Genomic DNA, 57671 nt, shown 5'->3' with positions numbered 1-57671 from the left:
CGGGAGCGTATCATGGGGCCATTTATGGCATGTCGTCAAACTCATTCAAGCAGGCATTTTTTCGCATCAATAATCAATCAAAGGATATTGAAGGACTTTGGTTTGTTGGCGGCACAAGTCATCCAGGCGGCGGCACTCCGATGGTGACAAAATCAGGACAGCTCGTCGCAGAAGCCATCATCAAGCATTTGACGTAACACCGAATGAAAAGGAGAGAATTCAAGTGATTGTGGAAAAGAGAAGGTTCCCGTCGCCACATCCGCATATTCACTTATATACAGTGACATATGAGGCCGATGGACTTCGAATGAAGGGGCTGCTCGCTGAACCGGCCGGAGAAGGTCTCTATGACGGTTTTTTATATTTACGCGGCGGCATTAAAAATGTGGGAATGGTTAGACCTGGCCGAATTGTGCAATTTGCTGCGCAAGGGTTTGTCGTCTTTGCGCCCTTCTACCGAGGGAATCAAGGAGGCGAAGGGAACGAGGATTTTGCCGGAGAAGATCGGAAAGATGCATTTGCTGCATTTCAGCTGTTGAAACATCATCAAAAGGTGAAGCAGGAGCGAATTCATATCTTTGGTTTTTCCCGTGGCGGAATTATGGGCATATGGACCGCTGTTGAAATGAAGCATGAGGCCGCTTCCTTTGTGACATGGGGAGGCGTAAGTGATATGAAGCTCACCTATGAAGAACGTGTGGATATGAGAAGAATGATGAAGCGTGTGATAGGAGGTCCTCCGCATAAGGTACCAGAGGCATATGAGGCTAGAACGCCTTTGAATGATGTGCACCAAATTGAAGCACCTGTCTTAATCATTCATGGGGAGCTGGATGAGAATGTATCCATTGAGCATGCGTATTTATTAGAAGATGCACTGCGTCAGCATGGCAAGTCTGTGGAAACATGGTATTTTCACGGATATCATCATTATTTCCCGCCACAGCATAACCGGGAGATTGTCAGACGGCTGACGACATGGATGCACAGCCGAAAAGGCGGAAATGTGGTAAAATAAACGGTAGAAAGAAATATAGAAAGTAGGGGGATTTTCATTATGGGAATGCCTGTTGAATTTAATACAATGATTGTCACAAAAGGAAAAGAGACAAGAATTGAAGAAAATGTGTTTGAGCTCATGAAGGAAGGGTACCGCATTTATCCATTAAATATTCCGCTTGAGGTGCGTAAAACGAAAGACGGAGAAAAAACAGGAACAGCACATGTTGAAAAGCTGGAGCTCACAGACAATATCACGAAGGTAACGTACCGTCTTGTGTCATTGCATTCAACGAACTAAAAAAGCTGAGGGATTCATTCCCTCAGCTTTTTCCTTTTGATTAGACGAGTGGTCCGCCTTTTGCTTCAATATCACTTGCTGCATGGCTGAATTTTTTGAAGTTCTTTTTAAATTCATTTGCAAGGAAGTGTGCTTTTTCTTTGTAAGCCTCTTGATCGTCCCATGTTTTAGCAGGCTGAAGCACTTCATCTGGCACTCCTGGAATATGAAGCGGGATGTGTAATCCGAAGATGTCGTCAGTGATCATTTCAGCGTTATCAAGATCACCTTCGATCGCTGCCTGCACCATTGCTCTTGTATGAGCAAGATTCATTCGTTTGCCCGTACCGTAGCCGCCGCCAGTCCAGCCTGTATTCACAAGGAATACTTTTGCGCCGTGCTCATCGATTTTTTTACCAAGCATTTCAGCATAGACATGAGCAGGAAGTGGCAAGAATGGTGAACCAAAGCAAGTAGAGAACGTTGTTTCTGGTGACGTCACGCCACGCTCAGTTCCCGCTAATTTACTTGTGTAACCGCTCAAGAAGTGGTACATCGCTTGTTCTTTCGTTAAACGGCTGATTGGAGGTAAAACGCCGAATGCATCAGCTGTTAAAAAGACGATAGCAGATGGGTGACCTGCAATACTTGGTTTCACGATGTTATCAATCATTTCGATTGGGTAAGCCGCACGTGTATTTTCAGTAAAGAATGTGTCATCATAATCTGCTTCACGTGTTTCTTCATCAAGTACTACATTTTCAAGCACTGATCCGAAGCTGATGGCTTTGTAAATTTGGGGTTCTTTTTCTTCACTTAAGTTCACGCATTTTGCATAGCATCCGCCTTCAATATTGAACACACCTGTGTTAGACCAGCCGTGCTCATCGTCTCCAATCAGCTTGCGGCTTGCACTTGCAGAAAGCGTCGTTTTTCCAGTACCTGAAAGGCCGAAAAATAAAGCAACATCGCCTTCTTGACCGACGTTAGCAGAGCAGTGCATTGATAAAATATCTTGTTCAGGAAGCAGGTAGTTCATAACAGAGAAAATGGATTTTTTCATCTCTCCTGCATATTCTGTTCCACCGATCAGAATCGTCCGTTTTTCAAAAGAAACGATAATAAACGTTTCAGAGTTTGTGCCATCTGTTTCAGGATCTGCTTTAAAGTGAGGTGCAGATAAGATGGTGAAAGGTTTTTCGTTTGATGAAGGTGTTGATCCATCAGGTCTGATGAATAGCTGCTTTGCAAAGAGATTGTGCCAAGCGAATTCATTTACAACTGTAATTGGCATACGGTATTTTTCGTCAGCACCGGCAAAACCATCAAAGACAAATAGTTCATCACGTTCTTTTAAGTATGACACAACCTTTGTATATAAACGATCAAATGCCTCTTTCGAGATCGGCTGATTGACTTGACCCCAATCAATTTTATGTTCAGAGTTTTCTTCTTTTACGATGAATTTATCTTTAGGCGAACGTCCAGTGTAGGCACCCGTTGTGGCGCGGACAGCACCAGTTGAAGTTAAAACGCCTTCATTACGTGCCAAAATCTTTTCAACAAGTTTCGGAACAGATAAATTTTGGTGCGTATTTTCTAATGAGAGCAATGACTGCAAATCTTCTTTTAAATCCACTGAGTTCATAAAAAAACCCTTCCTTTACCGTTGAATTTGTTTGTTTTGATTAGTATAACACATTGATAATAATAGTCTATACTATTTAAACATTTTTGTGTGTGTTTTTTCATTTCTGCTATGAAAATATGCTTTTTGGTGATGCTAATGATGAGGTGAAAAAAGAGGGGGGATAATTCCTATGAACCATTGACATGACGCAAGGGTTTAAGATAAGATATCTTATTGAACGGATACTCTTATCCCGAGTTGGTGGAGGGACAGGCCCGATGAAGCCCAGCAACCGGTTTCTTATGAAAAGGCATGAACATGCTGAGAAACCAAGGTGCTAACCTGATGCAAGGTACAAGAACACCTTGAGCGATAAGAGTGAAAGGCATGCGATCTCAGACCCTTTCCTCGCAATGAAGGAAATGGTTTTTTTATTTTTGGGATATCATATGAACAAATTGCCAATAACATCTCTAATATAAACATGTTGAAATATAAGAGGGAACGAGTTCCGTATCATATTGGAGGCCTCATCTTGGGATGATGTGGTCTTGTACAGGAGGAAATAGCCATTATGAGTCAAAATCGTCGTTTATTTACTTCAGAATCAGTGACCGAAGGACATCCAGATAAAATCTGTGATCAAATTTCAGACAGCATTTTGGATGAAATTTTAAAGAAAGATCCAAATGCACGTGTTGCCTGTGAAACTTCTGTAACAACCGGTCTCGTATTAGTAAGCGGTGAGATTACAACGTCTACTTATGTTGACATTCCAAAGACGGTGCGTGACACGATTAAGGAAATTGGCTACACACGTGCGAAATATGGTTTTGATGCGGAAACATGTGCGGTTCTTACATCAATTGATGAACAGTCTGCTGATATTGCGCAAGGTGTAGACAAAGCGCTTGAAGCACGTGAAGGAACAATGACTGAAGAAGAAATTGATGCGATCGGTGCAGGTGACCAAGGTCTGATGTTTGGTTTTGCAAATAACGAAACTGAAGAGCTTATGCCACTGCCGATTTCTCTTGCACATAAATTATCTCGCCGTTTAACAGAAGTACGCAAGAATGAAACACTTGCATACCTTCGTCCAGACGGAAAAACTCAAGTAACAGTTGAATATGATGAACAAAACAAACCAGTTCGTATTGATACGGTGGTTATTTCTACACAGCATGCACCAGAAGTGACGCTTGAACAAATTCAAAGCGACTTAAAAGAGCATGTCATCCGCCCTGTCGTTCCAAGTGAACTGATCGATGAAGAAACAAAATACTTCATCAACCCAACAGGCCGCTTTGTTATCGGTGGACCTCAAGGGGATGCTGGTTTAACTGGACGTAAAATCATCGTTGACACTTATGGCGGGTATGCTCGTCACGGTGGCGGTGCTTTCTCTGGTAAGGATGCAACGAAGGTTGACCGTTCTGCAGCATATGCGGCTCGCTATGTAGCGAAAAACATCGTAGCAGCTGGTCTTGCAGATTCATGTGAAGTGCAGCTTGCTTATGCAATTGGTGTTGCACAGCCTGTCTCCATTTCAATTGATACATTTGGAACAGGAAAAGCCTCTGAAGAGAAATTAATTGAAGTGGTACGTGCAAACTTTGATCTTCGTCCAGCTGGCATTATTAAAATGCTTGACTTACGTCGTCCGATCTATAAACAAACCGCTGCATACGGACATTTTGGCCGTCATGACTTGGATCTTCCATGGGAAAAAACGGATAAAGCCGACACGCTTCGCAAGGAAGCATTAGGAGAATAACAACATACAAAACCGCTTATTTTAAGCGGTTTTCCTTTTGATTAAAAAAAATTCTACAAAAAGCGTAAAAATGTGAAACAAAATTGGACAAAAAACTGTCTAATTATAGGTCTACTTTTAAGAAATAACATAACGTGGAGGCAATAATATGTGTGGGTTTGTTGGTGTATTTAATCACCGTCCATTGTCCGAAACTACTGAGCAGGAAGAGTTAATTAAGCAAATGAATCGTCTCATCGTTCATCGAGGTCCGGATGATGAGGGGTACTTTCATGATGAGCATGTAGGATTTGGATTTAGACGTTTAAGTATTATAGATGTTGAACACGGAAAGCAGCCGCTTTCTTATGAAGATGAAAAATATTGGATTATTTTCAACGGAGAAATTTATAACTATGTGGAGCTGAAAGAAGAGCTTGTGAAAAAAGGCTATACGTTCAGCACAGATTCTGATACGGAAGTCCTTCTTGCCACATATCGCCACTATAAAGAAGAAGCGGCATCGAAGCTTCGCGGGATGTTTGCATTTTTAATTTGGGATAAAGAAGCGCAGTTATTATATGGCGCAAGAGATCCTTTCGGCATTAAACCGCTCTATTTTACACAAATGGATGACCAAGTGTACTTTGCTTCTGAACGCAAAAGCTTAATGGCTGTGAATGAGAACATTTTATTTGATGAGACTGCTTTGCAGCAGTACATGTCTTTTCAGTTCGTTCCTGAGCCAAATACACTTGATCAAAAAGTGCACAAAGTCGAGCCAGGTCATCAGTTTACACTGCGTCCAGGCCAAGACATTGCATTTAAGACTTACTGGAAAGTTCAATTCAAACCTGAGCAAACACAAGAGCAGAAATTAGTAGAAGAAGTACGTGATGCTATCTATGATTCTGTAAAAGTCCACATGAGAAGTGATGTGCCTGTTGGTTCATTCCTATCAGGCGGGATCGATTCTTCTTTCATCGTGTCGGTCGCAAAGGAATTTCACCCTGAACTGAAGACATTCTCTGTTGGTTTCCAGCAGGATGGATTCAGTGAGGTGGATGTAGCAAAAGAAACAGCTGATAAGCTGGGATTGCAAAACTTTAGTGCTGTGATTTCTCCTGAGGAATATATGAATGAGCTTCCAAAGATCGTCTGGCATTTAGATGATCCTTTGGCTGATCCAGCGGCGATTCCATTGTATTTCGTGGCAAAAGAAGCGAAAAAACAAGTCACAGTTGTTCTTTCAGGTGAGGGAGCAGACGAGCTGTTCGGTGGATATAATATTTACCGTGAGCCGCTATCTCTAAAGCCTTTTGAATCTGTACCATCCATGCTGAAAAAGCTTCTTCTTCGTCTGGCTCGTTTAATGCCAGAAGGAATGAAAGGGAAAAGCTTTATCGTTCGCGGCTGTACGCCATTAGAGGAACGTTATATCGGCAATGCGAAAATCTTTGAAGAGCCAGTGAAGAAAAACCTCTTAAAGCAGTATGATCCGAACATCACGTATCGTGACGTGACGAGAACATACTTCGAGGAAAGTGCAGGCTACAGTGATATTAACAAAATGCAATATGTTGATATCCATACGTGGATGCGCGGGGATATCCTGCTGAAAGCAGATAAGATGACAATGGCGAATTCTCTTGAGCTTCGTGTTCCATTCCTTGATAAGGTCGTATTTGAAGCAGCTTCTAAAATTCCAGAAGAGTTGAAAACGAAAGACGGTACAACGAAATATTTATTGCGTAAAGCAGCAGAAGGCATTGTACCAGACCATGTGTTAAACCGTAAAAAACTAGGTTTCCCTGTGCCAATTCGTCATTGGCTGAAAAATGAGATGAACGCTTGGGCGAAAGATATCATTAAAAACAGTCAGACAGATGAATACATTAACAAGGCATATGTTCTTGATTTATTAAATGATCATTGTGCTGGAAAAGCAGATCATAGTCGTAAGATTTGGACTGTCCTGATCTTTATGATCTGGCATAGCATCTATGTAGAGCGCAGCATTGATCCAGAGCAGTTGAATCACCAGCCGAAAGAAGTTATTTTTAGCTAATGAAAAAGGTTTTCAGCTTTGTGCTGAAAACCTTTTTTGTCATGATAGAAAGTGGTGGAAAAGGGTAAAATAACAAGCGGTACACAGTTATTGCTTAATATCCTGAAAAAAACATGATAAAGTGAAGATACATGTATGATGTTAACGCGATAAAAGGGAACGATAGTATTGTCCTTTTTCTACATATTCTCTGCGGATACGATCCATGTCTTGGATATCTTCATCTGTTAACTGGCGAACGACTTTGGCTGGACGGCCAAAAGCGAGTGAACCTTTTGGGATGACTTTTCCTTGCGGGACAAGGCTACCTGCACCAATAAAGGCTCCTTCGCCAATTTCCGCACCATCGAGAATGATGGATCCCATGCCAATGAGGGCATTTTTTCGAATGATAGAGCTATGTAATGTGACTTGGTGTCCAATGGTAGCACCATCTTCAATAAGAAGTGTTTTTCTAGGACTTTGATGCAGACAGGATAAGTCTTGAATGTTGACGTTTTTTCCAATTCTTACAGGAGCTACATCGCCTCTAATGACCGTTTGGAACCAAACGCTTGAATATTCTCCAATTGTGACATCACCTGTAATGGTGGCGTTTTCTGCAACAAAGACCGATTCATGAATCTCAGGTGTAAACTGATGATATGGATAAATCACTTTTTCGACTTCCTTTCTTAATACAACATTTGTGAGGTGTTTACTTTGTGGACTTGGCATGCTGAAAGACCGGTTGGTACAATTGTAATTGTACATGGTGCTAGTGAATATCATGGCCGATATAAATGGCTGATCGAAATGTGGCGAAATGCAGGCTATCACGTCGTCATGGGTGACCTGCCTGGGCAAGGGACATCGACACGTGCGAGAGGCCACATTCGTTCTTTTCAAGAATACATTGATACAGTCGATGAATGGATTGAACATGCGAAGTCGTTCAGACTTCCGACATTTTTACTTGGACATAGTATGGGGGGACTGATTTCGATTGAATGGTTCAAGCAGTATACCCATACGAAGATTGATGGCCTTATTTTATCATCACCTTGTTTAGGTCTGCAATTTAAACCGAAGAAGCTGATGGATTTTGCGTCAAAAGGGCTAAATGTGCTGGCGCCGTCTTTTAAAGTCGAATCTGGGCTGTCGATCGAACTTGCCACACGGAATCAAGATGTGATTGAGGCGGATTCGAATGATTCGCTTTATGTGACGAAGGTGTCGGTTCGCTGGTATCGAGAACTGGTCAAAAATATCGATGCGGCGATGCAGCCTACGAATGTCTTTCGGTCGATTCCGCTCCTGCTCATGCAGGCAGGTGATGACAAGATTGTAGATAAAACAAGAGTGATGAAATGGTTCAATGGCATTGAATCAACCAATAAATCATACCGTGAATGGGAAGGGCTTTATCATGAAATTTTTAATGAGCCCGAGCGAGAAGATGTGTTTAAGGCGGCAAGAGCCTTTACTGATCAATATATTTGATTGTGAGCTTAAGTTGGGGGTGGATTGATTTGTCAGTACCAGAACGTCCTTTTGCACTGATGACGAAGGTGTATAAAGATATTTTTCCGCTAGTTCATCAGGAGCTAAAAAAGTGGCGGGCTTATGCAGAAATGATTGAAAATGAAGAACTGAGAACGCAGGCACTAGCGAGCATATCCAGTAAAACCTTTCACTGTGAAGGCGGGGGAATTTTATCTCTTCTTGCAGGTGAAGCGAAGGAAACGTGTATTGAATTCATTGTGGCGTACCAAACGATTAGCGATTACTTAGATAACTTGTGTGACCGCAGTACATCACTTGATCCAAAGGATTTTCATATGCTGCATCAAGCGATGAGAGATGCACTCGATATTCATGCGGAGCTTAAGCCGTACTATCAATTCCGTGATGATCAAGAGGATCATGGATATCTGCATGCGCTTGTTAGGACATGCCAAAATGTGTTATCACGTCTAGCGCATTATCCGATCATTCAGCCCTATTTACATACGCTGTGTGATTATTATAGTGATTTACAAGTACATAAGCATGTGGTTCCTCATGAGCGTGAACCTCGATTAGAGTCATGGTTCCGCCAGTATGAAAAGGATTTACCGAAGATGGAGTGGTATGAGTTTTCCGCATGTGCAGGATCAACGCTGGGCATTTTCTGTCTTGTGGCTTATGCACTGCAGCCTGATTTTACAGAGAAGCAGGCGAAGCAAATTTACGAAAGCTATTTTCCTTATATTCAAGGTCTGCACATCTTACTGGACTATTTAATCGACCAAGAAGAGGACAGGCTGGAAGGCGATTTGAATTTTTGCTCGTACTACAACTCTCATCATGAGATGATGGATAGACTACAGCATTTTATTGAAAAAGCGGATGAACAGCTGAAAGGCATTCCACACGAGAATTTTCACAAACTAATCAATAGAGGGTTACTTGCGGTCTATTTGTCTGATGAAAAAGTGACAGCCCAAAAAGAGATGAACAAGCTGGCAAAGCGGTTGATCAAATCAAGCGGGAAAACATCGTTCTTTTTCTATATCAATGGCAGAGCCTATCGCACCTATCAGAAAATGCCTTGGATGAAATCTTCATAAAGGATAAAGTAAGCTCATCAGCTTGTAGAAAATGTTTTTCTGCAAGCTTTTTTGTATTGAACTGTTTTGCTTGTATCCTCTTTTTTCATTACAATCCTCTTATTTGCTGCCGATATTATTCTTAGTGTACGAAAAGTAGGAGAAAGGTATGAATCAAGCGAATTGTATCTCCTTCTTATGGCGTATATTTGTTGGAAATTTTAAAAAAGGGGAAGGTCGAATATGTCATTTTTTAAAAAGTTTGCAGCAAGTGTAGGAATCGGTGCAGCAAAAGTGGATACAATTTTGGAGAAAGATGCGTATGAACCGGGAGAAGAAGTAAAGGGAACAGTCCATGTGAAGGGCGGAAAAGTGCCTCAAGATATTCGCTATATTGATTTAAAGTTGAATACATGGTACACCATTGTAAAAGATGATGAAGAGCAGCGAAAATACACAACGATCCATTCTGTCCGAGTGACTGAATCATTCACGATTCAGCCTGGGGAAGCTCATCAGTTTACTTTCTCTTTTTACCTTCCTCTTGATACACCAATGACTGTAGGTAAAGTAGAGGTGGCTGTTGTGACAGACCTTGATATTCAAGGCGGGATTGATAAATCTGATCATGACCGCATTTTTGTAAACGCGCACCCTTGGGTGAAACGTGTGCTTGAAGCTGTTGGAAACTTAGGTTTTCACCTTCATGAAGCAGACTGTGAAGAAGCACCTTATTTCAGGCGCCGCCTTCCCTTTGTTCAAGAGTTTGAGTTCATACCGACTTCCGACTATTATCGTCAAATGCTTGATGAGTTAGAGGTGATTTTCTTCATTGATGAAGAGGGGCTAGATCTCATTTTTGAAGTCGACCGTAGAGCAAGAGGGCTGCGTGGCTGGCTGGAAGAAATGTATAATGACGGAGAACAGCTTGTACGTGTCCGCTTTACTCAATCAGAGCTTGCAGATGCAGAAGAGCTGGAAGTAGTGCTTGAAGAAATCATTGACCAATACGCTTATTAAACAAAAAAACTCAAATCCATTAAGAGGATTTGAGTTTTTTTTCGATGGCTACCACAAAGGGCGGATCGTTTTGAATATTCATGTATTGATAAGAGATCACCTGTACTTCTTCGTGATGGAGTGTTTTGCAATAATCAAGAAGGATGTCCTTCTCTTTTTTTCCTTCGGGATGACCGTGGTAAATCACAAGAACGATCAGACCTCCAGGCTTAAGCCAATCCATGAGCTGTTTGATCGCTTCAATGGTCGTATGGGCCTGAGTCGTGACGGTTTTATCGCCTCCTGGTAAGTACCCAAGATTGAACACTGCACCAGATATGTGGCCATAAGCATCCGCTGGCAGATGCTCAGCAAGTTGTTCATGTCCGTCATGGATCAGGTGAACGTTTGGATAGTGCTCACCAAGTCTTTTGCTTGTTTGCTCAATGGCTTCCTTTTGTACATCGAATGCGAAAACTTGTCCATCTTTTCCGACAAGGTCAGCTAAGTAGAGTGTATCATGGCCATTCCCCATCGTTGCATCAATGACAATATCGCCTTTTTGACAAGCACGTTCTAACAGTTCTTTACTAAAAGGGAGCATCCGCTTTAAAATCATTTTGCCGCTTCTTCCAATCTGACGAAGCGTTTGCCCTGATAGCTGTTACGTCTTTCAAGCTCAGCATTAATGGCATTGAGCACTTCCCATTTATTCACGCTCCACATTGGACCTACCATTAATTCAATGGGACCATCGCCTGTAATACGATGAATAATCATTTCTGGGGGCAGGATCTCCAGCTGATCACAGACAAGCTGGACATATTCCTCTTGGCTGAGAAACTCTAGTTTGCCTTTCTCATATTGCTTTACCATCGGTGTTCCTTTTAACAGGTGAAGTAGATGAATTTTAATTCCTTGCACATCTAAATCAGCGACAGCTTTTGCTGTTTCCATCATCATATCTCGGTTTTCAAGAGGAAGACCGTTGATGATATGTGAACAGACCCGAATGCCATGTTTTCGCAGTTTTTCTACACCTTCTACGTAGCATTCATAATCATGAGCACGGTTGATGAGCATCGCTGTCCGCTCATGTACAGTTTGTAGACCAAGTTCAACCCATAGATACGTCCGCTCATTTAACTCAGCTAAATATTCCACGACGTCATCTGGCAGACAATCAGGTCTTGTGGCAATCGATAAACCAACCACTCCATCCAGATTCATAACGGTTTCGTATTTTTCTTTTAAAACAGGCAGCGGCGCATGTGTGTTTGTGTAAGCTTGGAAATACGCCATGTATTTTCCATCTTTCCATTTTGTATGCATCCGGTCCTTGATTTCATTAAATTGAGTGATGAGATCATCCGCCCGGTTCCCTGCAAAATCACCAGATCCTGCTGCGCTGCAAAATGTGCAGCCTCCATGTGCGACAGTACCATCACGGTTTGGACAATCAAAGCCGCCGTCTAATGCGACTTTAAATACTTTATGACCAAAGTGCTCACGCAAATGATAATTCCATGTGTGATAACGTTTTTCGCTGTTTGAATATAAAAAAGGGTTATGCTGATCCAAGTCAGTAACCTCCTTGCATAATAATAGGCATCCTTAAAGTTTAACAAAAATCACGAAAGAGGACAATTGAATCTGTCCAACATTTTCTTTAGTGAAAAAGCTTTACGTGGGCAAAATAGGCGAGAGCAATGATGAAATGGAGGAATGGCAAGATGGCAACAAGAAAATCAATCGATGAATTTGTCCAAAAAAGCACTGAGACTCTTGAGTTTGCAAGCGAACAGTTTGATTTGAGCTCTCGCCAAGAACATTATAACGAGGAAGAATTTTCAAAAGCGCAGCTCATGCTAGAGGATGCGGTGAATGAATTAGAAAAGTTAAAAGATGTCGCCAATGATCAGCAAAGAGAACGTTTAGACAGAACGCGTGTACAAATTCAAAGTCTGCAAAACCAAATGATTTTAGGTATTTCATACGAGAACGAATGATGAACAGATCCTTCTTTTAAGGGTCTGTTTTTATTTTTTGGCTGTTTTCGCAAAGTTGTTTTTGGATAAATAGGTTTTTATTCTGTTAAAGTATGTTATATATAGAAATTGAAAATATCTTCAAGGGGGTAGAAGAAATGTTGGAGACTCTTCCTGATTGGTTTTGGGCATTATATTACTTGTTTTTCTTAGCAACATTAGGAACCGCAATATTCAGTGTTGTGAAAAATAAACATAGGGGATTGTCCATTCTAACCATTGGAATTACTGTTACAATTCCGATGATTAGCCTGATAAATAGCATTGGTAGAGTAGAAGGAATGAATGAATTTGAACACTTATTTAGTCAATTGCGACAGGGTGCAGTTTGGTCTATCTTTACAGTTATAGGCTATATATTTTTATTAGTATGGTGGGTGCTAATCCTGTTCAAAAGCAAGTCCAAAAAGCAAGTCCAAAAACAAAGTAATAGTATCTAATTAAAACATTGTAGAGACCTCAATATTCGGGGTCTTTTATTATGCACTTTTTCAGGCGATTATGAAAGTGATGAACACCCTAAACCAGAAGCAAACCTGGCTTCCGAAAGCTTTTAAGTAGCTTCGTCATTTTATCTGGTTCGTCTGCCAATTTTTTTCTAAAGTCTCTTGACTTTTCAATCAAGTGTCTATATTGTATTAAGTGTACTATATCAACTAATACACTACAGACACTTAAACGTGAAGAAAGGTGTTTAACCATGAAAAAAGAAAAAAAACCAATCAATTTAAAGTGGATGGTGCTGGCTGTTGCGTTAGCATGTACATTTTTTTTCGTTCTCGTTTTCATTGGTTTTGAAGTTCAAAAAGATTTTATTCCAAATTCGGTCCCTTTAATGCAAGGACATGATCAAGCGATAGGACTGCAAAAGCATGAATGAGAAAAGAGGGAGCCATCATGATTCAAATAGATCCAAGAAGCGCTGCACCAATATATGAACAAATCATTGAGCAGTTAAAAATTTTGTGCTTAAAAGGCGTGATGAAACCAGGTGACAAACTGCCCTCTGTGAGAGAGCTTGCCACCATTATTATTGCGAATCCAAACACCGTCAGCAAAGCGTATAAAGAGCTTGAACGAGAAGGAATTATTGAAACATTAAGAGGCCGTGGAACGTATGTGACAGAAGGTGCACAGTTAAAGCTGAATGAAGGGAAGGTGTTAGAGATGAAGGAGCAATTAAGGCAGCTTATTATTGAAGCTCATTATGCCGGTATTGATATTCATCAACTCAAAGAGTGGTTGGAGGAGATCGGCTCAAGTCTAAAAGGAGGAAACCAAGTTGATTGAGGTCAGAAATGTATCAAAGAAATTAAATGGACGTGAAGTACTCAGCAACGTTTCCTTCAAGATAGGCGAAGGAGAGATCTTTGGCCTGCTTGGCCGGAATGGCTCTGGTAAAACAACACTTCTTCGCTTGATTCAGCAAATTCTTCTTCCAGATGAAGGAGAGATTTATTTTAAAGATGTACTCGTAAAAGACCACCCGTTAGTGAAGCAAAATATTGTGTATATGCCAGTCGTAAATCCCTACTTTGACCGGTACAATTATGGACAGCTTGTGAAGCTGTTAAAACAACTGTATCCAAAGTTTGACGTGACATATGCCAATGAGCTTGTGAACCGGTATGAGATTCCGGAAAAAGTGAAATACCGTGAATTGTCGACAGGTTTAAAGAAACAGCTGTCTCTCATTTTAAGTTTTGCCATCAAACCAGCAGTCATTTTGTTAGATGAGCCGACAGACGGGATTGATGCAGTCACAAGAAATGACGTTCTTCAGCTGATGATTGACGAGGTGGCAGAACGACAAACAACGATTTTAATTACATCGCACCGTTTAGAGGATATTGAGCGTATGTGTAACCGAATCGGGTTTTTGGAAGGAAATCAGCTCACAAGTGTTATGGATTTAGATGAATTAAAGAATGACTACGTCAAAATCCAGATGGCATTTGAAGAGGATATGAACTTAAGTATTAGAAAAAAAGGCGTTGCCATCTTAGATCAAGCGGGTGTGTTCTATACAGCACTTGTACTCAAAACAGATGAAGAAGCAAAAGAGTATTTGAAATCGCTTGAACCAAAAGTCTGGCATGAACTGCCTGTAAATTTAGAAGAAGTATTCATTGCAAAGTTTGGAGGGAAACGCAGATGGTAAAGCGGCAATTGTTATATAAGGAATGGAAGCAGTCTGAGCTGACATTCATTTTAGTGATGCTTGTTGCGGTCTTTGCGACGCCATTATCCTTTTTAATGGGATACTCATCCTTTCAAACTTGTTTAAACGATCCGACTTGTACACCACTCGATAATTACTTTTATTATGATTTCGGTTCTGATATGTTTATCACCTTTTCATGGACGATGAGTTTAATTTTTGCAATTACCCAGTTGGGTTTTGAAAGAAATAAAGGGCAAATTGATTTTACTTTATCTTTGCCGTTTAGCAGAACGACCATTTATCACACAAAGTTTTTCCTAGGTGCCGGAATTATCACGCTTGTTCATGTATTGTCATATGTCTTTACTTATATACTCATTTTATGCATTCAACCACAATATACGATTGCGTTTAACAGTGGTTATTTGATTGCACTTGTGTCCACCTTAATGTTTTATAGTTTGTGTCTTGCAGCAGGTGCTTTAACAGGAAGCGCAATTAGTCAAGCCATTGTTACATTCAGTACATCAATTTTACCTTATTTATTAATTTGGCTACCGATGTTTCATTTAGACTATTTATTAAAAACGGATAGAAGTTGGGTTGATATCAGTTATGACTACTTTATTATGCCCATAGCTCCAATTACTTATATAACAGACCGTTTTCAATTTCGAAATTTAGTTGAAAATCCAATTTGGTTTACAGGTGTAGAATTCATCGTGCCAATTGTGATGCTAATCGTATTTTATCTCATTGGTTTGTTTAGTTTTATTAAACATCCAGTTGAACGAAATGGACGATTCTTTGTTTACCCTAAAATGGATAGGCCCATTCAGATATTGGTCATTGCCTTCGGTGTTCTAGGATTTGGCTGGGTTGGATTTTCTTCAGACAATTCCATTTTTGGTTATATCGCTGGCATGTTAATCGGTGGAGCTGTAGGCGCGCTGACGAGTTATTTCTTAATCTATCGAAAAAGATAAACAGAGAGCAGGGGAGTAGAGATGATTCAAATTCAATCGTTAGATCATGTGTTTAAAATTGGGAAAAAGGGCAGGGAGAACGAGATTCCTGTGCTCAAAGACATTGACTTGTCTATTAAAAGAGGCGAAATTGCATGTATCGTCGGACGAAGCGGTTCGGGGAAATCAACTTTACTGAATTTAATATCGGGATATATTACGCCAACAAGCGGACAAATTATGGTTGATGGCACCAATGTGACCGGCTTTAATGAGAAGGAATGGGCAGACTTTCGGTTAGATCATTTTGGCTTTATCTTTCAAAGCTTTCAATTGATCGGGAGTTTAACAACATATGAGAACGTTGAACTTCCGCTCACTTTAAAAGGTGTGAAGCCGTCTGAGCGAAAAGTGAAAGTAAAGGAAATGCTGAAACGAGTTGGACTGGAACATCACGCAGGACATTATCCTAATGAACTGTCAGGTGGACAGCAGCAGCGTGTGAGTATTGCAAGAGCCTTGATCCTTAATCCGTCTATTATTTTAGCGGATGAGCCAACAGGCAGTCTGGATTCAGAAACTGAAGGCGAAATTCTAGCCTTTATCCAGCAGCTTAATCGTGAAAAAGGAATTACATTTGTCATCATTACACATGACGATGAAGTCGCTTCAATCGCAGACACAACGTTCCAGCTTCATGATGGTGTATTAAAGAAAGGGGAACAGTCCATTGAAATTTAGAGATCAGGTCAAATTCATCAGAAGAAATATGAAGAAAAATAGATTGCGTGTGTTTATGACCATACTTGCAACGACAATGGCATGCTCTTTCTTAATCGTTCTAGCGTCAGTTGGTTTTGGTCTGCAAAAATCGGCTCAAGATGAAATCATGAAACAACAAATTATCACAGAAATTAAAGTGTTAGGCAAAGAAAAAGGTGACGTCAAGGTTGACGATTTAAAGAAATATGATCATGCGAAATCTGTCGTTGCAAGAACGTCAATCATTCCATCGGTTCACGTCGAGCTCGATAATCGCTCAAGTGATACGCAGGCTGTACTGACAGATATGAAAGAAGAAAAAGAGGCAGGCCTTGAACTAGACCGTGGAAAAGTCCCAACATCGGCGAATGAAATTGTAGTTGGGTATCAAATGGCAGAACAACTTTGGACGGAAAAAGAACGAAAAGACTATGAAAAAGAAATGAATCAGACATCAAATGGTGAAGAGACACCGGAAGAGCCAAAAGGCTATACGAAGGAAATTTTAAACAAAGTCATTCAAATCAAGGTGCCAAAACTGAATGAAGAAAATGAAGTGGTGAAAGAAAAGACGTTCGATTTCCGTGTCGTCGGTGTATTGAAGAAACCGAATTTGGAGTGGCAGCAGGATCATAAAATTCTTATTCCGAATGCTTATGAAAAAGAATTTAGTCAAGTGCTCGATCTGTCTCCTGATGCTGGAAATGTCGAAAAAATGACGTCTGTCTATGCTGATAAGTTCGACAATGTCGGTGGGCTCACAGATAAGCTGACAGATGACGGCTATCAAGTCATCTCTGTGACGAATCAGCTTGAAGGAATGGATATGTTCTTTACAGTCTTTAAAATTGGACTCATCTTTGTTGGATGTATTGCGGTCATTATTTCGGCGATCGGCATTTTCAATACGATGACAATGGCCGTAACAGAGCGGACACAAGAGATTGGGATCATGAAAGCCATTGGTGCGAATCCTTCCATTATTAAGCGAATGTTCCTCATGGAAAGTGCTTATATTGGAGTGATTGGATCGATCATCGGGATCATCATCTCGTACATCGTTAGTTTTGCAGTGAATTTAATCATTCCAGCGATTTTGTCTTCCATGTCTGAGGGAGCATCAAGCGATCAATTCTCGATCACCTTCTCCTATATACCGCTAAGCCTTGTGGTCACAGCAACAGTGATTAGTGCAGGAGTTGCCATTATTTCTGGACTCAATCCAGCACGTAAGGCGACAAAAACGAATGTATTAACAGCATTAAGAAGAGAAATTTAAAGAAGAACCTCCTGTACCTATATTGGGCTGACAGGAGGTTTTTTTATCGTCAAAAGATGTCTATTGTTTTGGTGCCCGGTACCCTGCACGCTCAGCTTCTTCTACGGAGCAGAACATTTTGGTCACGTTTTTTGTCCGTGAGTAGTATCTGCTACTTGGTGTGTGATATATGCCGTTGACACTTCCTTTAATATTACAGGCGGCAGATTCTTTTTTTGTTTCTTTTTGTGACTCATGACCGCCAGTATTGGCCCCATCATCTTTAGGAGCAGATCGCTGGGCCGATGACGTGGTGTCTTTGTTTACTTTCTGGTGTTCTTTTTTGAGTGTTTCGTTTGTAGAGGTTAGCTTGTCTATTTTCTCTTCAAGCTCATGGATGGTTTTTTCTTGCTGTTTGACTGTCTTCTTTTCGGAGGTGATGTTTTCTAATTTCTTGGATAGCTTTTCTTTTTCTTTGGTCACGTCTTCTAAAGAGGCCGTCAGCGTTTCTTTGTCTTCCTTTAGACGAGAAATGTCAGATGCTAATTGTTTTTGCTCTTTCAGCAGCTGTTCAGAAGATGGATCTGCTTGTGCTTTCGGAGCACCTGTGCCGGCAAACGGTAATGACATAATAGAAAAAACAAGACCAATGGTCAAAAAAGGATAGAAGAGTTTTTTTGAAAAGATTGGTTGATTTTGGTGTTTAAGTAATAAGAAATTGACGGCATATCCTATGGCGAAACAAATACATAAAAGACCTATGATGAGTAACATCATCATCTGGCAGCCCCCCTATATCGCTATTTATACCTATCATACCTCATTTTTCCATTTTGGGGAGCGGTTCAATTAAAAAAACCCTGTTTAAACAGGGTTTTCAGCGTGTAGACAAACCCTCGCATTCGGTGTCAGTCCTGTGTGCCGGTGCTCACGAATGTGAAATTCGCTCCGCTCCGGTACTCGTCCTTCCTAGACTGCAAAGGTTTTCTATCACACTGAAAAGAAGACAAAGGGCTAAAATAAAGATCATTTTAGCCCTTTGTCAACAATCTGAAACCCTATTTATACAGGGTTTTCAGCTAATGGCAATCCTTTGATTGCTTCTTTTACTGTTAAGTAAGTGATCGTATTCTGGAAGTCTGTATCTAAGTCTTTCATTTTCATCGCAAGCTGTGGTTTGATCCCAGTGATGATGAGTTCAGTTCCAGTTAAGTTCAGCAGGTGATGCAGTTTGAAAATTCGCGCTGCAACGGAATCATCGACATCAATTAAACCAGAAAGATCGACAATTAAATAATCATCCTTTGAATCTTCTAATATACAAGTTAACTTCGCGACGATGGCATCAAAGCGTTCTTCTGATAATTTTCCGATGAGTGGAAGAGCGGAAACACCATTTTTGATTGGGACAATTGGCGTCGACAGAGAGGTGACTTCCTGTAAGGAATCTTCTAGGAGTTGTTCATATTCTTTCTGCTTTGTAATGTCCTTTTGAAAGCCAATAAAAAATGTTTTGTCATCTTGTTCAATGTATAGAGGATCTATATTGAGTTCATTCCAAAAAAAAGTACCGTCTTTTTTATAATTTTTGAGCTGTGTGGTAATAGGTGTTTTGTGTTGAATTCCGTGACGTATTAAGTCAAGTTGCTCTTGATTTGTGTCTTTTCCTTGGAGGAATCGACAATTACGTCCAAGAATCTCATCTGGTTTGTATCCAGTCATTTGTGTAAAGCCATGATTCACATAAACAATAGGGTTATCCTCTAAAGAAGGGTCTGTAATGACAACACCAATCCGCGCATGATCCAGCGCTTTTTTTATGAGTTCAAGCTGTTTTTGCAATCCGAAGATGTTCGAGCTGACCATATTACCCTCCTTTGCTGCTACTATTAGACATTTAAGATGGTTTTTTTGAAACCAAATGAATTCTTTTTAAACGTAACATAACATATGTTCTGTTTCAATGATTGCAATCGCTTTGTTAAATTTGTCATCATAGTTTGTCCTCCATTAGAATAGAGTAAGTAAGGAGACTTTTCATTAGAAAAAGAAGGGGTCATTTGAGGAAAATTCATAAAATGACAAAAATAGTTAATATGGATTAGGTAAAAATGATTCCAATGCATCAAGATTGTTTTTGGGTCATTCACATATAATGGAAGAAACAAGCTTTTTTTCTTCGTTAGAGAGAATAGACCTTTTACATGGATTATGACGGAACAGCAGAATGGCATTACAGGGGGCTGGACAGCCTGAAGTCGCTTTACTATTCTAAGGGCTTTAGGAAGGTGATGAAAATGCTGCAACAAGTCATTATTGCTTGCGCCATTGGAGGGGTCATGGGCATTCTCGGTCACGTAAAGAAAAAAGGCAGGCTAGAGAAGCCCAGAATGACAAAGAAGTTTATTTATCTAGGGTTTATTGAAGATTGGCTCGTTGGGATGATTGCTGCTACACTGCTTGTCTTATCCTCAAATCCCGAATCTAGTCTGCACTTGATCATCTTATCCATTATTTCAGGTTACGGAGGAGAAGCAGTTCTGCGAAGCTTCGATTTTGTGAGAGAAGAACGTTCACAGGATGCAGGCTCCAACCGTCATAACCGATCTCCACACGAATAATATCCTCACTTTACCCTAGTCTAGGGTACATTCCCATTGTATACAAACCTGCTTGCACTTATGATCATAATTCTATAAAATACTACTTAGATGACGGTTACGATAAGAACAGTGAAGAGGAGTAGTAGGAAAGCAGTATTTGTCTTTAGAGAATTGACGGCTGGTGAAAGTCAATCAAATCTGCTTCTGAACTCGCCTCAGAGTTGCAGTTGCGTTAAAGCTTCTGTCGCATGTCTGCGTTAAAGATATTAAGTGAGCGTATGAACAGTTCATGACGCTAACAAGGGTGGTACCGCGGGAACCAAAAAATCTCTCGTCCCTTTCCAGGGATGAGGGTTTTTTGTTGATTTTAGAAAAATCTGAATTCTTGCAGTGGTCATCTGAGCAGATAAAGCCGTACATATTAAAGGAGGTTTTCACATTGAGTTTTCAGCATCGGGAAATTGAAAAAAAGTGGCAGGATTATTGGCTGACACATAAAACATTCGCCACATCTGACTCGGAAGATAAGCCAAAGTTTTATGCGCTAGATATGTTTCCTTATCCATCAGGAGCAGGGCTTCATGTAGGGCATCCTGAAGGATACACAGCAACGGATATTTTATCACGTATGAAACGTATGCAGGGATACGATGTTCTTCATCCAATGGGATGGGACGCATTTGGTCTTCCAGCGGAACAATATGCGCTGGATACAGGAAATGATCCAGCTGCATTTACAGAAGAGAACATTAATAATTTCCGCCGCCAAATTCAATCATTGGGCTTCTCGTATGATTGGGATCGAGAAATTAACACGACAGATCCGAATTATTATAAATGGACGCAGTGGATTTTCTTGAAATTGTACGAAAAAGGATTGGCGTATATTGATGAAGTACCTGTAAACTGGTGCCCAGCACTTGGTACAGTCCTTGCAAATGAAGAAGTCATTGATGGGAAAAGTGAGCGCGGAGGACATCCTGTTGAAAGACGTCCAATGAAGCAATGGATGCTAAAAATTACAGCATATGCGGACAGGCTATTAGAAGATTTAGAAGACATTGATTGGCCTGAAAGCATCAAAGACATGCAGCGCAACTGGATTGGACGTTCTGAAGGTGCACATGTTCACTTCGAAGTAGAAGGACATGACGAACAGTTTACGGTGTTTACAACACGTCCTGATACACTATTTGGTGCAACATATGCCGTTCTTGCACCAGAGCATGCACTAGTTGAAAAAATTACAACAGCTGCTCAAAAAGAAGCAGTTGAAGCATATATCAAAGAAATTCAATCTAAGAGTGACTTAGAACGAACAGATCTTGCTAAAACGAAAACGGGCATTTTCACAGGTGCTTATGCCATCAATCCATTGAATGGGGAAAAGATGCCGATCTGGATTGCAGATTATGTGTTAGCCACATATGGCACTGGAGCGATTATGGCAGTTCCTGCTCATGATGAGCGTGATTATGAATTCGCCAAAACATTCGATCTTCCAATCAAAGAGGTTGTCGAAGGTGGAGACATTGACAAAGAAGCCTACACAGGTGATGGAAAGCACATCAATTCTGATTTCTTAAACGGCTTAGGGAAAGAAGAAGCAATTGAAAAAGCGATTGCATGGCTGGAAGAACATCAAAAAGGTGAAAAGAAAGTCACTTATCGTTTAAGAGACTGGCTGTTCAGCCGTCAGCGTTACTGGGGAGAGCCAATTCCAATTATTCATTGGGAGGACGGAACATCTTCAGCTGTTTCAGAGGAAGAGCTTCCACTGATTTTGCCTAAGACGACGGAGATTAAGCCAAGTGGAACAGGTGAATCACCTTTAGCGAATATTAAAGATTGGGTAGAGGTCGTCGATCCAGTGACAGGTAAAAAAGGACGCCGTGAAACGAATACGATGCCACAATGGGCAGGTAGCTGCTGGTACTTCTTACGTTATATTGATCCACATAACACAGAAGAACTTGCATCTCCTGAAAAGCTAAAGAAATGGCTTCCGGTTGATGTGTATATTGGTGGAGCAGAACATGCTGTGCTTCATCTGCTATATGCACGATTCTGGCATAAATTCTTGTATGATATTGGTGTTGTTCCAACAAAAGAACCGTTCATGAAATTGTTCAACCAAGGAATGATTCTTGGTGAAAATAATGAAAAAATGAGTAAATCAAAAGGGAATGTTGTCAACCCAGATGATATTGTAGAATCTCACGGTGCAGATACATTAAGACTGTATGAAATGTTCATGGGGCCTTTAGATGCGTCAATTGCTTGGTCTGAAACAGGTCTTGATGGTGCTCGTCGTTTCCTAGATCGTGTATGGCGTCTGTTTACAAATGAAGATGGCTCCATCAGTGATAAAGTGACAGAGCAATCTGGCGGGCCATTAGAGCGCAGCTACCATGAAACCGTCATGAAGGTAACAGATCATTATGAAGGCTTACGTTTCAATACTGGGATTTCACAATTAATGGTGTTCATCAACGATGCATACAAGGCTGACACACTGCCGAAAGAATATGCAGAAGGCTTTGTGAAACTTCTTTCTCCAATTGCACCGCATGTAGCGGAAGAGCTTTGGAATAAACTTGGTCATGAAGGGTCTATTTCTTATGAAGCATGGCCGCAATATGATGAGTCAAAACTTGTCGATGATGAAGTGGAAATTGTCGTACAGCTAAATGGAAAAGTGAAAGCAAAATTAACGGTTCCTGCTGATGCAACAAAAGAGCAGCTAGAAGAGCTTGCGAAAAATGATGCACGGATAAAAGAACAGCTTGAAGGGAAAACAATCCGTAAAGTGATTGCGGTTCCTGGAAAACTTGTCAATATTGTCGCAAACTAATGAACGCACCCATCGGTATCAGCCGATGGGTGTTGTTTATTTCCCGGGACATAATTTTGTCGAAAACAAGGTAATTCCTCCATCAATCTCGTATTTAACAAGTTGATCAAGAAAATGAGGAGTGACGTCAATGGAAAAGGAAAGCAAACGTGAACAACTGCTCAGTTTATTAGGGGAAATGCCGGAGCGCCATCGTGTAGAGGCGTATACGTTAAAGATTGAGGAACGTGAATCGTACTTAGTAGAAACACTCATTCTCTCTATTCATGGGGTGGAGGAAGTTCCGGCTTATTTTGTGAAGCCGAAAGATACAGTGAAAAAAAGGCCTGTTGTCTTGTTCCAGCATTCTCATGGTGGGAATTATGTGGATGGGAAAGAAGAGTTATTGAAGGGGGCTCATTATTTGCAAGCGCCTTCATACGCAAAAGAATTCACTTCAAAAGGCTATAGTGTGTTGGCGATTGATCATGCGGGATTTGGTGAAAGAAGGGGGAGAACAGAAAGTGAAATTTTCAAAGAAATGCTGTTAACAGGAAAAGTGATGTGGGGCATGATGCTGTATGAGAGCATGTGTGCAATTGATTATTTGCTGTCCCGCTCTGATGTGCTTCCAGAGCGTTTAGCTGTTTTTGGGATGTCAATGGGCGGCCTTCTTTCATGGTGGACGGCAGCACTTGATGAGAGGGTCAGTGTGTGTGTGGATCTTTGCGCACAGGTTGATCATCACACATTGATTGAAACAAATCATTTAGATAGACACGGTTTTTACTATTATGTACCGAGCTTAGCTAAGCACTTTACAGCAGCTGACATCCAAGAAATGATTTTCCCAAGACCGCATTTAAGCTTAGTTGGAAAGCATGATCAGCTTACACCTGCTGAAGGTGTTGGACGAATTCAACAGACATTAAGTCAAGCCTATCAAGCTGCTTCCTTAAAGGAACGTTATCAGCTTATAGGTCTACATGCAGGTCATTTTGAAACGGCTGCTATGCGCCACGAGGCTACACGTTTTTTGAAAAAGTGGCTGTAATCAATAGACGGCATGGACATACTACTCCGATAGAAGATGAAGGAGGAAACAGATGAAAAAAATCACCATGATTGGCGGATGTGGTGTCATCGGACGTTTATTAACTAAAGAGCTCTCTTCGGAGTATGACGTGACCATCATTGATCAAACAAGGTGTGTAGAAGAAGTCATCATGGCAGATGCGGCAATTGAAGAGAATTTGTTTCAAGCCATCCCCAGAGATACAGATGTGATCATTCATCTTTTAAACATGGACATGACGCATGATGTGATGAATGAAAAGGAGTTTGCAAAAATGAATGAGGTGTTTTGGAAAAGCACGTATGATATGTTTCGTTCAGCGGCCCGGTTAAGCATTCCAAAAGTCATTTTTGCAAGCAGTAATCATGTGACAGATCGCTATGAAAAAGATGGTCACTCCTTACTAGGGCGAGAAATTACGACTGATGATGTACCAGCAACGAAAAATGTGTATGGCATTTTAAAATTTGCTTCCGAACAGCTTGGGCGTTTGTTTCACGATCAAACAGGTATGTCTGTCATCAATTTGAGAATTGGAACCGTCGTGACAGATGAGATGGAAGGATTGCACACCAAAAAAAGAACGAAACGAACGCTTCTTTCACATGAAGATCTTTTCAGCATGATCAAGGCCGCCATCGAAACGGACGTTCCATTTGGGACTTATTATGCCGTATCAGAAAACGAGGGAAAACCTTGGTCTACTGAGGCAACGAAGCAGGAGTTAGGCTACAGGCCTGATGTCAATACGGCAGACATTCTGAAAGAAAACGATCAGGCATAGGGCATAATCATGACATTAGCTCATGATCTTTTTCTTTTCATTGATGAGGCTAAAAGCACGAATGGCATGATCATCTCTGTGGTCTGTCATGATGATTATAGACGCTTTCTTCCCCCGTTTGTTACATTTTAATCACGATATCGTCAAAGGCTGCAGCTTATGTTCAGACGAAATGATAACGCTTACAAAGAAAGGGCGTGATGAACATAGATCGTTCTATTAAAGGCCGATTGTTCAATGTATTTAATTACTCTTTTCTACTCATGTTCGCATTAATATGTGTGCTCCCGTTCATCCATGTCATTGCCGCCTCTTTTGCGACAGTAGAAGAGGTCATCTCAAAGAAGTTTATTTTGTTTCCAACGACGTTTTCTCTAGAGGCCTATCGCTATATCTTTTCTACAGATATTGTGTATCGCAGCCTGATTGTATCCATTCTTGTGACACTCGTTGGAACAGCGGTCAGCATGTTTTTGTCCTCACTTATGGCGTATGGGCTGTCTCGTCAGGAGCTAAAGGGCCGAAGAACCCTCATGTTTCTCGTTGTCTTCACGATGCTGTTTAGCGGAGGGATGATTCCGACGTTTATTGTCGTGAAAACACTTGGGCTGCTTGATACTTACTGGTCACTCATTCTGCCAGTGGCCATCAATGCATTCAATTTGATCATTTTGAAAAACTTCTTTCAAAACATTCCGGCAAGCCTTGAAGAATCAGCGAAGATGGACGGCTGTAACGATTTAGGGATCTTCTTTAAAATCGTGCTGCCACTTTCTTTGCCAGCTATTGCGACGATTTCACTTTTTTATGCCGTGACGTATTGGAATACGTACATGACAGCCATTTTATATTTAAACGATTCGGTGAAATGGCCAATTCAGGTCCTGTTAAGACAAATCGTCATTGTATCAAGCGGTATGCAGGGAGATATGTCAGATATGGGCTCATCCACACCGCCGCCAGACCAAACCATTAAAATGGCGGTCATCGTCGTGGCGACCATTCCCGTTCTGCTTGTCTATCCATTTATTCAAAAGCATTTCAACAAAGGGGCATTACTAGGTTCTGTAAAGGGTTAAAAAGATGGAATAACGGAGGGATCTTATGGGGAGAAAGAAATTATGGCTGATTGCCTTTGTTTTGTTATTTGCCGCAAGCGGTATTCTGTCAGCTTGTTCAAGTAAAGGGGCAAGCTCATCAGATGAAAAGGTTGATTTAGACAAAAAGGTGAAGCTGTCATGGATGGCGATTTTGTATCATCAGCAGCCGCCAAAAGATTCAGTGTTAGAAGAGATTGAGAAGCTCACAAATACAGAGCTTGATATTACGTGGGTGCCTGATGCGGTGAAAGAAGACCGTTTAAATTCAGCACTTGCCGCAGGGAACCTCCCGCAAATTGTGACGATTCAAGACATTAAGAATTCATCTGCTATCAATGCGTTTAGATCAGGCATGTTCTGGGAAATCGGTCCATACTTAAAGGATTATCCAAATTTAAGTAAGATGAACGAACTGATAAATAAAAATGCCTCTATCGATGGGAAGCTTTATGGCATTTATAGAGAGAGACCACTTTCAAGACAAGGGATTGTCATTCGAAAGGATTGGCTTGAAAATTTAAATTTGGATACACCAAAAACGCTGGATGACCTTTATGAAGTAGCCAAGGCATTTACTGAAAAAGATCCGAACAAAAATGGCAAGGACGATACAATTGGTTTTACAGACCGTAACGATTTGATTTACGGTGCATTTAAAACGCTTGGTTCTTATGAAGGCATGCCAACAGATTGGAAAGAGGAAAACGGCAAATTTACGCCAGACTTTATGACAGATGAGTATATGAATACAATGAAATATATGAAAAAGCTGCGTGACAATGGCTATATAAACAAAGACTTCCCAGTCACAAGCAAAACGCAGCAGCAAGAATTGTTCTCACAAGGAAAAGCGGGTATCTATGTAGGAAATATGGTAGATGCAGTGAACTTAAGAGATGATGCAACAGATAAAAACATGGAAGTGGATATTATCAACCGAATCAAAGGCCCAGATGGAAAAGAACGTGTATGGGCATCAGGCGGCCATAATGGCATCTTCGCCTTCCCAAAAACAAGCGTCAAATCAGAAGCAGAGTTAAAGAGAATTTTGGCTTTCTTTGACCGAATTGCAGAAGAAGACGTGTATGGTCTCATGACATACGGGATTGATGGAAAGCATTATAACAAACAAGATGGAAATACATTTGTGAGGGAAGAAAGCCAAGTGAAAAGCTGGCAGACAGATGTACAGCCGCTTGTCAGCCTCGTAGGGATTGATAAACGTTACTTGAAAAATAAAGGCGATGCAGTTCGTACAAAATATGAAGAGCTGGAAGAAGACAATAAAAACATCATTGTCGCTAACCCTGCTGAAAGCCTGTATTCAGAAACAGCATCAGAGCGAGGAAATGAATTGAAGAAAATCATCGATGATGCGACCTATAAGTTCATTCTTGGTGATATCAACGAAGAACAATTTAAGAAAGATGTAGAGAAGTGGAAATCAAATGGTGGAAATAAAATCATAGAAGAATATGAAGCTTCCTTTAAAAAATCAAAATGATGAACATGAAGACCCCCGCTTAGTAAAAAGCGGGGTGTTTTCATTAAAAATCGAAGTTGTCTGGATCAGGACCAATTCGTTTATTTTCATTTAAGTCAGACAGGCGCTTCATATCCTCATCAGATAGGACAAAATCAAAAATATCGGCATTTTCTTTTAAACGATGGGCTTTCGTTGATTTAGGAATCGTAATGACGCCTTTTTGCACATCCCAGCGCAAAATAATTTGAGCAGGTGTTTTGCTGTATGTGCCTGCAAGCTCCATGATCAGCGGGTGGTGCAGCAGCTCTCCCTGCATAAGTGGTGACCAGGCTTCCATTTGGATGCCATGTGTTTTCAAATACGTAAACAGCGTTTCTTGCGTGAGTTTTGGATGAAACTCGACTTGATTAATTGCTGGAATGATGTCCGCATCTTTCAATAATTCGTCTAGATGATGCGGCTGAAAGTTACTCACACCGATGGCTCTGACTTTTCCTTCACGGTATAGCGTTTCAAGTGCGCGCCATGCTTCCTTGTATTTCCCTTCAACTGGCCAGTGAATTAAATACAGATCAAGGTAATCAAGCTGAAGTTTTTTCAGGCTGTCTTCGTATGCTTTTAGTGTCGCTTCATATCCTAAATCGGCATTCCACACTTTGGATGTCACAAAGATGTCTTCGCGGCGAAGGCCTGTTTCTGCTAGACCAAGTTGTATGCCTCGTCCAACACCTTCTTCATTGCCGTAAATAGAAGCTGTATCAATACTGCGATATCCTAATTGAATGGCTGTTTTAACAGCTTCAATTAATTCCGTTCCCTCTTCAACCTGAAAGACCCCAAGACCAAATCCTGGCATGCGGACCCCGTTGTTTAATGTTTTTGTACTTTGTAAATTGTTCATATGAAAGACTCCTTTACATGGTTTGTTTGTATTCTTTTTGTTCGATTTGATGACTCACCATTGTGAGTAAGGCAGCCATGAGCACCATGATGCCGCCAACCCAGCCGGTATGCACAAGCCCAAGGGTATCTGTCACGATGCCGCCTAAAAATGAACCAATGGCGATACCTGCATTAAAGGCAGCGATATTCAGAGCGGAAGCAACGTCGACAGCTCCAGGTGTATACCTTTCTGCAAAATCAACGACGGCAACTTGAAGGCCGGGGACATTCATGAAAGCAAACAGTCCCATCAGCATCACAGTTCCAATCCCGAGTGTCATAAATCCAGCAGTAAAGCTAAGGATAAACAAGATGAGACTTTGAATGATAAACATATAAATCAGTGCCTTCATTGGCTGTTTATTCGCTGCTTTTCCGCCAATGACATTCCCAGCGGCGATGGTCATTCCGTATAACAGCAGGATCAATGCAACTGTTCCAGGCGCAAGACCTGTCACATGCTGCAAGAGAGGGGATAAATAGGTGAAGACGACAAAAGTTCCTCCATACCCTGTAGCAGTAATGACAAATAAAAGCAACATTCTTTTCGACTTTAATAAGGCTGCTTGATCCTTAAACGTTGTTTTCACGCCCTGTTTCAATTGAGACGGAACAAGGAAATAGTTAGAAATCAGTGCGATTAGGCCAATCATGACAATCACACCAAATGACGTCCGCCAGCCGAGCTCATTACCAAGAAACGTACCGAATGGCACACCTGTCACAGTAGCGACTGTTAAACCAGTGAACATAAAGGCAATAGCGCTTGCCCGCTTTTCTTTCACCACAAGGCTTGCGGCAATGGTCGAGCCTATCGACATAAATACGCCATGTGATAGGGCTGAAATCACTCGTCCGATTAAGAGTACAGAAAAAGTCGGGGCAATCGTGGCGAGTGTATTTCCGATCAAAAAGACGAGCATAATGAGCAGAAGCAATGTCTTTTTTTTCATCGTTGACGTAAGTGAGGTTAGAATTGGTGCGCCAAAGGTAACACCGAGCGCATATAAAGAAACGGTCCATCCGGCCTGACTGACACTCACGCCAAAGTCTTCTGAGATCATCGGCAGAAGACCTACAGAGATAAATTCAGTTGTACCTATAGCAAATGCACTAATCGCTAGTGCGAGAAGGGCAAAGTGATTTTGTTTGTTTTGCATCGTGATTCACATCCTTCTTTCATAACATTTTGATAGACGAAGCCGATCGGCAAGAGTTATTATCTAACATAGATGACAGAAAAAAAAGTACGTACTTTTTTGTAATATAGGTACTAAAAAGTGCCTGTACAGCATCAAAAGGAGTGAAGCGACGTTGGAAAAGAAGAAATATAATATCTCTGTGGAAGCAACGCTTGAGGTGATCGGCGGGAAATGGAAGTGTGTCATTTTATGTCATTTAACACATGGGAAAAAGCGGACGAGTGAACTGAAGCGCCTCATGCCAAATATCACGCAAAAAATGCTCACACAGCAGCTGCGAGAGCTTGAAAATGACGGTGTGATTAACCGCATTGTATATGAACAAGTGCCGCCTAAAGTGGAGTATGAATTAAGTGAATACGGACAGTCACTTGAGCGAATTTTGAATGCGTTATGTGATTGGGGGGCAGCCCATATTGAACGAGTGTATGGCGAGCCGCTTTCAGTGCTGGAAGACAGTATTCTAAATGAACAGTTTAAATAAAAAAGTCCCGCTTCTTGTGAGAGCGGGACTTTGCTTTATGTGCCTTTTTTCTGATCACGGTATTTCCCAGGTGTCGTGCCTTCCAGCTTTTTAAAGGAACGGATGAAATTTTGCGGATTTTTGTATTTTAGCTTTTCCGAAATTTCTTTCACCGACATATCCGTCTCCACCAACCAGTTTTTGGCGACATGATGTCTGTAAGACGAGAGATATTCACTAAAGGAGATATCCATTTCCTTTCTAAAAATACTACTTAAATAATTTGGATTGTAGTGCAGGCGTGTAGCGATTTCGTCCAATGTCAAATCTGAGTCAAATTCTTGATGAATGATATGAATGATTTTCTCTGAGATATTTTTATATTGAGAGTCTTCACGCGCGCCGAGCTGATCAATGATGGGTCGAATGATCTCATGTTTCAGCCACGCTTCTGTATCTTCAAACGTTTTAAACTCAAAGATCGTATCATAGAGCATTTTATTATCTTCGACTTCAAACAATTCAATGCCTAGCAAATGCATCAGCTCGATGAGATTGTTTAAAAAACGAGCGAGAGCAATCTGGTACTCATGTGGTCCAGCATTTTTAGAAAAAATGGATTGCAGAAGCACATGTAAATAGTGATCTGCCTTACCTTGATCGCCTGCTTTAATGGCATCAAATAAATCATGCTGCAGCTGTTTTGGGAAATGAGTCTTAAACGTCTTTCCTTGCTGAATGTGCTCGTATAAAAGAATGGATTTTTTCTCTGCTTTGAGTCTGTATTTTAGGGCTTCTTTTCCTTCAATATAAGCATGTTTGGCCATAGAGAGCTCTTTAAATGAGCGACTGATCCCAATGCTGATCGACAAGCCCAGCTCTTCCTCAATTCGCTGCTGAATTGTTTCGGCTAATTGATTTAAATATTCAGTAAATTCCTCTTCTGACTTCGATTGATTGAGAACAATCGTCGTTTGATGCTGATTGACAACGGTCGGCTGAAGGTGCTCCTCTAGCGGAATAATCTGCTCAATCAGTCCATTTATCGCAAATAAAAGCAAGTCTGCATCCTTTTTTTCATACGGCGTTCCTTTTAGTGTATCGATTTGGGTCACAAGCATGGATAAATGGGACCAGTCACGAGGAAAGCCTAGACTTTGAAATCGGTTGTGAATCTCTTCTTCCGTCAGCTTGCCAAGCAGCAGCCGCACCATAAAGTATTGCTGTAAGTGTGTTACTTGCTGTTCAATCCGTTCCTCTAGATCATTGTTTTGATCTTTCATTTGTTTAATGCTCGATTCGATGAGCTCAAATTCATTTTGGAAAGGCTGTTTATGCAAAAAAGACTCATTACGTGCAAAGGATTCGTATAATAAGCGAATCGGTTTATAAAAGTGTCTAGAGCCAAACCATGAAAATAATAATGAAAGCGCTAACAAAATAAAGCAAATAATAAAGGTGATCCACCCGATTGATTTCGTTTGCTGCTTTAGTTCTGGAATGGAGACAAAGGATAAGTATGTCCATTCGTTATAATCTGATTTTTGAAACGTAATTTGATAGTTTAGTTCATCGATTTTCATATCAAATTGTCCGGATCGTTCTTCAAGTGACAGGACATGTTTGACGAAATCTTGATTTTTTAACGAGTCACCAATTTGTTCTTTTCGATTATGTAGCAGCACTTTTCCGTTTGTATCAATGACAAACATACTATCAGATTGAGAGAAGTCAGGCATGTTGTCAGCAATCACGCAGCTTGGAATGCTGGCGACGGCGATCCCCTTTTTTTGGACACTATTCATCGGAAGCTGCTTGATTAAATTCACATTGTATTTGCAAAAGGATGTCTTTCCTTCTTTTGTTGAGACAAGTGGATTATTTTCTTCAAGTGCCCAGCTGGAATGACTCGGAATATTGAGGTAAGAGGTTAACGCTTTCTCTTGATCCCCGTTTGAGACATGATAAAGACCAGAATTGTTCATATACCAATCTTCCATTTTACTAACAAGTGTAATATTGGAGAGATCGGTGTCGAAGGTTTGCAGGTAATTCAGTTCTTGCTGGACTTGATTATAAAGTTGGAATTGATCTGGATTTAAAGGTTCTGCCAGTGTTTGAAGGAGAGGCGGCGAACTGACATAGTGAGTGAGAGAATGATCTACTGTCTTTAGAATATGCTCAATATTGGATTGCGTTTGTTTGACGCTGTCCAGCTTTTCATTTGAAATATTTTCGAGTGCAGTTTTTTGCGAATGCTGATAAGAAAAAATACCGACAATAATAACAGGAATTGTACTAAGCACGAAAAAAAACGTCACCAGCTTGTAATAAAATTTATACTGCTTTCTTTTCATAAAACCCCCCATTTCAAACGAAACAATCTTTTCCCCTTAGTTTATTAATCCAAAAATCTGGTAGGTTTGTCAATAATCATTTTCTGAGATTAGGATCATTTTCTTATGTTTTATGTAACGTTTTGAGTAGCTTCCCCTGAGTAAATATGATCTGATGATATGATTGTAGACGGATTTTTCATCCTTAAGATACAGTTAACACATGCATCAGCATGAGGGGAGGCTTTATCTGTGAAAACACAGGATGTCACTGCCAAGGGTGTGCCTGCGGCAGCTTTGAAAAAAGAAAAGAGAAAGCGCTTACTTAACCAATTACTTAGTCAAAAATTTCTGTATTTAATGATTTTGCCAGGGCTCCTTTATTTTCTTGTCTTTAAATATGTCCCTATGTGGGGGCTGATCATTGCCTTTCAAGATTACCAGCCGTTTCTCGGAATTCTTGGCAGTGAGTGGGTTGGCTTCAAACACTTTATTCGCTTATTTACAGAACCAACATTTTTCATCTTATTAAAAAATACGCTCATTTTATTTGCCATGAATGTCGTGATTTTCTTTCCGATTCCAATCTTATTAGCCCTTCTTTTAAACGAGGTCAGATTGGCACTGTTTAAGAAATTTGTTCAGACAATGATTTATATTCCTCACTTCATGTCATGGGTGATTGTCGTGTCCTTATCTTTTGTTTTGTTAACGGTAGATGGCGGGTTAATCAATGAATTGATTGCTTTCTTCGGAGGAGAAAAGATTAACTTCCTTCTTAGTCAAGAATGGTTTAGGCCCATGTACATTTTGCAGGTAATCTGGAGAGAAGCGGGTTGGTCAACCATTATTTATCTTGCAGCGATTACAGCAGTAGATCCGCAGTTATATGAAGCAGCAAAAATGGATGGAGCCGGCAGACTCAGACAAATGTGGCACATCACCCTTCCTGCGATTAAAAGTGTCATTGTTGTACTGCTCATTTTAAAAATCGGTGATACATTAGAGCTTGGATTTGAACATGTCTATTTATTACTCAATGCGACCAACAGGGAAGTTGCAGAGATTTTTGATACGTATGTGTATACAGCTGGTCTGAAGCAAGGGCAATTCAGCTATAGTACTGCTGTTGGTTTATTTAAAGCAGCCGTTGGACTTATTTTGGTCATGATGGCAAACCGTTTAGCGAAGAAGTTTGGAGAAGAAGGGATTTATTAAAAGGGGAGATGAAGACCAATGACATTATCGATTGAAAAGGGATCACCGCTTGAGCATGCAGAGAAATTAGCACAAACAATAATGAAAGCGTATACACCGATTGAACTTCCGCCAGCTGGAAGGTGGCACTATCATCAAGGGGTTTTCCTTTGCGGAGTGATGAAGCTTTACGAAGCAACAGAAAACGAGGCGTACTTTGATTATGTGAAAAATTATGCTGACTCACTCATTGATGACCATGGGAATCTGTTATTCCGCAGAGACGAGCTTGATGCCATTCAAGCAGGGCTCATTTTATTCCCGCTGATTGAAAGAACGGGAGAGAAGCGGTATGTGAAGGCAGCGGAAAAGCTTCGGGGGCTTTACCGGACGCTGAATCGCACGTCTGAGGGCGGTTTCTGGCATAAAGACAATTATGCTTATCAAATGTGGCTAGATGGTCTTTATATGGGTGGGCCTTTTGCTTTAAAGTATGCCCAGTTGACAGGAGAATCGGAGCTGGTGGACATGGTCATCCATCAAGAGCATCTCATGAGAAAGCATACCAAAGATGAAAAAACGGGCCTTTACTATCACGCATGGGATGAGCGGAAAGTGATGCCATGGGCTGATCAACAGACGGGCTGTTCCCCAGAATTTTGGGCAAGATCCTTTGGCTGGTATGTCCTTGCGTTAGCCGATATGATCGAAGATTTACCAGAAGGACATGAAGGACGAAAAGTGTGGAAGGACACACTGACAGATATGCTGGAAAGTGTGGCAAAATATCAGGACGACGAAACGGGTCTATGGCATCAAATCATTGATAAAGGAAGTCATAGCGACAACTGGCTTGAAAGCTCAGGGTCATGTCTATTCATATATGCGATGGCAAAAGCCATGAATGAAGGATATGTCAGTCTTCGATATGTTGATCATGTGGTCAAAGCGTATCAAGGGTTGATTCAGTATAAAACGGAGGAAAAAGACAACGGCGATTTTACAGTGAACGATATTTGTATTGGAACATCTGCGGGATTTTATGACTATTACGTTGGCCGAGAGCGGAGCACGAATGATTTGCATGGAGCAGGCGCTTTTATTATGGCGTTAACTGAACTAGAAAAGCTGTCTGTGTTTCAAAAGGTATGAGGCGGCATCAAAGGGCTGCGGCATGGCTCCTCAGCTTCATCGCTGCCTTTTATTTGTCCGCCTGTCAGGGGAAAACAGAGGGGATTGATGTCCTTATTTTTTCTGACATGTCAAAAGCAGTGAAAGACCAATTAGTGGAGAAAGCTTTTCAACCAAATCAGGAGACATACGATGTTCACATCTTCCCTGCAATTCCTGAAAAACTTCTTGTTGAAATTACTGCAAAAGAGGGGGACGTGATGTTTGTCCCGGAAGAAATGTTTAGAACATATGATGATCCTGAAAGCTTTCAGCTGCTTGAAGAGATGCGGGTAGATGGCGAAGGGGTAGGACCATATACGGTAGAAGATGCAAAGACGGGAAATACAGTCGATTATGCGGTCCAAATCAAGAAAGGAACAAAGCAGCTAAATGGCTATACCTTTCGGTTACACCGAGATATGGTCGCCTTCATACCTGTGTATGCGGAGAAATCTAAAGAGGCACTGTCTCTCATGAAGCAGCTTCGTGAAAACCAATAGAAAAAGGGGTGGGGGAATGTGAAAAGGGTCGCCGTTTGCGGGCTCAGTCACCGCGCTTTCAATATGTTTATCAAACCGCTCACCGAGGATTTCAACGAGCATTACAGGATTACAGGGCTCCTAGATGTAGATGAGAAGCGGTATACACTTTGTCAGGAGCGTTTTCCATCACTAAGGGGCGTCTCATTTTTTTATGAGGATGAATTTGGTCAGATGGTGAAGGAAGCAAGACCAGATATCGTCATTGTGGCGGGGCGAGATGATACACATGTCACATATATCCTGCAGGCACTGGATCATGATCTGGATGTCATAACGGAAAAGCCGATGGTCACAACAGTAAAAGACGCCAAACAGGTGATGGAAAAAGAGGCAGAAAGCAAAGGGAAGGTCACCGTCACCTTTAATTATCGCTACAATCCATTCCACCGAAAGATAAAAGAGCTTATTTTAGATGGAAAGATTGGAAGGGTCACGTCTGTTGAGTTAAGCTGGCTCATTGATACGTATCACGGAGCCAGTTATTTTAAAAGGTGGAACCGCTCGCGTCAATATTCAGGCGGTCTGTCTATTCATAAATCGACCCATCACTTTGACTTGGTCAACTGGTGGATTGATCAAAAGCCGAAGCAAGTATTTGCCTATGGCGCACTGAATTATTATGGGGATGAAAGTCCTTGGAATCCTTTGCAGGGTGAAGAGAATCGATATTGTGGAACGTGTCATGTAAGAGATACCTGTCATTATGAAGCAAGGTGGAATCCGCGGGTAGAGCGCACAAAGGTGGAGGATGACCATATTGAATCAGGTGAGCAGCAGTCAAAGCAATACTCAAATTATCGCCCGGATGCCTGTATTTTTGATCAAGAAATTGATATTGAGGATACATACGTGGCGTCAGTGGCTTATGATCAGGGGGCTTTGTTAAGTTACTCGATTCAATTTTCAGCGCCATATGAAGGCTACCGGCTTGCAATTAACGGGACGAAGGGACGGATTGAAACAAATGAGTTTCATGTGCCATCGAGAATCCCATTTCAATTCCCTGAACAGACAATTGCATACTACCCGATGTTTGGTGGAAAAGAAACGATTGAAGTTGTGAAGCAATCAGGTGGTCATGGAGGCGGAGATCCGCTATTATTAGCAGATTTATTTTTAGGAAAAGATCCGCTCATTCCTTATGACATTTCGGCAGGAGCAGAGGCGGGTGCTTATTCCATTGCACTTGGCGAAGGCATGTGGCGATCAGTTGCAGAAAAACGCCCGATTGAAATAGAAGAATTGTTTCAAAAAGAGATGGTGTAACGAGAAAGAGAGGAGGGACGAGAGATGGATCATGATGGATCAATGAGCAGAATGCTGCGCATGTGTGAGTGGGTGATGAGACTTGCCTATACGAATTTGTTATGGCTTTTGTTCACTTTACTTGGGCTTGGAATCTTTGGCTTCATGCCTGCAACAACAGCGTTATTTTCTGTGATGAGAAAGTGGATACAAGGGCATGAGCAAGTCAGCGTCTTTCAAACCTTTTGGAAAGTATACCGCGAAGAATTTGTACGCTCTAATGTCATTGGAGTGGTGCTGGTCATCATCGGGACAATTATTTATGTAGACCTTGCTTATATTTATCCAACGAGCTGGTTTTTACACGTGCTTCGCTTTGCGATCTATATCTTTGGTTTCCTGTTTATTGTCAGCTTGTTTTATATCTTTCCGCTGCTGGCTCATTATGATTGGAAAAAGCGTCTTTATTTGAAATTTTCCCTTCTGCTTGGCATCTCGTATTTGCAATATACGCTCTCTATGCTCGTTTTCTCGGCGGTTCTCTTTATCCTATTTGCTTATTTGCCAGGGATCGTGCCGTTTTTTAGCATCAGCATTCTCGCATATGGCCACATGTGGCTAGCCTATCAAGTGTTTAAAAAGATAGAGTTTGAAAGTGAACAGCCGGCAGTTGATGTGAAGAAACGATTCCCGTCTTTCCTTCAATCCAAGCGGGTGAATACGCAGTGATGTGTATGATTTGCTATAATGGTGTCACCGTGATTAAAAGGAGAGATGAGAGTCGTGTCAGTAAAAGAAATTTCAATAGAAGAATTAAAGCAAAAGATAGAGCAAGAAAAAGCCATTCAACTCGTCGATGTGCGTGAGGATGAAGAGGTAGCAGAAGGCATGATTCCAGAGGCAGTCCATATTCGAATGGGCGATATTCCTGAGAAGCTGGATGCGTTTGATAAGACGCAAGAGTATTATATTATTTGCCGTTCTGGTAAACGCAGTGAGAATGTCTGCTATTTCTTAGAAGACCAAGGCTATCAAGCAACCAATGTCGTTGGCGGCATGCTTGCATGGACAGGAGAAACAAAACCGAAGCAGTAAAAAGAAGTCCTTTCATCGACAAGATGGAAGGCTTTTTTTGTTCATATGTCCGTCTCTATTTGCATAAAAATAGAGTAGCAAGAGAAGGGAGAGTGGCATGTGTGCTGAAGGTAGCTGTATTTGATGAAGAACACGAGAAAGATTTGCAAAGCGAAATCAATCTTTTTTTAAAAGGAATGGACGACGACCAAATTATTGACATTAAATACAATGTGGCGGTGATCTGTGAGCAAGGAGGAGAGCAGCTCTACTGTTTTTCAGCGCTCATTTTATATAAAAAATAAAAGGACCTGCTGAAGGGTCCTTTCAGCGTGTAGACAAACCCTCGCATTCGCCCGCAGTCCTGCGTGCTGGTGCTCACGAATGTGAAATTCGCTCCGCGCCAGTACTCGTCCTTCCTAGTCTGCAAAGGTTTTCTATCACGCTGAAAAGAAAAAGGGCTAAAATAAAGGTCCTTTTGCCATGATCAACTAGCGTCAATATGTAAACGATGCTTTTTGCAGTGAACGCATTGAAAGAGATAGCCTTGCAAGTCTCCTCCGTTCACGAGCCATTGTTTCAGGTTCTCTTTTGTGAAATGTCCACCGCTGCAAATCTCTTCAATATCCTCTGAGAGTTCTTCCTCTAAATGCTCAATCTCTTTCCATCCAACATACTGCACAATCGCGCAAAAATCCCCGCAATGGCTTAACCAATATTCCTGCTGCCATCCGCGGTAACCCGGCGTTCTGTAGATCAGTTCATCTATATATTCTTCATGATCGACGTCATCACAACTCACATCGTCTTGAAACATTCCATTATATGTTTGAGCAGCTGATCCATCTTTAATGCACCAAGGACAAATGCCAGAAACGTCTTCAACAGAATAAAAGGGACCATGATATACATAATCTCGTTCTTTCTCACAAACGGGGCATATCGTCTGCTCTTTTTTAATCACATGTAATGAAACTGGGTCTGGGTTGTACTTGAACGTAGGTAACGTCATATAAACCTCCATTATGTAGAAAAGTGATGATTCAACACTATTTTATCGGAATACGCGATGTCATGACAATCTTCAATTATTTCAACGAGAAAAAAAAGCCGTTCGGATGAGGAACGACTTTTCTCTTGTGATGATTATGCTTTTTTTACTCTTGGACTTCTTGGTTTATTGTACTTATTTGCTTGTTTAATCGCTCTTCGTTCTTCATTTAATGATTTGTACAGGGATACAATCATTAAAATGATGACAACAGAGAACGGTAAAGCAGCAAGTTTGGCTGTGTTTTGCAAGGCCTGAAGACCGCCTGAAAATAAGAGCACTGCCGCTACTGCTGACTGGATAATACCCCAGCTGATCTTTACACTATTCGCTGGATTTAATGATCCATAGGTTGTCTGCATTCCGAGAACGAATGTAGCTGAGTCTGCTGATGTGATAAAGAATACCGCAATTAAAATAAGAGCTAGAATCGATGTGATCATTGCCAGCGGATATTCATTTAGTACACCAAAAAGCATGGTTTCCGTAGAAAGGCCTGCAACATCGACAATATTCTTTTGCTGTAAGTCCATCGCAGAAACACCGAAAATAGAGAACCAAAGAAATACAAGGATAGATGGAGCAACTAACACACCAACTAAAAACTCTCGAATGGTTCGTCCACGTGATACACGTGCAATAAAGATCCCGACAAATGGTGCCCAAGAGATCCACCATGCCCAATAAAAGATCGTCCATCCGTTAATCCATTCTCTCTTTTCAGGGTCATTTGGAGATAAGCGAAAGCTCATTTGAACGATGTTGGATAAGTATTGTCCAATAGAGTCAGTAAATGAATTTAAAATATAAACTGTTGGACCTACCAAAAGTAAGAAAAACATCAGAACAGCTGCTAATACCATGTTGATATTACTTAAATATTTAATCCCTTTACCAATACCGCTAAGAGCAGATGCAAGGAAGAGCACCGTCACAATGATGATAATAATCAATTGTGTGCTAAAGGCATTTGGAATGTTAAATAGATAATCCAATCCGCCATTGATTTGTGCTGCGCCTAATCCTAAGCTCGTTGCAACACCAACAACTGTCGCAAACACAGCAATACAATCGATGGTTTTTCCGATCCATCCGTGCGTTTTATCTCCTAAAACTGGCTGCAGTGTTGCACTGATTAAGCCAGGCGCATCTTTTCTAAATTTAAAGTATGCAATGCAAAGCGCAACAATGGCATAGATCGCCCATGCATGAAGTCCCCAGTGGAAAAAAGTATAGCGAAGGGAATCACGGAAGGCTTGTGCAGTTTCAGTGTCACCCGTTGGTGATTGAATCGCATAATGACTGATCGGTTCAGCTGCTCCGTAAAAAACAAGCCCAATACCCATTCCAGCACTAAATAGCATGGCAAACCAAGAAAAAAGACCAAATTCAGGCTCTTCACCTGGCTTTCCTAACGTAATTTTTCCGATAGGGCTAAAGATAAAGAATAGACAAAAGCCGACTAGAAGCGATACGACTAATAAATAATACCAGCCAAAGTCATTTGTAATGTATGTTTGAATTTGATCTGTCACATTTTGCAGTGATTCTGGAGAAAGGGCTCCCCATAGAACGGCAATAAATGTGATAGCAATCACAATCCAAAATACACTTGATACGTTTTTCACACCATCTCACTCTCCTGTTGTTCTACACGTTTAAGCAGAGGATTTTGTTTAATATCCCCTGTCTCAACTATTTTCAAACAAAAAGAGGCGAGTTTCTCACTCGACCTCTATTTTACCGTAACATGTTATGCTTCCATTTATCAACCATCGATATGTGAAGATGACTTTTCTTCAATTCGTTTGCGCAGACGGTAGACATATTCTTTTAAACAAACAGCGAAAATCGTAAACGCTAAAATAATGGCGATTTTTAACGGGGTAATGGACAGCTTCATAAAGAAAGCGGCTGTCAAACTAATGACAACTGCAAGGACAATCGGAAGTGCACGTCTAATCATTGAGATCTCTCCTTTACTTCTAGTGCGGCATTCATGCCAGCTAACCTGCCTGTCACAAGTGCTGACGTAATATTGTAACCGCCTGTGTAACCGTGAATATCTAAAATTTCTCCGCAGAAATAAAGACCGGCCATTTTTTTAGATGCCATTTTCTTCGGTTCAATTTCTTTGACAGAAACGCCGCCCCCTGTAACAAAGGCTTTATCTAAAGAAAGCGTCCCATTTGCATGGACGATGAAATGTTTACAATCATGCGCAAAAGCGCGGAGTTTCTCTTTAGCGAGACCAGAAAATGTCTCCTGCGGATCAATGCCATTTCGTTCTAAAAGGAACAATAAATAGCGCTCTTGCATCCAAGATTTCAGGACATTTTTAATGGCTTTTTTTGGTTCATCTTTTAAATCACGATGAAGCTTTTGGAATAGCTCCTCGTCATTGAGCTTTGGGTATAAATCAATTTGAAGACGGACGGCCAGTTGCTTTTTCAGTTCCTTCACAACAAATCCGCTGCATCTCAGAACGGCAGGACCTGATAAGCCAAAGTGTGTAAAGATCATATCCATGACATGAGTGACGACGGGTTTTCCTTTTTTATTTAAAACACTCACGGCCACACTTCTTAATGAAAGACCTTGAAGCACTTTGTCCTTAATAAAACGCTCGTCTGACGTGACGGGTACTTCTGTTGGGAAGAGCTCTGTAATGGTATGGCCAGCGGCTTCTGCCCATGCATAGCCATCGCCAGTAGAGCCTGTATGAGGCACACTTTTCCCGCCAACAGCAATGACAACGGCATGACTTGAAATTTTTTCATCATTATTTGTAACAATTCCAGCTGCTTGTCCGTCTTGATACAGAACGGTTTTAATCTTTTCATTCGTTCGAATGGTCACATTGAGCACGCGGAGCCTATCTAATAGGGCATCCACAACAGATTGTGCTTTGTTTGAGACAGGGAACATACGTCCATGGTCTTCTTCTTTTAGTTCAATACCTAGATTTTCAAAGAACGAAATAATATCCTCGTTATTGAACTCAGAAAATGCACTATATAGAAAACGTCCGTTTCCGGGAATATGCTTGATAATTTCTTCTACTGGAAGGCGATTGGTCACATTGCAGCGTCCACCGCCAGAAATGGCGAGCTTTCTGCCAAGTTTGTTTCCTTTGTCAATTAACAGAACCGATGCACCGTGTTCTGCCGATGCAATCGCGGCCATCAGTCCAGAAGGTCCACCGCCAATGACAATGACATCATAATGTTTCATGTTACATTCCTCTTTCTACTTTCAGTCATTTCTCTATTATAACGAAGATTGGGGAAGGCTGAAATATGAATTGATTGGTTTTGTGACTTCTGTATTGGATTTGTTACCTGTGCGATGAAATGATGTGTTAAAATAGTTAAGTTGAATATTCATTAGAAAAATGGTGGTTAAGCGCATGTCTAATAAACTGCTTCGTGGTACGTTGGTTTTAACGATAGGGACTTATCTCTCTCGTATTCTTGGTATGATTTACTTAATTCCATTTAGCGCAATGGTCGGAGCGACTGGTGGTGCGCTATTCCAATATGGATACAATCAGTATACGATCTTTTTAAGTATTGCTACGCTCGGTTTTCCAACAGCGGTATCGAAATTCGTCTCTAAATATAATGCAATCGGCGATTATGAGACAACAAGAAAAATGTTCAGGGCGGGTATGTCGGTCATGCTTGTCACCGGTATTATCGCCTTTTCTATTTTATATTTGACCGCACCGATCTTTGCCAAGATTCAGCTTGGAGGATCGAATGAAACGGGCGGTTTGACGGTTGATCAAGTGGTTTATGTGATTCGGATGGTCAGTTTGGGTCTATTGGTTGTACCCATTATGAGTCTTGTGCGAGGGTTTTTCCAAGGCCACTCGATGATGGGCCCGACAGCTGTTTCCCAAGTCATCGAACAACTTGTCAGAATCATCTTCCTATTAACAGCGACGTTTATCATTTTAAAAGTGCTTGACGGCGGTCTTGTTATTGCGGTTGGTTATGCCACATTTGCCGCACTTATTGGTGCGTTTGGCGGTCTATTTACGCTTTATTTATATTGGCTGAAGCGGAAAGATCGGCTTTTGGCAATGCAGCCGAATACAGGGGACTATTCTGGATTATCTTATAAGCAAATGTTTACAGAGCTGTTCAGTTATGCAGCACCCTATGTGTTTGTTGGACTTGCCATTCCGATTTATTCTTATATTGATACAAATACAATTAACAGAGCGATGATTGCATCAGGACATCAGGATATTAGTACAGCGGTTCTGTCTATTGTGACGTTATATTTACCGAAGCTTGTCATGATTCCTGTGTCACTTGCAACTGCATTTGGTTTAACATTGATTCCAACCATTACGGAATCCTTTACAGCACGTAATTACAAGCTGTTGAATCGGCAAATTGATCAAACGATGCAGGTCATTTTATTCTTCGTGTTGCCTGCTTCATTTGGTATTTCGGCATTGGCTGGACCAGTTTATTGGTTTTTCTATCCGTCTGTGCACCCTGAGATTGGGACTTCTATTTTGTTTTGGTATGCACCTGTTGCGTTACTGTTTTCTTTATTCACCATTAACGCAGCGATTTTACAAGGGATTAACAAACAAAAATTTGCGATCGTCAGTCTTTTGTTAGGGATCATCATTAAAACGGTTCTCAATATCCCACTGATTAGCTGGCTGCAAGGAAACGGTTCTGTGCTTGCAACGGCATTAGGCTACAGTGCCTCGATTTTGTATATGTTCATCATGATCAAGCGCCATGCAGGCTATTCGTTCCGCAGGATTTTCAAACGGTTTATTTTAATTGGTATTTTAACGGCAATCATGGCTGTAGTGGCTTATGTGACATGTCAGCTTGTGAGTCAAGTCATTTCATATGAAGGTGGAATCGTACAAGCTGGTATTGTTATTTTGATTTCAATGATTACTGGCGGCGGTGTGTATATGTTCTTATCTTATAAAGTTGGATTGTTAGAGCGTGTACTTGGCAGCCGGATGCCATCATTTTTAAGAAAAAAGAGTTAAGAAGAGGTGGAGAAGCATGAGGCTTGATAAATTGCTGGCCAATACCGGCTTTGGTTCAAGGAAAGATGTAAAGAAGCTGGTCAAGGCCCGGGCCGTCACAGTGAATGGAGAAGTGGCGAAGCAGGTGAAAGATCATGTCGATCCAACAAATGATGAAGTGCTCGTGCATGGAGAGCGTGTAGAGTATAAAGAATTCATTTATCTCATGATGAACAAGCCAGACGGTGTCATTTCAGCAACGGAGGATCTGCGAGATGAGACGGTTGTCGATCTACTAGAGCCAGAGGATATTGCAAGGGAGCCATTCCCTGTAGGGAGACTGGATAAGGATACAGTTGGTCTCCTCCTCCTTACAAATGACGGTCAGCTTGCTCATCAATTGTTATCTCCGAAAAAGCATGTCCCGAAAACGTATGAAGTTCATCTGAAATACCCGCTTGGAGATCAAGACATCACTCGTCTTGAAGAGGGAGTTGTGATTTTAGACGACTACCGAACGAAGCCGGCGAAGGTTGAAGTAGATGCCAACCAAGAGGCAGATACAAGAATCCGTTTAACGATTACAGAAGGGAAGTACCATCAAGTGAAGCTGATGGCACAAGCAGTGGGCAATGAAGTGATCTTTTTAAAACGGCTCTCGATGGGGGCTGTTTCATTAGACGAAGATTTGGCGCCCGGAGAATACCGTGAATTGACGGAGGAAGAGTTAGACAGCTTAATCAATCGTGATTAATATAGAGAAAATGAAAAGAACCGGCGACCGCCGGTTCTTTTTGTTATATGGAAGTTCATTATTCGCTTATGATGATATTTTTACTTTTTTTCTCGTTGTTTCCCATTTGCCTCTGCTTGGACTATGAACAAGATCGTTATAGGCAAGCACGTTTAAGTCTCTTTGGATGGTTCTAGGTGTGATCCCGAATTCATCAACCAGCTCTTGTGTCGTCACAAGACCTTTCTCTTGAATGAACATATAAACTGATTTTATTCGAGTCATCATACGGTTTGTTGAAGGTTTCAAAAAACCACTCCCTATCAATAAGATCGGATGGACTTGACTAACCACAACTTACTACACTAAAACTGCGACATAAGGACATGCAACAATGGTAAATGTTCGTGTTTCTTAATGTTTTATTCTATTATACACGTTATTATGCATCTAGTTCCACCAAAAAGTCAACTTTACGTGTTTTTAAACTTGTCTTCATGAATTGAAATATGTTATATATCATGAATTGAATCCGGTTACAACCCAATAAACACAAGGCGTATAAAGAAGTTTACCACTTAAGAAAGATCAAAAAATAAACACAGAAAATTTACAAAATAAAAAATCATTCATACAAAAAAGACACATTCAAATGAGAAATGTGTCTTTTTATTTTGGTTATCCTTCTAAGAAAAAGAGCTGCACGAAAAATAAGACGGCAAAAATGAGCACAAGAATATGCACTTCTTTCCATTTTCCTTTTGCCAGCTTCACAAGTGGATATGAAATAAATCCAAGTGAAATTCCTGTAGAGATACTAGATGTCAGCGGCATGGAAAGAATCACAAGAAAAGCAGGAAATGCTTCGTCAAGCTCATTCCAGCGAATACGTGACACTGAATTCATCATCAAACAGCCGACAATGATTAAGACAGGTGAAGTGATGGACGGCAAAGACGAAATGGCTTGAACGAGTGGACCAAAAAACAAGGCCACAATAAACAATGCAGCAACGGTTAAAGAGGTCAGCCCAGTTCTTCCGCCAGCAGCAACTCCTGATGAGGATTCAATGTAAGCTGTGGTTGGACTTGTTCCAAACATTGAGCCAATTGTCGTCGCAGCAGAGTCAGCGAGTAAGGCTCTGCGTACTTTTGGGAGCTGACCATTTTTCATTAAACCTGCTTGTTCCGCAACCCCGATCATTGTTCCTGTTGTATCAAAAATCGTTACAAGTAAAAAGGAGAAGACAACAGCATACAAGTGATGGGAAAATACATCGCCAAACGCAGCGAATGGATTTGTAATCAGCATTCCTTCAGGCAGTGCTGGGGTATCCACTAGCACTTTAGGAAAATGAAGCTGACCTGTTGCTAGTGCAATTAACGTGGTTGCTAACATGCCGATAAACAGCGCTCCATTCACTTGAAGAACCATTAATATGACAGAAATCATTAAACCAACGAGTGTCAAAATGACAACAGGTGAGCTTAAATTACCAAGTTTCACAAGATTTTGTGGATCAGCAGTGATGATCCCAGACTGTCTTAGCCCAATGAATGCAATAAATAGTCCGATACCTGCTGTAATTCCGTACTTTAAATTATCTGGAATCGCCTCAATGAGTTGTTTTCTAAGGGATGTTAACGATAAAATGATAAAGAGTATTCCAGCAACAAATACCGCACTAAATGCTGTTTGATAGCTGAGACCCCCACCACCGACAACAGTGACGGTGAAATAGACATTCAGCCCCATACCTGGTGCAATGGCAATCGGATAGTTTGCAAAGAGTGCCATCCAGAGGGTACCGACAACAGCAGCGATAATGGTTGCAGTAAAGACTTGGTCAAAAGGAATGCCTGCATCTGAAAGGATTCCTGGATTGACGGCTACAATATATACCATCGTAAAGAATGTCGTCATACCAGCGAGTAATTCTTTCTTTATATTGGTTTGGTTCTCTTTTAACTGAAACATAAAATCCTCCATTTACGAACATTATTACAAAACACTTAATATAATATTCGTTTTAAGGGTGGATTGCAACCTTTTTTCAAGGAGGAATGGAAAAATGAATTGGGAAGCAGAAGTCATACGAAAAAAAGACAATTTGATTCAGGATACACAATCTTTTTTACAAATTGAAAGTGTCTTAGATGAAGAAGGCGGCACAGCAGGAAAACCGTTCGGTGAAAAAGTGGATGAGGCTCTTCAGTATATGCTCAAAAAAGGGCAGGACGAGGGCTTCAAAGTGAAAAATGTTGATGGTTATGCTGGTCATATTGAATATGGAGAAGGCGAAGATATCGTCGGTGTGCTATGCCATGTGGATGTCGTGCCTGCGGGAGACGACTGGACAACCCCGCCATTTTCAGCGGACATAAGAGAAAATAAAATCTTTGCAAGAGGAGCCATTGATGATAAAGGGCCGACCATGGCGGCGTTTTACGCATTGAAAATGTTAAAAGATGCCGGTCTACCGCTGTCGAAAAAGATTCGAATCATCATTGGCACAGATGAAGAAAGCGATTGGAGATGCGTCGATCACTATTTCAAGCATGAGGCGATGCCGCAAATTGGCTTTGCACCAGATGCTGATTTTCCAATTATTCATGCTGAAAAAGGGATCATAGATGCCATCGTATCCTTTACATACGAACAATCAGAAGAAAACAAGCGTTACATCCTCAAGCAATTCACATCAGGCATGCGTCTCAATATGGTCCCAGATGAGGCTCGCGCAATTGTGGCAGCAGCAAACGATCACGATGCTGAAGCCTTAAAAACGGCTTTTGCAGCCTATCTTGCGGAAAATCAGTTAACCGGTGAGACAAACCATACAGCAGATGGACTTACATTCACATTAAAAGGTGTATCAGTTCATGCAATGGAGCCGGCGAATGGCACAAATGCGGGCATTCATATGGCGAATTTCTTATGTGCGCATGAATTAGATGAAAGAGGGCTCGCTTTTACATCACAAATTAATGCTTTATTTGATCAAGACACAAGAGGACAAAAACTCGGCATCGCTTGTAAGGATGATATTAGTGGTGACTTGACCTTGAATGTTGGCACAATCCGCTATTCGCAAAACGAAGAAGCGAAGCTTGGGCTGAATGTCCGCTATCCCGTAACTGCGGACGGTGAGGGAGTCAAAAAAGGGATTGAACGAATAAAAGGGGCAGCGATTGAGAAATTTGATGACAGTCCGCCTCATCACGTCTCAAAAGACCATCCACTTGTGAAAACATTACAGAAGGTATACGAAGAACAAACGGGAGATCCTGCTCACCTTATTGCAATTGGGGGAGGAACGTATGCAAGGTCATTAGAAGCAGGTGTTGCTTTTGGCCCTCTATTCCCTGGAAGACCTGATTGCGCACACCAAAAGGATGAATATATCGAAATCGATGATTTACTACGAGCAACTGCGCTATATGCACAAGCCATGTATGAATTGGCGAAATAAGAAAGAAAAGAGAAGAGGGGATTCACCGTGAAAAAAATGTTCTTATGCTCTTCATTCAAAGACAGCTATTCTCTCTTATCTGACTTTGCAGGTGACACCTTAAAAGGAAAAAGTGTGACATTCATTCCGGCAGCCAGTGAAGTGGAAGAAGTCACGCACTATGTCGATGCAGCAAAAGAAGCCTTTCATCAATTAGAAATGCGTGTAGAGACTGTTCAGCTGACCGAGCAAACGGTTCAGGAGATCACACAGATCATTGGAAAGAATGATGTCATGTATGTATCTGGCGGCAATACCTTTTATTTGCTACAAGAATTAAGAAAGCATGGGCTCGATCGTGTATTGAAAGAAGAGATCGGCAAAGGCAAGCTGTATATCGGAGAATCTGCGGGGAGTATTATCATGGCGCCAAGCATTGAATACATCTCACTGATGGATGATCTGGAGAAAGCGCTAGAATTATCTTCCTTTGAAGGATTCGATGAGATTAGCAGCTATCCGGTACCGCATATAAATAATCCTTATTTAGGTGAAGCCGCGCAGCATATCATAGAGAAAGATCAAAATACGCTCTCTTTATGTCCGCTCACTGATGAACAAGTTTTACTTGTGACAGGCGAACAGACTGAGGTCAAGACGGTCTGAGTTGTTCATATGACGATGAAAAAGGAACAGGAGCATACGCCCTGTTCCTTTTTTAATCTTGAAACACATCACTTGATAAATAACGTTCACCCGTGTCTGCTGTCATACAAATGACAATGTGATCCTTTGGCATTTGCTTGGCTGCTTCAATGGCTGCATAGCATGCCGCGCCAGATGATGGACCGACTAAAATACCTTCAAGACGGGCGAGCTTTCGTGTGATGTCGTAAGCATCTTCATCACTCACTTGCACAATCTCATCATACACCTGTTCGTTTAAAATATGTGGGATAAATCCTGGACTTGTGCCAACAAGCTTATGTTTGCCAGGTTTCCCGCCTGATAAAACAGGAGACCCCTTTGGCTCTGCCACATGTATCGTCAATTCCGGGAATGCTTTTTTGAGTTCCTCTCCAGTGCCTGTAATGGTTCCGCCCGTTCCAGCAGTTGCGACAAAAGCGGCAAGCGGCTGCCCAATCTGTTGCACTGCATCCATAATTTCTACAGCCGTTGTCCCTCTATGAGCATCAGGGTTCGCACCATTGTCAAATTGCATGGGAATAAAGCTATTAGGAATTTGAGCAGCTAATTCTTCTGCCTTGCGAATACAGCCTGGCATTTTTTCCTCTCCTGGGGTTAAGACGACCTGTGCGCCGTATGCCTTTAAAATATTGATTCTTTCTTGGGTCATTGTATCAGGCATGATCAGAATGGCTTTGTAGCCTCTTGCTGCAGCGTTCATCGCTAAGCCAATTCCTGTATTCCCGCTTGTTGGTTCAATAATCGTTGCCCCTTTTGTGAGTTTTCCTTGTTTTTCTGCCTCAAGGATCATATTGTAAGCAGCCCGATCTTTTACACTTCCGCTAGGATTAAATGATTCCAATTTTAAATAAATAGCAGCGCCATGTTCTGGCTGAAGGCGCTGTAATTTTACAAGTGGTGTATGACCTATTAATTCAGCTATATTTTGTGCAACCTTCATCATGTGACACCCTTTCTTCTCATTCCGCATTACTTTAGTTATACTATCATCAATGGGGATTCGTAAAGTTTGTTAAAAAGGACAGGTGAAGATATGACTGAAAGCCGTCATTATTTTATCGGGATTCCAATCCCTGAACAACTCGCGTATCAAATGAAAGCGGATATAGACAAGAGGAGCGGACTTTCCTTTCAAAAATGGACAGCACCCATTGATTATCATGTCACCCTTGTGTTTTTAGGCGCGATTCCAGAAGACCGTTTAAATAAGATATCTGAGCTACTTGCACAGCTGTCTCATGAGGTGTCTGCTTTCCCGCTGAAGCTGAAGGAGATAGGGGTATTTGGTCAAAAGGAGCGCCCGAGAGTCTTTTTTGCAAAGCCTAGTGAAAGTAAGCCTTTGATGGATTTAAGAGAAAAGGTGAAAGCAGCCGTTTTGACAGCAGGTCATCCTGTCGAAAAGAGACCCTTTCATCCACATATGACGATTGCGCGCAAATGGAATAGAGAACAGTCCTATATAGAACAAGCGCCCTTACGGAAAGAACCATATTCGATGGAGGTTTCTAGTATCGCTTTATTTGAAATTCGTCTAAAAGAAACCCCACGTTATCACGCGATCAAACAATTTACACTACATAAATGATTCTAGAGGTTGGAGTGAGCAGCAGATGGCGCAAATTATTAAAATCCAAGATTATATATCACGATATGAACAAGACCCGCATCATTACATCAATCAATTTATTCGGTTGAAAAAACAAAGGTGGGACGAGTTAAAAAAGGCTTCAAAAGAGCAGGTGCAAAAGCAGGCTGACCAAGCCATCGAGCAAGCACCTGAACAAGAGGAAGAAAAGAGAAAGAAATTCTCCTTAAAAAGAAAGCAAAAAGAAGCCGATATGAAAAAGGAACGGGACCTGAGTCTTTTTAACGAGCCAACAGATATAGAACAAGGTGTTTTTACAAACGTTCCTACCGATGAAACGAAGCTGATTCACTTTTTTAAAGATCATCTTTACGATGTTCAGTTAAAATGGGCCAGCTCGACGATTTCTCATATTTCAACTGTCTCTCACCACATTCGATATGATGAAAAGCTGCGGATGCTTGCAAGGCAGCTGCCAGATTCTTATTATGTGATGTACAAGCCGGTGCTGCTCATTCAAAAAGCTGAGATGGAATTGTGTCCAGTGCTCATTACGCCGCTTGAAGTCATCTGTTTATCTTTCTTAGAAGCAGAGCCAGACAGCGTATATATTGGATCGAAGGAACGTTTTTGGGAAAAACGGGCGACGGGAAAAGCTGTTCAATCCGTCTTGAACCCTTGCGCAAGTCTTCTGCGCTCTGGAACTGTTGTGTCAAAAATTTTACAGCAAAGTGGTGTAGAGCTTCCTGTGAAAAAAATCCTCATCAGCCGCACCTCGTATATTGATTTGCCCGAAGTTCCATTCGGGATGGAGGTTGTCGATAAGAAGAAAGCGGAGGATTGGTTTGAAAAGCAGCGGAAAAACACCGCGCCGACAAAGCACCAGCAATTCAAAGCGACAAAGGCATTGCTCGCTTATGGTGAATCAGACAGCAAAAGAAGGCAGGAATGGCTCGATTAAAGGCATATCAAGGTCACCAAAAAAATGAGACCTGAGTGGAGCTAATATATGAATGAATGGTACTTTATCGTCAATCCAGCAGCAGGACAAGGAAAAGGACTCCGCACTTGGAGAAGCATAGAGAAAGAATTACAAAAGGTAGAGATCTCCTACAGATCGTTTCTTACCCAGCATGAAGGACATGCCGAAGTTTTGGCGAGACAGATTAGCGCTATGCAAGACGACAGATTGAAACGGCTGATCGTCATTGGCGGTGACGGCACATTTCATGAAGTGCTAAATGGTTTAAAAGAAATCGATCATGTGCAGCTAAGCTTTGTCCCAGCAGGTCATTGGAATGATGCAGCGAAGGGGCTGGGCATCCAGCGTCATGATGTGATCAAAGAAGTGAAAAAACAAAAGAGGATGTTGACGAAAACATTTTCTCTCGGCTCCTTTCAAGATCATGCAGAAAGTCCGCAATCTGTTCTTTTTCTCAATCATATTGGTGTAGGGTTTGATGCACATGTCTTGAAGAGAACGGTCCATTTTAGAGGGAAAAAGTGGCTCAATCGACTCAAACTCGGGTTTATCATCTACCCGCTGTCTTTTCTACATTCTTTATGGTCATTCAAACCGTTTGACCTTGCTCTTTTTATTGAAAATGAGAGAAAAGTTTTTCGCCAAGTGTGGTTTGTGATCGTATGTAATCACCCATATTATGGAGGCGGGCTGGAAGCAGCGCCGGAAGCAAGTGCGAGGCAATCAGGATTTCAAACAATCGTTGTCACTGATTTGAATCCATTGAAAGTCCTCTTATTTTTAAGTGCAATGGTTTTTAAAAAGCACCTTGTAATGGAGGGAGTCACCCTTTTTCAGCATGAAGAAGCCTACTTGGAGGCAGATGAAAAAATCCTATTTCATGCCGATGGAGAAGTGATTGGCGCCACTCCAGTGTTTGTTAAGGCTAGTGAGCGATCGTTAAAATTACGTGGCTAAGAAGCAGCCAGTGTGCGCACGAGCAAAAGAAACATGAAAAAAGACTTCCCTTTTCATAAGGTTCTTGTCCTGTTTTTCTAGTTTTGCTTGACGAGTATAAGAAGGTAGCGATAAAATCTATAGGACGGCTATTGTTTAGCATCTCATTCTCAATAGCTGTCCTTTTTGTTTTTATGATCATATAAATAAAAAATAAACAGCCAATTGATCTCAATCGGCTGAATTTTGTCGACTAAAAAAGCATGATTTAAAATATTTTAAGAAATGATGGGTTGAAAATTGATATGAACTGGTTGGGACAAATATTAGGTAGCGAATGGCACATCTCTCCTGCTGGAGGCGCTACGGGAGATGCGTACTTCGCAACACACAATGACCAAAAGCTATTTTTAAAACGCAATACGTCACCGTTTCTTGCGGTTTTGTCAGCTGAAGGCATTGTGCCGAAGCTTGTCTGGACAAAACGGATGGAAAATGGGGATGTCATCACTGCACAGCACTGGCTGAGCGGGAGAGAGCTGAAGCCAAAGGACATGAATGACCGTCCTGTAGCAGAGCAGCTAAGAAAAATTCATACATCAAAAGAGCTGCTCGATATGCTGAAACGATTAGAAAAGCACTCGCTTGACCCGGCATCGATCTTGATGCATCTCAAGGCATCGATCTTAAAAGAGCAGATTGACTCACATGATATCACGCGTGCCATCCAGTATTTAGAGAAACATGTGGAGGCAGTTCATTACGAGGATAAGGTCGTATGCCATTGTGACCTCAACCATAATAATTGGCTGCTGACAGATGAAAACCAGCTCTATTTAATTGATTGGGACGGGGCAATGATTGCGGATCCAGCGATTGATCTTGGACCGCTCTTATACCATTATGTTGAAGAAGAGAACTGGGAAAGCTGGCTCTCTATGTATGGTGCTCCGCTGACCGACAACTTGCGAAAACGCATGGCATGGTATGTGCTGGCTGAAACCGTCTCGTTTGTCGTTTGGCATAAAAGAAAAGGAAATGAAAAGGCGCAAAAAGAAGTGCAAGCCGAGCTACATGCACTCTTAAAACGGTTAAACATCCATTAAGACAATGGAATGTTCTCGACCCAGTTAGATAGATGAGATTGATGCGCTTCGATATGTGCATCAATTGAACTGACAGAAGTGCCTTTTTGGCTGTAATCATAAATATCGGTTAGTAGCTGACGAACGTCAGCATCCAAATCTTCTTTTGCCAGCATTAATTGAATCACGCGTCCCACCTGTTCATATTCTGCAACAGTCCCGCAGCAATCCAGCTGGTGATCAGTTAAAATATCTTTGATTAATTGAAGCTGATGTTGGCGGTTTAATCCCATACGTATGCTCCTTTCAAGCGTGTCATTTATGTGGTTAAACTGTGCATTCAGCTTTGATTTTATACATGAAGCAGACCAGCCCAATTAGCAGCTGGTCTTTTTCATATGTGCGGATAAGATGCTGTCTTGCGGCTCTTTATGTTTCATGGTATCTTGATAAAATGTAAAGAAAATAGAGGTGTATCAAATTGAGAATGCGACATAAACCGTGGGCGGATGATTATTTAGCTGAAAATGCTCATATTGCTTTAGCCAACCCTGAACAATACAAAGGGAAATGGCATGAGCTGTTTGGAAATGATCATCCTATCCATATCGAAGTCGGTACAGGAAAAGGGAGCTTTATTGCCGGAATGGGCAAGCTTCATCCTGAGATAAACTATATCGGCATTGAATTATTTAAAAGTGTCATTGTGACGGCAGTCGATAAAATCAAAGAAACAGATGTAGAAAACGTAAAGCTTCTAAACATCAACGCAGAGACACTAACAGATGTCTTTGCGGAAAATGAGATTGATCGGGTGTATTTGAACTTCTCTGATCCGTGGCCAAAATCAAGGCATGAAAAACGTAGGTTGACGTTTAAAGCCTTTTTAAAGCGATATGAACAGATCCTACGTCCAGGCGGTGAATTACATTTCAAAACCGATAACCGCGGACTATTTGAATATTCCTTGAAAAGCTTTTCGTCTTACGGACTCCTTTTAACGTATGTGAGCCTTGATTTACATGAGGATGGTCTCGAAGGAAATGTCATGACAGAATATGAAGAGAAATTCTCTTCCATGGGACAACCGATCTATCGATCAGAAGTAAAATTCCCTGAATAACAAGCGAACAAAGCTGGCTGCAACGAACGATTGCAGTCAGCTTTTTTGATGAAAAGATTAGTACATGCGATTTTTCTTTGTATTTGCTACGATAGAAAAAGGAGGGATGACAGCAATGGAGACAATGAAAATAGGCGAAATGGAACTGTTCTGGTTAAATGGGGGAGATACACACATGGATGGCGGTGCCATGTTTGGCGTGGTGCCAAAGCCATTATGGTCAAAAAAATACCCTGTGAATGATCGAAATCAAATTGAATTACGGTGTGATCCAATGCTCATACGGTGGAACGGTCTTCATCTGTTAGTAGATTCCGGCATCGGGTCAGGGAAGCTGACAGAGAAACAAAAACGCAATTATGGCGTCACAGAGGAAACGAAAATAGAAGAATCACTTGCGGCTCTCGGTTTGCGCCCATCTGATATAGATTACGTCTTAATGACTCATTTGCATTTTGATCATGCAAGCGGGCTGACAAAACGTGAAGGCGATGAGCTCGTGTCTGTTTTTCAACAGGCAAAAATCATCACGTCCAAAATTGAATGGGACGAAATGAGAGCACCGAACATCCGCTCAAGAAATACATATTGGAAAGAAAACTGGGAGCCTGTTGCCGATCAAGTCATGACATTTGAAGATAGCATTGAAGTAACAGAAGGCATTCGCCTGCATCATACAGGTGGACATAGCGATGGGCATAGCATCTTAACGCTCACAAGTCAGGGAGAAACGGCTATTCATTTAGCGGATATCATGCCGACACACGCTCATAAAAACCCGCTATGGGTCTTGGCATACGATGATTATCCAATGACCTCGATCCAAGCGAAGCAAAAATGGCAGGCATTTGCCGAAGAAAACAATGCATGGTACTTGTTTTATCATGATGCCATCTACCGTGCTGTAAAGTGGGATGAAGACGGGGCAATGACCCATGAGGTCAAAAGAGAAACCGGAAGATAAAAGATCATCTGTATGTTTTTTCGCCTTTCACACAAAATAACGACAAAATGAACTTGTGAAAGGAAGAGTGCAGGTGAATCAATTTTATCGTGTACATGGTGATGTCATCGAGACACCGTTAAGAGGGATCGAAGTCATGTCTGTCCCTTATTTAAACAAAGGAGTCGCATTTACAAAGGAAGAGCGGGAAGAGCTTGGGTTAAAAGGATTTCTGCCGCCGAAGGTGTTAACCCTAGAAGATCAAGCAAAGCGTGCATATGAACAGTTCAAAGCACAGCCAGACGCACTTGGGAAAAATGTCTATTTAACTGCGCTTCATGACAGAAATGAAGTGCTCTTTTATAAATTATTAAATGAGCATTTGGCAGAAATGCTGCCGATTGTTTACACACCGACCGTAGGAACAGCGATTCAGCGCTACAGCCACGAGTATAGAAAGCCAAGAGGAATTTATTTATCCATTGATGACCTAGAAGGAATGGAAGAAATTTTTGCATCTTACGGAGTGGATGAATCAATTGATCTCATTGTCGCAACAGATGCAGAAGGAATTTTAGGCATCGGTGACTGGGGTGTTGGCGGAATCGCCATTTCAGTCGGGAAGCTGGCTGTTTATACAGCCGCAGCAGGTATTGATCCTAGCCGTGTGCTGGCAGTGGTGCTTGATGCTGGGACCAACCAGGAAAGCCTTTTAAATGATCCGCTTTATGTGGGAAATCAGCACTCCCGCGTTCGAGGAGAGCGCTATGATCAGTTTATTGATCAATATGTTGAGCTTGCCCGTGCGACTTTTCCAAATGCACTTCTTCACTGGGAAGACTTCGGTACAAAAAATGCGCGCGCCATTTTGGAAAAATATAAGGACCGTATTTGTACATTTAATGATGATATTCAAGGAACTGGAGCCGTCTCACTTGCTGCCGTTCTGGCTTGTGCAAAAGCATCGAAGGTTCCGCTGAAAGATCACCGTATCGTGATCTTTGGAGCAGGTACAGCAGGGATTGGTATAGCCGAGCAAATTCGTGATGCCATCGTGCGAGATGGTGTCAAAGAAGAGGAATCATATGATCATTTCTGGTGTATTGATAAAACGGGATTGCTCACAGATGATTCACCCGACATTCAGCCATTCCAAAAGCCGTATGCAAGACGTTCTGATGAAGTGAAGGATTATGCACGTAATGGTCCAAAGCATTCCATTGATTTGTTAGAGGTCGTGAAGCAGGCGAAACCTACGATCTTAATTGGTACCTCAACTGTAGGTGGGGCATTTACAGAGGAAATAGTGAAAGAAATGGCGTCACATGTAGAGCGGCCAGCGATTTTACCGATGTCTAACCCGACACCTCTTTCAGAGGCAAAGCCGGAAGATCTCATTGAATGGACAGAAGGACGTGCGCTTGTCACAACGGGAAGCCCGTTTGATCCGGTTGAATATGGTGGTGTGACATATGAAATTGGGCAGGCAAATAATGCCCTTGTGTTTCCAGGGCTTGGTCTTGGAACGATTGTGTGTAAAGCCCGCCTCATGACAGACAGCATGTTTGTTGCGAGTGCTGAAGCGATTGCGAGCATGGTCAATGTCGGAAAACCGGGTGCTGCGATGCTCCCAAGTGTTGATCAGCTCAGAACAGTTTCAGCGACAGTGGCTGTCCGTGTGGCACAAGCAGCGATTGACGAAGGAATTGCGGAAGAAACCCCTCATGATCTCATTCAGGCTGTGCAAGACGCCATGTGGCACCCTGTATACAAAAAAATCAAAGCCATCTAAAAAAAGCTTCGCAAGGACTTGTCTTTGCGAAGCTTTCTTATTAAGCAACAGAATCAATGACATCAACGATCATGCCTGTTTTTGCATCAATCATGACTTCATACTGTTCCAGCTCGCCAAAGGCGGAGCGTGTAATGCCAGATTTGTACACATCAATCGTTTCACCATTTACGGTATACGGTTCTGGTACAGTATAAATCCAAGAGCCATCAATCGGGCCGCGCTGTTTAAAAGCGGATTTCACAATTTTTAACGCTTTTTCAGACGAGATATACGTCGGGAAAAAGACTTTCTTTGCAACAATTGCAGCGGCTACGCCAATACTCGCACCAATCAGAACATGTTTTAACTTCAACGTGCTGCACCTCCGTATTGCTGTTTTTTCCATTATACAAAACTTGTCCAGCGATGTTAAGAAATCCGAATACTTGAAAGCATATTCAAAATTTCTGGAGAGATACTTGGAAAACCGAAAGAATTCTTATAGTATAAAGTGAGTGTTATTTTTATAGGAATTTATATGGTCATTACATAGAAATGAGGGTAACTGTCAAATGAACGAAGAAACAATGTCGCTTTTCCGAAATTTAACAGAATTACAAGGGACTCCAGGTAATGAGCACCATGTGCGTGCTTTTATGAAAAAGGAACTTGAGAAATATTCCGATGAACTCATACAGGATCGTCTTGGCGGAGTGTTTGGTGTCCGCAAAGGCC

The 57671-nt window shown here is 41.4% G+C and carries 59 protein-coding genes, 1 pseudogene, 1 riboswitch and 1 other annotated feature (1 of these 62 running past the window's edge); of the genes and pseudogenes, 42 read left to right on the top strand and 18 right to left on the bottom strand.

Features of this window, described 5'->3' with window-relative positions:
- The 3 genes in view from ACRRMM_RS04945 to ACRRMM_RS04935 are tightly spaced (at most 39 nt apart) and all read left to right on the top strand, a layout consistent with a single transcriptional unit that may run on beyond the window.
- A protein-coding gene (locus ACRRMM_RS04945; RefSeq protein WP_428828570.1) for a phytoene desaturase family protein crosses the window boundary here: on the top strand, window positions 1–197 show its end. Its footprint begins 1285 nt before the window's first position; only the last 197 of its 1482 coding nucleotides appear in the window; the start codon falls outside the window, past its left edge; the stop codon is at window positions 195–197.
- Between the two features lie 26 nt (window positions 198–223).
- A complete protein-coding gene (locus ACRRMM_RS04940) occupies window positions 224–1018 on the top strand; it encodes an alpha/beta hydrolase family protein (protein ID WP_008342969.1) in 795 nt (264 codons plus the stop codon).
- Window positions 1019–1057: 39 nt separating this feature from the next.
- Complete coding sequence (locus tag ACRRMM_RS04935) at window positions 1058–1300, top strand: DUF2584 domain-containing protein (RefSeq protein WP_017358362.1); 243 nt, start codon at window positions 1058–1060, stop codon at window positions 1298–1300.
- A gap of 40 nt (window positions 1301–1340) precedes the next feature.
- Here ACRRMM_RS04935 and pckA read toward each other — a convergent pair whose 3' ends face one another.
- Window positions 1341–2927, bottom strand: coding sequence for a phosphoenolpyruvate carboxykinase (ATP) (gene pckA, locus ACRRMM_RS04930; RefSeq protein ID WP_019743681.1), 1587 nt, complete (start codon window positions 2925–2927; stop codon window positions 1341–1343).
- Between the two features lie 227 nt (window positions 2928–3154).
- A riboswitch (SAM riboswitch) is annotated at window positions 3155–3288 on the top strand.
- A 195-nt stretch (window positions 3289–3483) separates the two neighbouring features.
- On the opposite strand from pckA, the gene metK reads away from it, so the two are divergent.
- Complete coding sequence (gene metK / locus ACRRMM_RS04925; protein ID WP_008342973.1) at window positions 3484–4686, top strand: methionine adenosyltransferase; 1203 nt, start codon at window positions 3484–3486, stop codon at window positions 4684–4686.
- Window positions 4687–4834: 148 nt separating this feature from the next.
- Complete coding sequence (asnB, locus tag ACRRMM_RS04920) at window positions 4835–6733, top strand: asparagine synthase (glutamine-hydrolyzing) (protein ID WP_046344278.1); 1899 nt, start codon at window positions 4835–4837, stop codon at window positions 6731–6733.
- Window positions 6734–6874: 141 nt separating this feature from the next.
- Here the strand turns inward: asnB and ACRRMM_RS04915 are convergent, their stop codons facing one another.
- The gene (locus ACRRMM_RS04915; RefSeq protein ID WP_224558595.1) at window positions 6875–7390 is read right to left on the bottom strand and encodes a gamma carbonic anhydrase; all 516 of its coding nucleotides are present in this window, start codon (window positions 7388–7390) and stop codon (window positions 6875–6877) included.
- Between the two features lie 45 nt (window positions 7391–7435).
- Here ACRRMM_RS04915 and ACRRMM_RS04910 point away from each other — a divergent pair, with 45 nt between their 5' ends.
- From ACRRMM_RS04910 to ACRRMM_RS04900, 3 genes are all read left to right on the top strand, one after another.
- On the top strand, window positions 7436–8215 hold the full coding sequence (locus ACRRMM_RS04910; protein WP_019743683.1) for an alpha/beta hydrolase: 780 nt from the start codon (window positions 7436–7438) through the stop codon (window positions 8213–8215).
- Between the two features lie 29 nt (window positions 8216–8244).
- Window positions 8245–9324 (top strand): tetraprenyl-beta-curcumene synthase family protein, encoded by a 1080-nt coding sequence (locus ACRRMM_RS04905; RefSeq protein WP_224558594.1) that lies wholly within the window; start codon window positions 8245–8247, stop codon window positions 9322–9324.
- A gap of 222 nt (window positions 9325–9546) precedes the next feature.
- Window positions 9547–10323, top strand: a complete 777-nt coding sequence (locus ACRRMM_RS04900) for a sporulation protein (protein ID WP_349924994.1) — start codon at window positions 9547–9549, stop codon at window positions 10321–10323.
- Window positions 10324–10342: 19 nt separating this feature from the next.
- Here ACRRMM_RS04900 and ACRRMM_RS04895 read toward each other — a convergent pair whose 3' ends face one another.
- Both ACRRMM_RS04895 and ACRRMM_RS04890 read right to left on the bottom strand, forming a co-directional pair.
- Window positions 10343–10921 carry a tRNA (mnm(5)s(2)U34)-methyltransferase gene (locus tag ACRRMM_RS04895; protein WP_108611328.1) on the bottom strand — a complete coding sequence of 193 codons (579 nt, stop codon included), beginning with the start codon at window positions 10919–10921 and terminating at the stop codon, window positions 10343–10345.
- Window positions 10918–11883, bottom strand: a complete 966-nt coding sequence (locus tag ACRRMM_RS04890) for a TIGR01212 family radical SAM protein (RefSeq protein WP_017358356.1) — start codon at window positions 11881–11883, stop codon at window positions 10918–10920. Before ACRRMM_RS04890 ends, ACRRMM_RS04895 begins: the two co-directional genes overlap by 4 nt.
- Before the next feature lie 152 nt (window positions 11884–12035).
- Here ACRRMM_RS04890 and ACRRMM_RS04885 point away from each other — a divergent pair, with 152 nt between their 5' ends.
- The 8 genes from ACRRMM_RS04885 to ACRRMM_RS04850 all read left to right on the top strand — a co-directional run bounded on the left by ACRRMM_RS04885 (window position 12036) and on the right by ACRRMM_RS04850 (window position 17520).
- Entirely contained in the window at window positions 12036–12311 is a 276-nt protein-coding gene (locus ACRRMM_RS04885) for a YtzC family protein (protein WP_019743687.1), read from the top strand.
- A 137-nt stretch (window positions 12312–12448) separates the two neighbouring features.
- Window positions 12449–12790 (top strand): hypothetical protein, encoded by a 342-nt coding sequence (locus tag ACRRMM_RS04880; protein ID WP_346394071.1) that lies wholly within the window; start codon window positions 12449–12451, stop codon window positions 12788–12790.
- A gap of 260 nt (window positions 12791–13050) precedes the next feature.
- Window positions 13051–13230, top strand: a complete 180-nt coding sequence (locus ACRRMM_RS04875) for a hypothetical protein (protein ID WP_008342991.1) — start codon at window positions 13051–13053, stop codon at window positions 13228–13230.
- A 17-nt stretch (window positions 13231–13247) separates the two neighbouring features.
- Complete coding sequence (locus ACRRMM_RS04870) at window positions 13248–13640, top strand: GntR family transcriptional regulator (RefSeq protein ID WP_017358353.1); 393 nt, start codon at window positions 13248–13250, stop codon at window positions 13638–13640.
- Window positions 13633–14511, top strand: coding sequence for an ATP-binding cassette domain-containing protein (locus ACRRMM_RS04865; protein ID WP_007501894.1), 879 nt, complete (start codon window positions 13633–13635; stop codon window positions 14509–14511). The genes ACRRMM_RS04870 and ACRRMM_RS04865 overlap by 8 nt, the downstream gene beginning before the upstream one ends.
- Entirely contained in the window at window positions 14505–15500 is a 996-nt protein-coding gene (locus ACRRMM_RS04860) for an ABC-2 transporter permease (RefSeq protein ID WP_017358352.1), read from the top strand. The genes ACRRMM_RS04865 and ACRRMM_RS04860 overlap by 7 nt, the downstream gene beginning before the upstream one ends.
- Before the next feature lie 21 nt (window positions 15501–15521).
- Window positions 15522–16220, top strand: coding sequence for an ABC transporter ATP-binding protein (locus ACRRMM_RS04855; RefSeq protein ID WP_125590907.1), 699 nt, complete (start codon window positions 15522–15524; stop codon window positions 16218–16220).
- A complete protein-coding gene (locus ACRRMM_RS04850; RefSeq protein WP_125590905.1) occupies window positions 16210–17520 on the top strand; it encodes an ABC transporter permease in 1311 nt (436 codons plus the stop codon). Before ACRRMM_RS04855 ends, ACRRMM_RS04850 begins: the two co-directional genes overlap by 11 nt.
- Window positions 17521–17580: 60 nt before the next feature.
- On the opposite strand, the gene ACRRMM_RS04845 is transcribed toward ACRRMM_RS04850, so the two are convergent.
- On the bottom strand, window positions 17581–18279 hold the full coding sequence (locus tag ACRRMM_RS04845) for a sunset domain-containing protein (RefSeq protein ID WP_025207835.1): 699 nt from the start codon (window positions 18277–18279) through the stop codon (window positions 17581–17583).
- A 282-nt stretch (window positions 18280–18561) separates the two neighbouring features.
- Window positions 18562–19365, bottom strand: a complete 804-nt coding sequence (locus ACRRMM_RS04840) for a PAS domain-containing protein (RefSeq protein ID WP_050827596.1) — start codon at window positions 19363–19365, stop codon at window positions 18562–18564.
- Window positions 19366–19790: 425 nt separating this feature from the next.
- Here ACRRMM_RS04840 and ACRRMM_RS04835 point away from each other — a divergent pair, with 425 nt between their 5' ends.
- From ACRRMM_RS04835 to ACRRMM_RS04810, 6 genes are all read left to right on the top strand, one after another.
- Window positions 19791–20120, top strand: a complete 330-nt coding sequence (locus ACRRMM_RS04835) for a DUF4257 domain-containing protein (protein ID WP_008343006.1) — start codon at window positions 19791–19793, stop codon at window positions 20118–20120.
- A gap of 102 nt (window positions 20121–20222) precedes the next feature.
- Window positions 20223–20444, top strand: a binding site (T-box leader).
- 97 nt (window positions 20445–20541) lie between these two features.
- Window positions 20542–22956: a leucine--tRNA ligase gene (gene leuS, locus ACRRMM_RS04830; protein WP_048003423.1), complete on the top strand. Its 2415-nt coding sequence runs from the start codon at window positions 20542–20544 to the stop codon at window positions 22954–22956.
- Between the two features lie 130 nt (window positions 22957–23086).
- Complete coding sequence (locus tag ACRRMM_RS04825; RefSeq protein ID WP_047945261.1) at window positions 23087–23989, top strand: dienelactone hydrolase family protein; 903 nt, start codon at window positions 23087–23089, stop codon at window positions 23987–23989.
- Window positions 23990–24041: 52 nt separating this feature from the next.
- Window positions 24042–24794, top strand: coding sequence for an NAD-dependent epimerase/dehydratase family protein (locus ACRRMM_RS04820; RefSeq protein WP_394157565.1), 753 nt, complete (start codon window positions 24042–24044; stop codon window positions 24792–24794).
- Between the two features lie 218 nt (window positions 24795–25012).
- A complete protein-coding gene (locus tag ACRRMM_RS04815) occupies window positions 25013–25873 on the top strand; it encodes a carbohydrate ABC transporter permease (protein WP_098680761.1) in 861 nt (286 codons plus the stop codon).
- A gap of 25 nt (window positions 25874–25898) precedes the next feature.
- The gene (locus ACRRMM_RS04810) at window positions 25899–27398 is read left to right on the top strand and encodes an extracellular solute-binding protein (RefSeq protein WP_007501870.1); all 1500 of its coding nucleotides are present in this window, start codon (window positions 25899–25901) and stop codon (window positions 27396–27398) included.
- A 43-nt stretch (window positions 27399–27441) separates the two neighbouring features.
- On the opposite strand, the gene ACRRMM_RS04805 is transcribed toward ACRRMM_RS04810, so the two are convergent.
- Both ACRRMM_RS04805 and ACRRMM_RS04800 read right to left on the bottom strand, forming a co-directional pair.
- The gene (locus ACRRMM_RS04805; protein WP_019743701.1) at window positions 27442–28281 is read right to left on the bottom strand and encodes an aldo/keto reductase; all 840 of its coding nucleotides are present in this window, start codon (window positions 28279–28281) and stop codon (window positions 27442–27444) included.
- A 13-nt stretch (window positions 28282–28294) separates the two neighbouring features.
- Window positions 28295–29482, bottom strand: coding sequence for an MFS transporter (locus tag ACRRMM_RS04800; protein WP_428828569.1), 1188 nt, complete (start codon window positions 29480–29482; stop codon window positions 28295–28297).
- A gap of 154 nt (window positions 29483–29636) precedes the next feature.
- Between ACRRMM_RS04800 and ACRRMM_RS04795 the strand changes: the two genes are divergently transcribed.
- Window positions 29637–30008: a winged helix-turn-helix transcriptional regulator gene (locus ACRRMM_RS04795; RefSeq protein ID WP_008343017.1), complete on the top strand. Its 372-nt coding sequence runs from the start codon at window positions 29637–29639 to the stop codon at window positions 30006–30008.
- A gap of 35 nt (window positions 30009–30043) precedes the next feature.
- Here ACRRMM_RS04795 and ACRRMM_RS04790 read toward each other — a convergent pair whose 3' ends face one another.
- Complete coding sequence (locus ACRRMM_RS04790) at window positions 30044–32344, bottom strand: helix-turn-helix domain-containing protein (RefSeq protein WP_019743703.1); 2301 nt, start codon at window positions 32342–32344, stop codon at window positions 30044–30046.
- A gap of 231 nt (window positions 32345–32575) precedes the next feature.
- Here ACRRMM_RS04790 and ACRRMM_RS04785 point away from each other — a divergent pair, with 231 nt between their 5' ends.
- The 7 genes from ACRRMM_RS04785 to ACRRMM_RS04755 all read left to right on the top strand — a co-directional run bounded on the left by ACRRMM_RS04785 (window position 32576) and on the right by ACRRMM_RS04755 (window position 37859).
- The gene (locus tag ACRRMM_RS04785) at window positions 32576–33541 is read left to right on the top strand and encodes an ABC transporter permease (RefSeq protein ID WP_008343019.1); all 966 of its coding nucleotides are present in this window, start codon (window positions 32576–32578) and stop codon (window positions 33539–33541) included.
- A gap of 18 nt (window positions 33542–33559) precedes the next feature.
- Window positions 33560–34672 (top strand): glycoside hydrolase family 88/105 protein, encoded by a 1113-nt coding sequence (locus tag ACRRMM_RS04780; protein WP_039168377.1) that lies wholly within the window; start codon window positions 33560–33562, stop codon window positions 34670–34672.
- Window positions 34669–35193, top strand: a complete 525-nt coding sequence (locus ACRRMM_RS04775) for a lipoprotein YteS (protein WP_428828568.1) — start codon at window positions 34669–34671, stop codon at window positions 35191–35193. Before ACRRMM_RS04780 ends, ACRRMM_RS04775 begins: the two co-directional genes overlap by 4 nt.
- Window positions 35194–35211: 18 nt before the next feature.
- On the top strand, window positions 35212–36501 hold the full coding sequence (locus ACRRMM_RS04770; RefSeq protein WP_428828567.1) for a Gfo/Idh/MocA family protein: 1290 nt from the start codon (window positions 35212–35214) through the stop codon (window positions 36499–36501).
- Between the two features lie 24 nt (window positions 36502–36525).
- Window positions 36526–37209, top strand: a complete 684-nt coding sequence (locus ACRRMM_RS04765; protein ID WP_007501858.1) for a YesL family protein — start codon at window positions 36526–36528, stop codon at window positions 37207–37209.
- A 54-nt stretch (window positions 37210–37263) separates the two neighbouring features.
- The gene (locus ACRRMM_RS04760) at window positions 37264–37575 is read left to right on the top strand and encodes a rhodanese-like domain-containing protein (RefSeq protein WP_428828566.1); all 312 of its coding nucleotides are present in this window, start codon (window positions 37264–37266) and stop codon (window positions 37573–37575) included.
- A gap of 101 nt (window positions 37576–37676) precedes the next feature.
- Window positions 37677–37859 (top strand): sporulation protein Cse60, encoded by a 183-nt coding sequence (locus ACRRMM_RS04755; protein WP_003217582.1) that lies wholly within the window; start codon window positions 37677–37679, stop codon window positions 37857–37859.
- A gap of 182 nt (window positions 37860–38041) precedes the next feature.
- On the opposite strand, the gene ACRRMM_RS04750 is transcribed toward ACRRMM_RS04755, so the two are convergent.
- From ACRRMM_RS04750 to ACRRMM_RS04735, 4 genes are all read right to left on the bottom strand, one after another.
- Window positions 38042–38566, bottom strand: coding sequence for a CbrC family protein (locus ACRRMM_RS04750; RefSeq protein WP_017358334.1), 525 nt, complete (start codon window positions 38564–38566; stop codon window positions 38042–38044).
- Between the two features lie 134 nt (window positions 38567–38700).
- Window positions 38701–40233, bottom strand: a complete 1533-nt coding sequence (gene opuD, locus ACRRMM_RS04745; protein ID WP_008343026.1) for a glycine betaine transporter OpuD — start codon at window positions 40231–40233, stop codon at window positions 38701–38703.
- A 140-nt stretch (window positions 40234–40373) separates the two neighbouring features.
- Window positions 40374–40571, bottom strand: coding sequence for a hypothetical protein (locus ACRRMM_RS04740; protein ID WP_008343027.1), 198 nt, complete (start codon window positions 40569–40571; stop codon window positions 40374–40376).
- Complete coding sequence (locus tag ACRRMM_RS04735) at window positions 40568–41839, bottom strand: NAD(P)/FAD-dependent oxidoreductase (protein ID WP_428828565.1); 1272 nt, start codon at window positions 41837–41839, stop codon at window positions 40568–40570. Before ACRRMM_RS04735 ends, ACRRMM_RS04740 begins: the two co-directional genes overlap by 4 nt.
- Window positions 41840–42014: 175 nt before the next feature.
- Between ACRRMM_RS04735 and ACRRMM_RS04730 the strand changes: the two genes are divergently transcribed.
- Both ACRRMM_RS04730 and ACRRMM_RS04725 read left to right on the top strand, forming a co-directional pair.
- Window positions 42015–43637: a putative polysaccharide biosynthesis protein gene (locus tag ACRRMM_RS04730; RefSeq protein WP_019743707.1), complete on the top strand. Its 1623-nt coding sequence runs from the start codon at window positions 42015–42017 to the stop codon at window positions 43635–43637.
- Window positions 43638–43653: 16 nt separating this feature from the next.
- Complete coding sequence (locus ACRRMM_RS04725; protein ID WP_017367874.1) at window positions 43654–44370, top strand: pseudouridine synthase; 717 nt, start codon at window positions 43654–43656, stop codon at window positions 44368–44370.
- Between the two features lie 66 nt (window positions 44371–44436).
- On the opposite strand, the gene ACRRMM_RS04720 is transcribed toward ACRRMM_RS04725, so the two are convergent.
- Window positions 44437–44658, bottom strand: coding sequence for a DeoR family transcriptional regulator (locus ACRRMM_RS04720; protein ID WP_008356419.1), 222 nt, complete (start codon window positions 44656–44658; stop codon window positions 44437–44439).
- A 369-nt stretch (window positions 44659–45027) separates the two neighbouring features.
- On the bottom strand, window positions 45028–46326 hold the full coding sequence (locus tag ACRRMM_RS04715; protein WP_017358329.1) for an NCS2 family permease: 1299 nt from the start codon (window positions 46324–46326) through the stop codon (window positions 45028–45030).
- A gap of 94 nt (window positions 46327–46420) precedes the next feature.
- Here ACRRMM_RS04715 and pepV point away from each other — a divergent pair, with 94 nt between their 5' ends.
- Entirely contained in the window at window positions 46421–47821 is a 1401-nt protein-coding gene (gene pepV / locus ACRRMM_RS04710) for a dipeptidase PepV (protein WP_428828564.1), read from the top strand.
- Window positions 47822–47848: 27 nt separating this feature from the next.
- A complete protein-coding gene (locus tag ACRRMM_RS04705; RefSeq protein ID WP_366964928.1) occupies window positions 47849–48466 on the top strand; it encodes a Type 1 glutamine amidotransferase-like domain-containing protein in 618 nt (205 codons plus the stop codon).
- 52 nt (window positions 48467–48518) lie between these two features.
- Here ACRRMM_RS04705 and cysK read toward each other — a convergent pair whose 3' ends face one another.
- Window positions 48519–49448: a cysteine synthase A gene (gene cysK, locus ACRRMM_RS04700; protein WP_374998388.1), complete on the bottom strand. Its 930-nt coding sequence runs from the start codon at window positions 49446–49448 to the stop codon at window positions 48519–48521.
- A gap of 93 nt (window positions 49449–49541) precedes the next feature.
- On the opposite strand from cysK, the gene thpR reads away from it, so the two are divergent.
- From thpR to ACRRMM_RS04680, 4 genes are all read left to right on the top strand, one after another.
- Window positions 49542–50093: an RNA 2',3'-cyclic phosphodiesterase gene (gene thpR / locus ACRRMM_RS04695; protein ID WP_046526519.1), complete on the top strand. Its 552-nt coding sequence runs from the start codon at window positions 49542–49544 to the stop codon at window positions 50091–50093.
- Between the two features lie 25 nt (window positions 50094–50118).
- Entirely contained in the window at window positions 50119–51054 is a 936-nt protein-coding gene (locus ACRRMM_RS04690; RefSeq protein ID WP_428828563.1) for a hypothetical protein, read from the top strand.
- A 48-nt stretch (window positions 51055–51102) separates the two neighbouring features.
- A complete protein-coding gene (locus ACRRMM_RS04685; protein ID WP_046344241.1) occupies window positions 51103–52032 on the top strand; it encodes a YegS/Rv2252/BmrU family lipid kinase in 930 nt (309 codons plus the stop codon).
- 284 nt (window positions 52033–52316) lie between these two features.
- Window positions 52317–53117: a phosphotransferase family protein gene (locus ACRRMM_RS04680; protein WP_170916852.1), complete on the top strand. Its 801-nt coding sequence runs from the start codon at window positions 52317–52319 to the stop codon at window positions 53115–53117.
- On the opposite strand, the gene ACRRMM_RS04675 is transcribed toward ACRRMM_RS04680, so the two are convergent.
- Window positions 53114–53389, bottom strand: a complete 276-nt coding sequence (locus tag ACRRMM_RS04675; protein WP_017358323.1) for a YtzH-like family protein — start codon at window positions 53387–53389, stop codon at window positions 53114–53116. The genes ACRRMM_RS04680 and ACRRMM_RS04675 overlap by 4 nt on opposite strands.
- Before the next feature lie 188 nt (window positions 53390–53577).
- Here ACRRMM_RS04675 and trmB point away from each other — a divergent pair, with 188 nt between their 5' ends.
- The 3 genes from trmB (at window position 53578) to ACRRMM_RS04660 (ending at window position 56954) form a co-directional block, all read left to right on the top strand.
- Window positions 53578–54219, top strand: coding sequence for a tRNA (guanosine(46)-N7)-methyltransferase TrmB (trmB, locus tag ACRRMM_RS04670; protein WP_025207815.1), 642 nt, complete (start codon window positions 53578–53580; stop codon window positions 54217–54219).
- A 115-nt stretch (window positions 54220–54334) separates the two neighbouring features.
- Window positions 54335–55183: a YtnP family quorum-quenching lactonase gene (locus tag ACRRMM_RS04665; RefSeq protein ID WP_428828562.1), complete on the top strand. Its 849-nt coding sequence runs from the start codon at window positions 54335–54337 to the stop codon at window positions 55181–55183.
- A gap of 73 nt (window positions 55184–55256) precedes the next feature.
- Window positions 55257–56954 (top strand): NAD-dependent malic enzyme, encoded by a 1698-nt coding sequence (locus ACRRMM_RS04660; RefSeq protein ID WP_056705489.1) that lies wholly within the window; start codon window positions 55257–55259, stop codon window positions 56952–56954.
- A gap of 40 nt (window positions 56955–56994) precedes the next feature.
- Here the strand turns inward: ACRRMM_RS04660 and ACRRMM_RS04655 are convergent, their stop codons facing one another.
- Window positions 56995–57309 (bottom strand): PepSY domain-containing protein, encoded by a 315-nt coding sequence (locus ACRRMM_RS04655; RefSeq protein ID WP_003217759.1) that lies wholly within the window; start codon window positions 57307–57309, stop codon window positions 56995–56997.
- A 199-nt stretch (window positions 57310–57508) separates the two neighbouring features.
- On the opposite strand from ACRRMM_RS04655, the pseudogene ACRRMM_RS04650 reads away from it, so the two are divergent.
- Window positions 57509–57671: pseudogene (locus tag ACRRMM_RS04650) on the top strand (peptidase M28); the annotation flags it as partial.

This window comes from Bacillus sp. XT-4, assembly GCF_050864245.1.
GTDB classification, from domain to species: domain Bacteria; phylum Bacillota; class Bacilli; order Bacillales; family Bacillaceae; genus Bacillus; species Bacillus altitudinis.
This window is presented reverse-complemented; position numbering and strand designations above follow the sequence as displayed.

Coding starts and splice junctions, on each gene's coding strand:
- pckA (WP_019743681.1), bottom strand. CDS start 2,927: ATGAACTCAGTGGATTTAAAAGAAGATTTGCAGTCATTGCTCTCATTA.
- ACRRMM_RS04900 (WP_349924994.1), top strand. CDS start 9,547: ATGTCATTTTTTAAAAAGTTTGCAGCAAGTGTAGGAATCGGTGCAGCA.
- ACRRMM_RS04805 (WP_019743701.1), bottom strand. CDS start 28,281: ATGAACAATTTACAAAGTACAAAAACATTAAACAACGGGGTCCGCATG.
- ACRRMM_RS04935 (WP_017358362.1), top strand. CDS start 1,058: ATGGGAATGCCTGTTGAATTTAATACAATGATTGTCACAAAAGGAAAA.
- cysK (WP_374998388.1), bottom strand. CDS start 49,448: ATGAAGGTTGCACAAAATATAGCTGAATTAATAGGTCATACACCACTT.
- ACRRMM_RS04675 (WP_017358323.1), bottom strand. CDS start 53,389: ATGGGATTAAACCGCCAACATCAGCTTCAATTAATCAAAGATATTTTA.
- ACRRMM_RS04820 (WP_394157565.1), top strand. CDS start 24,042: ATGAAAAAAATCACCATGATTGGCGGATGTGGTGTCATCGGACGTTTA.
- ACRRMM_RS04715 (WP_017358329.1), bottom strand. CDS start 46,326: ATGTTTCAGTTAAAAGAGAACCAAACCAATATAAAGAAAGAATTACTC.
- metK (WP_008342973.1), top strand. CDS start 3,484: ATGAGTCAAAATCGTCGTTTATTTACTTCAGAATCAGTGACCGAAGGA.
- ACRRMM_RS04825 (WP_047945261.1), top strand. CDS start 23,087: ATGGAAAAGGAAAGCAAACGTGAACAACTGCTCAGTTTATTAGGGGAA.
- ACRRMM_RS04735 (WP_428828565.1), bottom strand. CDS start 41,839: ATGAAACATTATGATGTCATTGTCATTGGCGGTGGACCTTCTGGACTG.
- ACRRMM_RS04685 (WP_046344241.1), top strand. CDS start 51,103: ATGAATGAATGGTACTTTATCGTCAATCCAGCAGCAGGACAAGGAAAA.
- ACRRMM_RS04750 (WP_017358334.1), bottom strand. CDS start 38,566: ATGACGTTACCTACGTTCAAGTACAACCCAGACCCAGTTTCATTACAT.
- ACRRMM_RS04880 (WP_346394071.1), top strand. CDS start 12,449: ATGTTGGAGACTCTTCCTGATTGGTTTTGGGCATTATATTACTTGTTT.
- ACRRMM_RS04855 (WP_125590907.1), top strand. CDS start 15,522: ATGATTCAAATTCAATCGTTAGATCATGTGTTTAAAATTGGGAAAAAG.
- thpR (WP_046526519.1), top strand. CDS start 49,542: ATGACTGAAAGCCGTCATTATTTTATCGGGATTCCAATCCCTGAACAA.
- ACRRMM_RS04730 (WP_019743707.1), top strand. CDS start 42,015: ATGTCTAATAAACTGCTTCGTGGTACGTTGGTTTTAACGATAGGGACT.
- ACRRMM_RS04780 (WP_039168377.1), top strand. CDS start 33,560: ATGACATTATCGATTGAAAAGGGATCACCGCTTGAGCATGCAGAGAAA.
- ACRRMM_RS04810 (WP_007501870.1), top strand. CDS start 25,899: ATGGGGAGAAAGAAATTATGGCTGATTGCCTTTGTTTTGTTATTTGCC.
- ACRRMM_RS04690 (WP_428828563.1), top strand. CDS start 50,119: ATGGCGCAAATTATTAAAATCCAAGATTATATATCACGATATGAACAA.
- ACRRMM_RS04845 (WP_025207835.1), bottom strand. CDS start 18,279: ATGATGATGTTACTCATCATAGGTCTTTTATGTATTTGTTTCGCCATA.
- ACRRMM_RS04665 (WP_428828562.1), top strand. CDS start 54,335: ATGGAGACAATGAAAATAGGCGAAATGGAACTGTTCTGGTTAAATGGG.
- ACRRMM_RS04765 (WP_007501858.1), top strand. CDS start 36,526: ATGGATCATGATGGATCAATGAGCAGAATGCTGCGCATGTGTGAGTGG.
- ACRRMM_RS04870 (WP_017358353.1), top strand. CDS start 13,248: ATGATTCAAATAGATCCAAGAAGCGCTGCACCAATATATGAACAAATC.
- ACRRMM_RS04895 (WP_108611328.1), bottom strand. CDS start 10,921: ATGATTTTAAAGCGGATGCTCCCTTTTAGTAAAGAACTGTTAGAACGT.
- ACRRMM_RS04725 (WP_017367874.1), top strand. CDS start 43,654: ATGAGGCTTGATAAATTGCTGGCCAATACCGGCTTTGGTTCAAGGAAA.
- ACRRMM_RS04875 (WP_008342991.1), top strand. CDS start 13,051: ATGAAAAAAGAAAAAAAACCAATCAATTTAAAGTGGATGGTGCTGGCT.
- ACRRMM_RS04885 (WP_019743687.1), top strand. CDS start 12,036: ATGGCAACAAGAAAATCAATCGATGAATTTGTCCAAAAAAGCACTGAG.
- ACRRMM_RS04835 (WP_008343006.1), top strand. CDS start 19,791: ATGAAAATGCTGCAACAAGTCATTATTGCTTGCGCCATTGGAGGGGTC.
- pepV (WP_428828564.1), top strand. CDS start 46,421: ATGAATTGGGAAGCAGAAGTCATACGAAAAAAAGACAATTTGATTCAG.
- ACRRMM_RS04680 (WP_170916852.1), top strand. CDS start 52,317: ATGAACTGGTTGGGACAAATATTAGGTAGCGAATGGCACATCTCTCCT.
- ACRRMM_RS04800 (WP_428828569.1), bottom strand. CDS start 29,482: ATGCAAAACAAACAAAATCACTTTGCCCTTCTCGCACTAGCGATTAGT.
- ACRRMM_RS04840 (WP_050827596.1), bottom strand. CDS start 19,365: ATGGTCAGCTCGAACATCTTCGGATTGCAAAAACAGCTTGAACTCATA.
- ACRRMM_RS04740 (WP_008343027.1), bottom strand. CDS start 40,571: ATGATTAGACGTGCACTTCCGATTGTCCTTGCAGTTGTCATTAGTTTG.
- ACRRMM_RS04860 (WP_017358352.1), top strand. CDS start 14,505: ATGGTAAAGCGGCAATTGTTATATAAGGAATGGAAGCAGTCTGAGCTG.
- asnB (WP_046344278.1), top strand. CDS start 4,835: ATGTGTGGGTTTGTTGGTGTATTTAATCACCGTCCATTGTCCGAAACT.
- ACRRMM_RS04775 (WP_428828568.1), top strand. CDS start 34,669: ATGAGGCGGCATCAAAGGGCTGCGGCATGGCTCCTCAGCTTCATCGCT.
- ACRRMM_RS04790 (WP_019743703.1), bottom strand. CDS start 32,344: ATGAAAAGAAAGCAGTATAAATTTTATTACAAGCTGGTGACGTTTTTT.